Origin of the sequence: Microcystis sp. M_OC_Ca_00000000_C217Col (assembly GCF_007095585.1) — a bacterium.
GTDB classification, from domain to species: Bacteria; Cyanobacteriota; Cyanobacteriia; order Cyanobacteriales; family Microcystaceae; genus Microcystis; species Microcystis panniformis.
On the sequence record NZ_SFBV01000266.1, the window covers coordinates 1 to 42,611 of the forward strand.

Genomic DNA, 42,611 nt, shown 5'->3' on the forward strand with positions numbered 1-42,611 from the left:
AACTGGGCAAACAAATTGGGGGACTTGGTGCCAAATTCGGCAGCTTTACCGAAGGACTTGCCCTTCCCTCAATGGAAACGATTCTCAGACAACGCTTTGGTATGGAAGTTGTTAGTCCCAGTGTGCGAGTCAGTAAAGAAGGAAAACACCTAGAAATTGATGTTCTTGCCTATACCAATGGTGAGCTAAATACTGCTTATATCGTTGAGGTTAAAAGTCATGCCAGAGAGGAGTCTATTACACAATTAAAAAGTATTTTGCAACGGTTTCGCCGCTTTTTTCCCGAACACAAAGATAAAAAACTCTATGGCATATTAGCGGCGGTTGATTTATCCCCGGAATTACGGGAAAAAATTCTGCAAGAAGGGCTTTATGTGGCTCGGATTCATGACCAAGTATTTGAATTAGATATTCCCGATAATTTTCAACCTCAAAAATAACCCTGCCCTAGGAAAAACTTTTTCAGTAAGCTTTATTGTAATTGTCCGCGCAGAGCATAACGATCTTTTTCTAAACCGAAAGCGAAGAGAAAAGAATGAAATATAGTGGGGTTAGAGAGAGTAAAAAAGAGAAAGAGAGCAATAACAGCTAATCCTGACGATAAACTAAACATAGTTTCGTAGGAAATTGCTAAAACCCCCAGAATTGGACCGGCTAAGGCTGTTCCCACATCAAAACCGCCGATGCAGATAGAATAGGCCCGGCCGCGTTCTTGGGGCCCAGAGCGATCGGAGATTAAAGCCAGTAACATAGGGAATAAAATCCCCCCTCCCGTACCTTCGAGGATAGCGGCTAAAATTAAATCGGAAGGAGATCGGGCAGAGGATAGAACCAACATGGATAAACCATAGCAAAAAACGCTAATAGTGATGAATAAACCCCGTCCATAGCGATCACTGGCTCCTCCCGACAAAATCCGTCCGATTACGCCCGATAGTGCCGCATAACTGTAGAATAGACCGGCACTGAAAGGGATCTGATTTTCGAGGAGAAACAGGGGTAAAAAAGCGACTAAACCGCCGAATAAAGTACCGACCAATAGAAAAACTAAGGTAGGGACTAAAAAAGCTCGCTCTTGACATAATGCCCAAAAACTGCGCTCGATTGTCTGATTTTCTGCCTTCATTTGGGCTAATTTTTTCTTGAAGTCTGGTTCTTGAATGGAGAAACCCAAGAGAAAGGCGATCGCTCCTGAAGTGGCAGAAACTAGAAATAAACCGTCATAACCGATCGATTCGTAGAGATAACTGCCTAAAGCCGGACCGATTCCCATGCCTAGGGGTGCAGTTAAGCTCATATAACCAATTATCTCCCCCCGTTGACGAACGGGGGAAAAATCCACCACTAGGGTACTGTAACCAGTGGTAAAAGCAGCGATACTGAGGCCATGGTAGGCGCGGACGGCGAATAAAGAGGAAAGATCGCGAAAAAATAGATAACCGAGGGGTGCGGTAGCGGCGACAATAGTTCCAAATAAAACCACTAATTTGCGACTGCGGCGATCGACTAGATTGCCTAACCAACTGCGCGATAAAATTAAACCGATGGCAAAGGCCCCCATGACAAAACCGATATCTTGTTTGCTACCGCCTAGTAATTTAATATAGGTGGGGAGAGTGGGGACGAGAGTGGTGATACTTATCCAGAAAAACAGCGCCGTGACGAAGAGGATCAGTAGTTGACGACGAGTCTCGGCAGTAAGCGATCGAAAAGTTTTGAAAGCGTTCACAACAGCGACCGTCACAGGCAACAAAAAGACCCGGAGATCACGCCAGTCACAAGCATCCCGTATTGCTGCTACCTTCCGGTCCTGACAAGGTTAAGGCGTTGCGATCGCATGAGTCCGAGTCTTTTCTATCATAACATCTTTTTCCGGGATACGGGCATTTTTTTCGGGAGAATTTCCTCTCAATCTAGACTGTGAACGGAAATTTCCTCAACGAGGGGGTTTTTGCAATTGTTGTTGTAGAGAAATTTCTGGTTTGATCGCCAATCCGCTAAACTGTCGGATTAAGGGTGAAGGACTCTCCCTAGAATCGGCAGCGAGGAAAAATAACCAACGGCTCCCGGGGGTGAGTGGTTCGATGGAATTGAAGTTACTTGTCAACCAAATTAGCGGTAAATTAGGCAGATTGGCATTTTTTTGACTAGCTTTTGCCTCTATAGCCGCTAAAGTTTCTAAAATGACCCTTTCCCCCTGAATTAACCCCGTTTCACCGGTCCAGAGTTTCACATTTAGTTGCCGACGATGGGCATAAAAATAGAGGGAAGCAGCGGCAATAATCGCCCGTTCAAAACTGTCTTCTTGCCAATCACAGAGGGTATCGAGACAGATAATCACTTCCTGTCCCCCCGTTAACACTTCTAATTCCCGAATTTGCAATTCTCCCAAACGGGCGCTAGTTTTCCAGTGAATTAAACGGGTAGAATCACCCTGGCGATATTGTCTCAAGTTACGGGTAAGTCCTTGACTAGCCCTTTGATAATAGCGATTATTTTCTAATTTTTGTTCCATCTCTTGACCGAGGGAATCGATCAGGGGACATTGTTGCAAGGGTAAAACTTGGGGATAAACTAAAGCTTTAGCCGCTGCTTGCTGACAACGACGACACCAAAATAAACCGAGAGGGGCCGCTGTTCTTAATTGTACTTCTTGCCAGTGATAAATACCTCGTTTACTGGTGGGTAAATAATAAGTCCAACGATGGCAACTTTTGGAGGCAATCACTTCTATTGGGGTTATTTTTGGCTGATCGAGAACTATAGGCAGGATATCTGTCACTTCTAACAGATTTATCGGCTGATTGCTAGTATTTTCTATCTCTAGGCTAATACTAAGATCGTCTCCTGCACTCACGGGTACAATGGCAAGACGACGCACTTTCAGAGGAAGAAGGGAACGACGGGGTAAAATTATCGATAAAATTAAAACAGCGATCGTCGTGCCAGAGATAGCATACAACCATCCCGCCATGGTATTGGTCGCAGCTCCGAAAAAACAGAGGGTAATGCCAATGATTACCCCCCCACCGTAAGCGGGTAAAATACCGCGATCTTCTAACCAAGTTTTCATAGAGTTTAGTGGTTTTGTCGTCTTTGCTAGAAAGCTAAAAATCAGTCCCACATCTCTATAATTCCCCCAAAAGCCCTGAGAAACTATCAAAGAGATCGGACTGATCTGTTAAGGGAGTTCTCTTCCTTGTCACTATTGGGATTTTTCTTAACAAAATTTAACAATTGATGGCAAAATTTTGCTTGCTTTTGTGGGCAGATTTTGGGATAATATTTTTAAAAGAGTTTATTCATAATCTTAATCTAAGCACTTAAAGATAAACACAAACATCCCATTATGAAACAATCATAACCCAAGCCGCCGGCAAAGTCAAGCCCTCACTTCTAATTATTTGTCGCCTAAAACTTCTAATTCCGTGGTCGGTGGGGGGGGGATTGGGGGCATGAATTAAAATAACAAAGGTTGAAAACCGTGTTTACGGGAAGCTGCGCCGATTTGTTCCATTTTAGGGACAGTAATTTGATTGCGTCCCCAGGAAAAATTAGTTTGCCAACCCTCCAACTCCAATAAAATCGCCTCAGCAAAACAGGCAAACATTTGACGAGAGGGAATATCCATATTAACGATTTTCATAATTTTCCAGTCAATATCGAGGGAATGCTCGACAATGCCGCCCTTAATCACCGAAATATCGGGGGCATTTAACACCATGCCTAAATTTTTCGGATAACCACCATCAATAATAATGCAGGGGCGCTTGAGTTTATCTGGATCAATTTCTACCCCTTTAGGCATACTAGCCACCCAAACAATGATATCAGCTAGGGGTAAAGCCTCCTCTAGGGGGAGAATTTTACCGCGACCTAACTCCTCTTGGAGAGATTGTAAACGCTCTTGATTGCGTGCCACATAGATTAGTTCTTTTGTATCGGTTTTTTCATTTAACCAACGACAAACAGCGCTGCCGATATCTCCGGTGGCCCCACAAACCACGACGGTAGATTGAGCTAAATCAATGCCCATTTTTTTAGCAAGGGTTTCCACCTGAGTGCAGATGACGTAAGCGGTGTGGGTGTTACCGGTGGTAAAACGGCCAAAATCTAGCTCGATATTCCGCACCTGTCGATTATCTTTGAGATTAAACTCCTCGAAAATAATTGAAGAAAAACCGCCGAGTGCGGTGATATTGATATCACTTTTTTGAGCGAGTGCCATGGCATTTAGCACCTTACGAATAGCAGACTTTACCCAACGATTCGACAACATCTCCGGTAAAAAACAGGATTCGATGTATTTACCCGTGATGGTTTGTCCCGTGATGCTGGTGACATGAAAATCATCGACAATTTGCGGGGGGGCAGCGCACCAAAAATCTAATCCCTGGTTAGCATATTCAGGATAACCTAGATCGTCGGCGACCGATTGGGCGTGTTCTAAACTGGTAAGATGACCTATAAGACCAAACATTGATTGTTCTTTCGTTAGACTAGATGGCACTAGATAAAAATGAGGATATTGCTAAGAAATCGTTAAGACTCTTAAATATAATACACAAAAGAGCCGCTCTGTGTGGAGCGGCAGCAGGGGAAAAAAGAAATCTCGATGCTCAAGCTTTAGACAGCAGTTAATCCGTAGGCAGACATCCGCATGATATCACGGGTGCTGAAACCGATATTGCTTAACGCTTCCCCGTAGCTAATCATAAAGTCTTCCACGAGGGCCTCTTTTTCCATAGCGAGAACGCGAGCATCATCCTCGACTTGATTGAGCATTTTCCAGACAATGGGTAGATTAGCGCGATTTGCCGCTTCTAATTCCTCTTTAGCGGTTTCAAAGTTCGCTTTTAGCCATTCTTCGCCAAAATTGAGGTGTAAATATTCGTCTTTAACTACGCCTTCAGTAATTTTACGGGCAAAAGGATCAGCAACGGGAATATAAATATTATAGGCAGCGATCGCGAAAGCTTCGATAATCAAAGATTGGATTAATAAACAGGTGACAACTTTACCTTCTGCGTAGGCAATTTGGAAGTTATTGTGCAGAGAGGAAAAGAATTCTTTGGCATAATCCATATCAGGGGTGATTTGCAAATTTCGGCCGCAAGCTTGAAAACCTTTCATGTGACGGTTTTCCATTTTTGCCAGACGGTGTAATTCTTCTTTTTTATCGGTGAGGATGTCTGCTAATTGAATATAATTACTATTGGCCTCGTATTCGCCTTCAATAACGATGGCATTAATGCGACTATAGGCTGATTTATAGGTTTCGCTGGTGAAATCAAGCTCTAATGGTACAGCAAGCTCTGGCATAAACTCGATTGACTCCTATTTCTGACGAGATTTTTCCGACGTTCTTTCCACTCTAGGGTAAGTCTTCTAGATGGAGTTATCTTTTTACGAGTCTAGCTTGATCGGTCTTTTTTGTATAGCTTGGCCTGAGGGGCTGACTTGCCAAGTTAGCTATAGCGGTTATCTTTTGCCACTGAAAACAAATCTAGAGGCAATCCCTTCTTAAGGGACGAGATTGCCGGCTGTTTGCTCAAACCGTGGCTAAAGATTTCCGGCGCTCGGCCTGTTGTAGGATCGCTTTGGCTGCCTGTTTACCGGATAAAGTGGCTCCTTCCATGCTATCAATGTAATCCTGTTGGGTATAACTACCAGCAAGGAAAAAGTTAGCGATAGGAGTCGCTTGCGAGGGACGATAGACATCCATCCCCGGTGCTTCCCGATAGAGACTCTGGGCCAATTTCACCACACTAAACCAAGTCATCTTTAATTCCTGCGAGGAGGGAAATAACTTATGGACTTGCGCTAAAACGTGCTGGGCAATATCTTCATTTTTAGCTTTAATAAAAGGATCCCCAGGGGTTAAAACCAACTGTAATAAAGAACCTTCTCCGGGGCGATAATAATCCCTAGGACTGGTGAGAGCAAGATCTGCAAAACAGGAAAAATCCGCTTGGTGGGTGTACAAAAGATTGTCAATTCCCACCGCTTTTTGCAGTTGTCGGCGTTTTTCGGCATCATTTAACTCCGTCACCCAACCGTCAAAACGCAATTGTACCGTAGCGACGGGAACTGCTTCTAGTCGGAAAATATTGTCAAAAATCGGCATTTTTCGCCAATCTTGGGGAATAAGACGCTGAATACCAGGGACATCACCAGCGCAAACGTAGGCATCTGCGGTGATAGTTTCTGTGGTTTCTCCGTTAGCGACGATCATGCCATTAACTTGCAGATTTTCGCCCTCTCCAGAATAGAGAATTTCCCGCACTTGACGACGGGTGGAGATTTTGGCACCCCGTGCCTCCAGATAGTTAATAATCGGTTTATGCAGGTATTCGTGGGGGGAACCTTCCAACATCCGCAGGACGGAAGCTTCGGTTTTAGCGGCGAAAAATTGGAAAATCGTCAGCATACAACGGGCCGAGATATTTTCCGTATCGATAAATCCTAAGGCATAGGCGATCGGATTCCACATTTTTTTTAAACTGCCTTCATTACCGCCATGGCTACGAAACCAATCGGCAAAACTAATCGAGTCCAGCTCCCGAATCGTTTTCATCGCTCCTTGAAAGTCTATCAGACCGCGGACGATGGGACTGGTACCTAAGGCCAGAGAATTAAAGATTTTATCGGCTGCCGAGAGTTGAGAGGAGGTAAAAAAGGCTTTTAAACCGTTAAAAGGCGCACCCGCGGCGAAACGAAAGTCTAATTCGCCGATTTTTCCTCCTTCGTTGATAAAAGTGTGGGTGTGTTCTTTGAGTAGTAGGGATTGAAAAGCGCCCACTTTTTTCATTAACTCAAAAAGATTGTAGTAACAACCAAAAAAGACGTGCAAGCCCATCTCGATGTGATTACCGTCTGCATCTACCCAACTACCGACTTTTCCCCCGACAAAGGGACGAGATTCTAATATTTCTACTGTACAGCCCGCATCGACCAGATCGATAGCTGTTGCCATTCCCGCTAATCCCGCACCAACGATCACCACTCGCATTTGTCAAGTTCCTGTTACAATTTTTCACTAAATCTTTATTTTACCCGATCGATCTGGTGTTTCTCGCTGGCGATTTTTTCAGGGTCGCTTGAGAGCGTGGCAGAATAATTGAGAGTTGTCCGAGGGAGAGTCATTTTGAAGCGATCGCTAGATAGGAGACAGGAATTAATTATTGTCACTATTATTTGGATATTGGGGGTATTAGTCGATAGATTCTGGTTTAGTCTCGATCATACTATTCCTGCTTGGGATCAGGCCGATTATCTCAACGGTGGGATTATCTATACCCAAGCTTTCCAAAATCCGCGCTGGTTTGATGGGGATTGGTGGCGCGGTTTATGGCTAATGTCGCCAAAAATTCCCCCTTTAACCTATCTTTTAACGATTCCCTTCTTTAATCTCTTTGGTATTAGCCTTGACGCGGGTATGTGGGTAATGGCTATCTATAGCGCCCTACTGCTCTTTTCTGTGTACGGATTGGGAATTATCCTCTTTAATGGGACTGTGGCTTTATGGGCGGTCTTAATCTGTCAATTTCTACCCGGTTTATACTATTATCGCCTCGAATATCTCTTAGATTTTCCCTTAGCGGCAATTGTAACGTTTTCTTACTTCTGCTTGACATGGTGGCGATTTAGTGGTCATGGCTGGCTAAAAGCGATCGCTTTCGGGATTTCTTTCGGTTTAGGGATGTTAGTCAAACAAACCGCCCTATTTTTCCTCTTTTTGCCGATTTTGTGGGTATTGGGCGAAAATCTTTGGCGAAAACGTTGGGGTAATCTAGCGCAATTAATGCTCAGTTTTTTGACGGCAGCATTGTTAATGTTTCCCTGGTATCGGACGAATTGGTTATTAATGTTAACCGCGGGCAAACGTGCCACGGTAGATTCGGCGATTTTGGAGGGAGATCCGCCTCTTACCAGTCCAGATGCCTGGACATTTTACGCGCAAGTTTTACCCTATTTTCTTTCCTGGGTATTATTATTAGTTCCCGTGGTGGGATTATTAATCTCCTTACGCCATATAAAAACCGAAGATAAGGTTAATCGTCCTGTGTGGATTTGGTTAGGAGTTTTTCTGCTGGGGGGATACCTATTATCATCCCTCAATATCAATAAAGATGCTCGTTATATTTTGCCGCTTTTACCGACTTTATCCTTAATTTTATCCGTTGGTTTATTATCTTGGCGCGGTCGTTTTGGATCTGGTATCCGTTGGGGAACGATAACTATTGCCGCTATCCTCACCAGCTTAAATTTATTCCCCTTGGGGGGAGATGTAATTACTAATGTTTTCAGTCCCGAATTACAACACCATCCCTATTTAAAAACTGGTTGGCAGCACGAAGAAGTAGTTAAAGAGATTCTAGCCGATTCTCCCTATCTTCGCAGCACCCTAGGGGTTTTACCTTCCACCCCCGAATTAAATCAACATACCTTCTCTTTCTACGGTGGTAAACATAATTTCCAGGTTGCTGGGAGACAGGTGGGAGTTAGGGAAGAAGATATCGAAAAGGATGTCAATTCTTTAGATTGGTTTTTAACTAAAACTGGTGAACAGGGTTCCGTCCCCGATGTCCAGAAAAAAATTGTTAATCGAGTCGCCACTGGTTCAGATTTCCAAGTAGAGAAAACTTGGCAGTTACCGGATGATAGTACCCTGTCCCTACACCGAAAAATATATCCTTCCGTCACGGTTAAAACCCTTGAAAATGCGCCAAAACAGGTGGAATTAAGAGAGATTGCCATTGCTGAAAAAGCATCTCCTAATCAACCAATTCCTGTGGTTTACAAATGGGCTGGAGACTGGCAACAATTAAAGTCAGGGATAGTAATTTTAACTTGGCAAGAAGTGGATGGTAAGGATTATTGGATGCACGATCATGGTATTGCTATGGGGGGATTAATGGCAAAAAAATTAACTCCAGAAGAGCAACAAAATAGTTTTGAAGTCACTGAAAAAACTGCCATGCAGTCGGCAGCAACCCCCGGAGTTTATCGCTTATCTGCTGTCTATCTCAATCGGGAAACTGGCGAAACCTATCCGATTAAAACTAATGCTGAAATTACCATCGATCCTCAAGTCTCCAAGTTAGCAACGCCCCAATTAGATTTAGTGACCCAATTGCGCTTAAAGTCTGCTAATATTGGTCAAGGATTAACGGGTATTGAACCAATTTTTGAGTTAACTAATCGTATCAATCAATACGATTCGATTCAGGATTATGTGCTGCAAGCAGACAAAGCTTTTTCCTATCGTTTACAGCAACAAAATCCCCCCGATAAATTATCTTTAGCCTACGGATTAGCAATTTCTAAGGTACTACAACAGGATGTGGCAGGGGCAATAAAAGCCACGGAGGAAATGATTAAAATTGACCCCTATAATCCCTATCATTATGCTTATCAAGGTTTTATTTATCTCTACGATTGGCAACCGCAAGCGGCCCAAAAAGTCTTAGATCAAGCTAGACAATTAAATCCCGATAGTGAGGAAATTAAGACTTTAAATGCAGTGGCTGCCTTGATGGGGGGAAATCTCGTTAAAGCTTGGCAATTATGGCAGTCAAATTAAAATAGAGTGAGAAGTAGGGAAGTGGGGTGTGGGAAGTGGGAGGTGGGGGAGTGGGGAAGTGGGGAAGTGGGGAAGTGAAGCATTTGGCTGAAATTTCCCTAAACCCCTAAATCCCTATCACCCTATCACCCCAAAACCCTATCACTCTATCTCCTGACTCCTGACTCCTGACTTCTAACCCAATGTTGGACAAAGATAACTAAATTTTATTGATTTACTGCAAAAACTTGAGAATATTTAAATTAACATTCCGCAATATTTATAAATTCTTAAGAATTAATTGAGAAATATTTTTATTTAACAACGACGTTATGATGGTAACAGCGATTTGATAGAATTTCATAATGGGTTATTCTGTGCTTTTTTGGGCAGCAATGGTTGAAACCCTTGCCACACCTAGAAGGTGATCCTAATTAAAACGGGTAAATCAGTCAATTTCACCCACAACGATGATCTTTTTTTTATGTAGTTTTATTGCAAAAAAAAAGTTTTTTTGACAAAAAGCACAAAGTATGAATTATGAAGTGGGGAAGTGGGGAAGTGGGGAAGTGGGGAAGTGGGGAAGTGGGGAAGTGGGGAAGCTGTCTCATCACCCTATCACCCCAAAACCCTATCACCCCAAAACCCTATCACCCTATCTCCTGACTCCAGCAACAAACTTTTTGCTGCAAACCCTATTTAATTTAACAACTCCCTGGGATCGGTGACTTCCCCTTTAATCGCTGCCGCTACCACCATCGCCGGACTCATCAACAAAGTACGCCCGGAAGCGGAACCTTGACGACCTTTAAAGTTACGATTGGAGGAGGAAGCGCTGATCTGATCTCCCTGCAATTTATCGGGATTCATGGCTAAACACATGGAACAGCCAGCCTCGCGCCATTCAAAGCCCGATGCTAGGAAAATTTGGTCTAATCCTTCCGCTTCCGCCTGTTTTTTGACTCTTTCGGAACCGGGGACGATAAAAGCTTTCACATGGGGGGCAACACGATGACCTTGGGCAAATTTGGCCGCTTCGCGCAGATCACTGATCCGGCCGTTAGTACAGCTACCGACGAAGCAGACATCGATTTTTGTGCCTTTAATCGGGGTGCCGGGGGTGAGTTTCATGTATTGATAGGCTTCCTCTGCGATCGCTCTTTCACTTGCCGGTAAACTTTCGGGAGTGGGAATGACTTCGTTAACCCCGATTCCTTGGCCCGGAGTAATCCCCCAAGTAACTGTGGGTTCGATTTCACCGGCATCGAAGACCACCACATCGTCATAAACCGCATCGGCATCGCTTTTAATGCTTTCCCACCAATTAACCGCACTTTCCCAGTCTTTGGGCGCAAAATCACGACCTTTGAGGTAATCGTAGGTGATTTGATCGGGGTTGATATAACCACATCGGGCCCCACCTTCGATCGCCATGTTACAAATCGTCATCCTTTCTTCCATGGACATCCGTTCAATTGTACTACCAGCGTACTCGTAGGCATAACCAACACCGCCTTTGACGCCTAATTGACGGATAATATGAAGAATTACATCTTTAGCATAGACCCCGGGATTTAAATCGCCGTTTACCTCCACTCGACGCACTTTTAATTTCGATAGGGATAGGGTTTGGGTAGCAAGAACATCGCGCACTTGGGAAGTGCCGATGCCAAAAGCGATCGCACCAAAAGCACCGTGGGTGGAGGTGTGGGAGTCACCACAGGCGATCGTCATCCCGGGTTGAGTTAGGCCTTGTTCGGGAGCGATCACATGAACTATGCCCTGATTGCCGGAACCGATGCCGTAGAAAGGAATATGATTGGTTTGAACATTAGTTTCGATCGCCCGGATCATTTCCTCGGCCAAATCGTCAAGGAAAGGACGCGCCTGATTTTCGGTGGGGACGATGTGATCGACGGTGGCAATAGTCCGTCTGGGAAATAATACTTTTAAACCCCTTTCTCTCAGCATCGAAAAAGCTTGCGGACTGGTGACTTCATGCACTAGATGCAGTCCGATAAATAATTGTGTCTGTCCACTGGGAAGAATCTTAACCGTGTGTGCGTCCCAGACTTTATCGAATAATGTTCTTGCGCTCATTGACTTTGGAATGATAGTCATCTCCCTAATCATATCAGCTAACCCTGGCCGATAAGTATTAATTTTTTCTTTTCTCTTGGTTAGGAGGGATAATAGATGAATAGCTCTGTTTTTGCCAGATTAAAACCATCAGTTTTTGAGTAAAATAAAAGACTTTAGCCAATAACTATTTGAGTGATTACTTATGCTCCTTACCCCCCGTTTCCTATAATCTTTCAAGAGGATTTAGTATAACATTCTCTTGATTTAACTCTAGGAACCATAGCAATAAAAAATTTATTCTTTTCTTGTCACCGCTAAATTCTGCTCGCTAACTCTCTTGTTCAGATAAATTTCTCCGAGAACAATTAATCCTAGAATCAGAGGTAAACTCAGCCATGCTCCTAGGTTTCCTAAGTAGTTAATACTAATAGCAATCAGGAGAGTTACCGCCATATAAATAATCGCTACTTGTGAATGAGACAAGCCAGACTTTTGTAATCTTTGATAAAGGTGACTGCGGTGAGCTTGGAAGATATTTTCCTTTCTGAATAATCGACAAATCAGGGTATAAATAGCATCACCAATCAGAGGTAAAGTGATAGTCAAAGCTGACCAAGCTTGACCTTGATTGACCTGGTTATTAAGTAAAACCATAGGGACAATTGCCCCCAGACTGGTGCTACCCACATCGCCCATAAAAATTTTCGCTGGCGACCAATTCCAGAGGAGAAAACCGACTAAAGCTGCCACTAAAAGCCATAAAATTGGTTCCTGAAAATAGAGAGCGAGAAATCCTAATTGTACCGCCGTACAGCCAGCCACCAAACCATCAAGACCATCCATAAAATTATAAAAGTTAATGATCGCAGTCAGTCCGATAATTGTGAGAATAATAGCTAAAATTTTGCCGCCAAAACCTAAATCTAATAGCCAAGATTGGGGAAAAGCACCGAAAAAAGTGACCGCAATACTAGCGGAGGATAACTGCACCAAATAGCGAATACTAGAGGGAATACCGCGACGATCATCGAGAAGGCCGATAATAATTAAAGGAGTCAGGGATAACCACAGGGGAATGAGAGGTAGGGAAGGAGAAAGGAGAAAATAACTGAGGCTGCTGGTCAGAGCAAAAGCAACGACAAAACCGAGTCCACCTCCCCTAGGTGTGGGTTGACTATGGCTGCTACGCTCATTGGGAATATCTAACAATTGTTGACTAAAACGTTGTTTAATCAGGGCAACCACCAGAAAACTAATCAGAAAACTGATGACTGAGAGTAGGGATAATAACATAGGGATTTTTGCGCTCAGATTCATTATCGATCCTACGCTGTTCGGTGACAAAAAGTGCAGATATTGCCCTCGTGGTTTTAGTCAGTGTCAGCATCCCACTTCCAAAGCTAAGGCGCTCCGGGGTTTGGGGGATATTAGCAGAAATTTTAGGTTTAACTTACTCTCGATCGCTTTTTACCTGACTGATGCGACGAACGTTTAAAATATCGCTCATCAGCTTAATTTGAATAACACAGCGTTCAAATTGTTGCAGGTCTTTTACTTCAATTTTCAGAGAAATTAAAGCGGGTTTACCGAAATTAGTCTTAACTCCGGCATTGCGAACGTTAATATTTTGGTCACTTAAACGAGAGAGAATATCTTTTAAAACCCCGACGCGATCGATCACTTCAATCTGAATATTTACTGGATAAGTTTGATAACGTCCCTGGTCATCTATAGGGTTCCAACTAACAGGAATTAAGCGTTCAGCTTCGGCTTTTTCCACATTCGAGCAGCCCTGACGGTGAATAACAATACCTTCCCCCGCATGGGCAACTATACCGGTGATATTTTCCCCTGGTAAAGGACAACAACAACCGGCCAAACGATAGACTAATCCCTCCACACCGGCGATCGGTGATTTACTAACGGGTAAAGCCCTTTGAACGGGAGAAGGTGGTAGAATCAATTGGGAATCAGTCAGGACATCGGGCGGATTTTTGACGGTTAAAATTTCCTGTTGATTTTTAACTGTTTCTTGCAGACGATTAACCACATTTTTTAGGGTAACTTCGCCGTAACCCAAAGCCGCCAATAAATCATCTACTGCCACATAATTGCACTGTTTAGCCACCGATTGCATTCGTTCCGATTTTAGCAGGGCATCGAAGCCAGTTTTACCCAATTCTTTCTCTAATAAATCACGACCCCGGCTAATATTTTCTTCTCGGCGCGATTTTTTGTACCATTGCCGGATGCGATTTCTGGCGCTAGGAGTAACGACAAAATTTAACCAATCTAAACTAGGGTGACTATTTTTGCTGGTGAGAATTTCCACCAGATCACCATTTTGCAAGGGAGCATCAAGAACTGACCATTTACCATTAATTCTTGCCCCTTTCATCTGATTACCTACTTCGCTATGAATATGATAGGCAAAATCTACTGGTGTTGCGCCTTGGGCTAGGGCCACCACATCACCTTTGGGGGTGAAAACATAGATATCTTCTTCAAAGAAATTATTTTTCAGGCCATCCATGTATTCTTGGCCATCTTTAAGGTCTTTTTGCCAGTCGAGAAGATTACGCAGCCAAGCAAATTTTTCATCCTCAGCGGTTAAAGTTGTTTGACTAGAACCGGTTTCTTTATACTTCCAATGGGCTGCAATCCCGTATTCAGCAACATGGTGCATTTCTAGGGTGCGAATCTGCACTTCTAGGGGGCGGGCATTTAAACCAACAACGGTGGTATGGAGAGATTGATAACGGTTAGCTTTTGGTAAACCGATATAGTCTTTAAAACGGTTGGGAATCGGGGTAAATTGGTCGTGAACTATGGCTAAACAACGATAACATTCCTCTTTAGTTTCGACGATAATGCGGACGGCGGCGATATCATAAATCTGCTCGAATTCTTTACCCTGATTGTGCATTTTATGATAGATGCCGTAGAGATGTTTGGGGCGACCTTGTAAATCAAGAACTTTTATGCCAATTTCTTGCAATTTTTCCCGCAATGTGTTAGTAACGGTTTCGATGCGGGACTCTCGATCGATACGTTTTTCCGACACCAATAACTGCACGGTGCGATAAGCATCGGGTTCGAGGTATTTAAAGCATAAATCCTCTAATTCCCATTTAAATCGCCCAATCCCTAAACGGTTAGCCAGAGGAGCAAAGATTTCTCTAGTTTCGAGGGCAATGCGTTGCTGCTGTTGCGGGTTAAGGTGTTCGAGGGTTTGCATATTGTGCAGGCGATCGGCTAATTTTACCACGATGACGCGGATATCTTGAGCCATCGCCAGAAACATTCGGCGAAAATTCTCCGCTTGCCGTTCAGTTTTGCTAGAAAAGTTGAATTTGGAGAGTTTTGTCACCGCTTCCACCAAATTACGCACCTCAACACCGAATCTATCCTCGATTTCTTCGGGGGTGACTTCCGTATCTTCCACCACATCGTGAAGGAATCCCGCCGCGATCATTGCCCCATCACCCCCCAGATCCCGCAGTAATCCCGCTACAGCTATGGGATGGGCGATATAGGGTTCCCCGGATTTGCGATACTGGCCCTCGTGGAGTTTGTGGGCGAAATTAAAGGCCCGACAGATTAAATCGCTATCGGGATTCTGGGGGTCGTTTTCGTAGGTAATTAGACATTCTTTCAGCCAATCGGGTAAAACTAACGCTTTTTTCGGTTCCGTGTCCCGGGGAAGGACGGTGAGGGTTTCTGGTTGGGTGGCAGTGATGGCGTTCATGGTTAGATCGGGGGGATAATAGGGGTGGTGGAGAGGGATAACTAGCAAATTATTAGGCCGAAGGGATGCCAGATTACTTAATTCTCTAACACTAGAATCGGACTTATCGGCGAAAAGGACGCGATTCTTTTAAGTTTTTGTCTCTGATTGGGAGGAGAGAGGACTTGCAACCGTGACGGCAAATCGTTAATCTTATGTAACAAATTCTAACGCGCTTTGTATTGGATGCTACCGACAAATTACCATCAAGCCTACAAATCTTTGTTAAGAAAACTGGAGGATTTCAGTCTTGCCCTTCTGGATGGGGATGCTTCCACGGGGTTACAATCTTTTCAAGCTTTACAAACCTGTCTAGAAGGGGAGATATTGTCACTAAATGATGACAATTTCAGCCCAGAGGTGGCTAATCGTTGGCGCACAGTCCAGACGGAACTATATCGATCGTGGCGATTGCTGGAGACGGATTGGTTATTTTTGGCCTCAGCGCGGCAAGGACGGGAGAAGCGTTTACGGATAATTAGCGAGCGAGTGGCGACTTTAAAGGGATATTGTCGGGTTTTGTTAGGGTCAGTTGTCGATTAGTAATTAAATGCTCGATCGCCGTTTGTGTGGCATACTTGACCCTAAGTAGGTAGGCGTTAAAAATTATCAGATGCCCTCCTTATTAAGGGGGGACTAAGGGGGGATCGGCACCCCCCTTATCAAGGGGGGCAGGGGGGATCAGAGGCAAAATCTATCTTCGATTTAATTATAACTACTTACTTAAGTCCTAACTTTTATCGTTACCGATCGCGTCATGTTGGAAATTAAAGACCTAAAAATTGCCTACCCGACCGAATTAAGTTCTCCCTCTTGGGCGATCGATGGGGTATCTTTTAGTATAGGCAAAGGGGAAACTCTGGGATTAGTGGGTGAATCTGGTTGTGGAAAATCGACTATAGGTAAGGCTATTTTAAGGTTATTACCTAATCGCACTCATGTGGAAGGTGAGATTACCTTTGAAGGGCGATCGCTTTTATCTTTATCTAGCAAACAGTTAGAAAAGTTTCGCGGGGAAGCGGTGGGGTTAGTCTTTCAAGATCCGATGACGCGACTGGATCCACTGATGACTATCGGCGATCATTGTGTGGAAACTTTGCAAGCCCATCGAGCAAATTTAACCTATCGTCAAGCTAAAAGTCAAGCTTGTACTGTCCTAGAAAAAGTGAAAATTCCCGCTAATCGTTGGTCCCAATATCCTCACGAATTTAGCGGAGGAATGCGGCAAAGAGTGGCTATTGCTTTAGCTTTATTATTAAACCCTAAGTTAATTATTGCCGATGAACCCACCACCAGTTTAGATGTGACGGTTTCGGCGGAAATTCTGCGGGAATTAAAGCGTTTATGTAGCGAGGAACAGATGGGATTATTGTTAATTTCCCATGATTTAGCAATGGTGGGAGAATATTGCGATCAATTAGCGGTGATGAAGGGGGGCAAAATTGTCGAATCGGGAGCGGTAAAAACAGTTTTTAATACACCTCAACACCCCTACACCCGTTCTCTTTTAGCCGCTGCTTTACACTTACAGTTAAGGGAGGAAAAATCAACAGCAATTCAAGGCAAAGAAACGGTGTTAAAGGTGGATAATTTAAAACAGTATTATACCCTAGAAGGTAACTTTTTAGATAGTTTTTTCAAAAAAGAAAAGAAATTTATTAAAGCGGTGGATGAAGTAAATTTTGAACTTTATCGAGGGGAAATCTTCGGTTTAGTTGGGGAGTCGGGATGTGGGAAAAGTACCCTATCGAGAACCCTGTTACAGTTAATTAAACCCACTGGGGGAAAAGTGGAATTTTTAGGCGAAGATTTAACCCCGTTGTCCAGGGAAAAAATGCGTCCCAAACGGCGCTTAATGCAGATGATTTTTCAGGATCCCCTCGCTTGTCTTAATCCTCTGATGACAGTGGGAGAAAGTATCGCCGATCCGCTTTTGATCCATCAAAAAGTTAGTCTAGAAACGGCTAAAGAACAGGTTTTAACAATGTTAGATCGAGTCGGTTTAACACCAACAGAAGAATTTTATCGACGCTATCCTAGGGAGTTATCGGGAGGACAACAGCAAAGGGTAGCCATTGCTCGCGCTTTAATTACTCGTCCAGAATTAGTTATTTGTGATGAACCGGTTAGTATGCTTGATGCTAGTGTCCAGACACAGGTTTTAGAGTTAATGTTAGAGTTACAAAAGTTATTTAATCTCACTTATTTGTTTATAACTCATGATCTTTGGTTAGCGAGATTCCTCTGCGATCGAATTGCGGTGATGACTGCGGGTAAAATAGTTGAAATGGGTGACACTGAACAGATTTTTAGCCATCCCCAACACCCCTACACGCAAAAATTAATCGCCGCAGCCCCGAGAATTTATCCCGACAGCAACTAAAATCGCTCTAGGGGTTTATAATTGTTATTGTCTAGATATGGTTAGAAAAGACAAAATGGCCAGACAACTTCAGATAACTCTCCCTGAAGATACTATGCAACTTCTCGATCGATGGTTGCCAAGTAGTGATTATCCTGAAAAAGAATATAATAATTTAATTAATGAAGCGATTAAATTATATATTATGGAACAACCGAGAAACTACCTCAAGCAACAATTAAAGGAAGGAGCTATTGTTAGAGCGGAAAGAGATTTAAATTTAGCACAAGATTGGGTTTCTCTAGAGGATTATTTATGGTAATAATGATTATTTTCAAAGTTAAAAAACTGCTCAAAAAATTTGTCTTTAGTCTCCAAGAGGAAGGGTGGAAACCAGCACTCAAAAAGACGAAACGAAAAATTATTAAAATTCTCACAGGAAAGAGTTCCTCTGAATTTGAAGAACAGGTGATCGAAAGTGCTAAATTGGCCGAACCCCGACCCCTAGAAATTGCCAGTAGTGATGATCCTTTAGTCTCGATTATCATTCCTGTTTATAACCAATTTGCCTACACCTTTAACTGTCTGGAATCCTTGAGTGTTAACCTAAGTTCTGATTTAGCTTATGAAGTAATTATCGTTAATGATGCTTCCACTGATGAAACCTTAGAACAATTAGCCACTTTAGTTAAAGGAATCAAAGTATTAACTAATGCAGAAAACTCTGGTTTTATTCGTTCCTGTAATTATGGAGCTAGTCAAGCAAAAGGTCAATACCTATATTTTCTCAATAACGACACTCGTATTCTGGAAAATTGTCTAGAAAGTTTATTAAAATTAATCGTCAATAATCCCCAAGTTGGTGCGGTGGGTTCTAAGTTAATTTATGCTAATAGTAAGCAACAAGAAGCGGGGGGAATTATCTGGAATTCTGCCGATGGTTGGAATTATGGACGCTTAGATAGTCCCGATGAACCAGAATATAATTATGTGCGTCCCGTGGACTATTGTTCGGGGGCTAGTTTATTAGTTCCTACGGATTTATTTAAGCAATTAGGTGGTTTTTGTCAAGACTTTATCCCCGCATATTACGAAGATACAGACTTATGTTTTGCCATCCGAGAATTGGGTTATCAAGTCCTCTATCAACCCCAATCTAACGTTATTCACTACGAAGGAATCACCTCGGGAACAGACCTTTCCAGTGGGATCAAACAATATCAAGTTATTAATCAAACTAAGTTTCGAGAAAAATGGTCAAAGGTATTAACTAAACACCTAGATAACGATGCTAATAATGTACCCAGAGCTGCCCGAAGTTTACAAGGAAAACCGACAATTTTAGTCATTGACTCCTACGTTCCACTATACGATCGAGAGTCCGGCTGTGTGCGTTTATTAAATATTCTTAAGCTACTGCTCAATTTAGGCTATTCAGTGATTTTCTTTCCCGATAATGGCTATCCTGAACAACCCTATACTTCCGTTCTGCAGCAGCTAGGAATTGAAGTTATTTATGGCACACCGCAAAGATATAATCTAGAAGAAAAATTAATCAAATATTTACCTCTGATCGATGGAGTTTGGTTGTGTCGTCCCGAATTGTGCGATAAGTATATGGATTTAATTCGCTTAAAAACAAAAGCACCAATTATTTATGATACAATTGACCTGCATTTTCTGCGTTTAAAACGGCAAAAAGACTATCTCGATCCCAGTTATCAAAATACTAGCTGGAGTTGGGAAACCTATCAGAAATTAGAGTTAAACTATGCTAATCAAGCGGAAGCAACCGTGGTAGTAACAGAAGACGAAAAGCAGGTTTTATCCTCTTTAGGAGTGAAAAATGTTTGGGTAATCCCCAATATCCATGAAGAAATTTCCCTGTCAGAAAAAGTTGCTTTTGACCAGCGATCGGGGTTAGTATTTATTGGTAGCTACAATCACCCTCCTAATATTGATGCAGTTAAGTGGTTATGTTTAGAAATTATGCCCTTAGTTTGGGTATCCCGTCCTGACATTACTGTTAATTTATTAGGAAGTAACCTCAAGGATGAAGTAAAAGAATTGGCCAATGATCAAGTGATTGTTACCGGTTATGTCCCCGAAGTAGAACCCTATTTTCAAAAGAGTCGGATTTTTGTTGCTCCCCTGCGATTTGGTGCGGGAATGAAGGGTAAAATTGGTCAAAGTCTTTCCCTCGGATTACCCACTATTACCACAAGAATTGGTGCCGAAGGTATGGGATTAATTGACCACCAAGATGTTTTAATTGCCGATACTGCCGAGGAATTTGCCCAAGCAGTGATCGAACTCTATGATAATATGGAATTGTGGCAAAAACTCGCCGATAATTCCCTAGAAACTATTAAGAGATACCAACCAGCTACCGTGCAAACTAACCTCCAAGCTTTGTTATCAAATCTAGGAATTGTTGCCAAGGATAGTTAACAAGAAAAAAGCTCATTTCTCCCACAGGTCTATTCTATGTCACCGAAATCAAATCAACTTTGGAATCCGCAATTTTGCAGATGTATCAAGCATTTGTATAGGATCAATTTAGGACAAATTTTGACTTTTTTTGTTCTATAAATCTCTTGCATAATTAATTTTTGAGGTTTCAAAAACGGCAAAAATAAGGATCAAATGGCATAAAATATGTAAATAGAGCCTTTAATTGCTTATTATTCATTCTTAATTGTCCTGACTCCTGACTCCTAACCCTAACAACAATTTTTGATTTTTACAAGAGGTTTTATTAATATGCCAAGTTATCCTGATATTTCCAGTCAAGCTTTTAAACATCCCCTAGATCAGCAAGCTGAACAGGCCTTAAGATCAGTTCCAGGGTTTGACTTATTAGCGAAAAGTTTTTCCGAATATCTCTATGAACGTCCCCAACAAATTTTATTAATGGGCAATGATTTAAAAGTTGGTCCTCGTCAATACGCCACTTTATACGGCATCTATCGCCAATGTCTGCGGGATTTAGATATGTCTCCAGAACCGAATCTTTATGTAAGTCAAAACCCTTTAGCCAATGCCTATTCTTTGGGTTCGGAACATCCCTATATAGTCTTTAATACTGCCCTTTTAGACCTCTTAGATGAAGAAGAAATTCGAGTAATTCTTGCCCACGAATTAGGTCATTTAAAATGCGATCATAGTATTTTAATTCAAATGTCTTTTTGGGTGATGGGGGCGGCTAATTTGCTTGGGGACATCACTTTAGGACTAGGAAAAGCCATTACTACCGGTCTAGTTTATGCCTTTTATGAATGGCGCAGAAAAGCCGAATTATCGGCAGACAGGGCCGCTTTATTAGTTAGCGATGATTTAAATGTAGTCCTGAGAACTTTAATGAAATGTGCGGGAGGAAGTCAAAAATATCTGCATGAATGCAACTTAGAAGAATTTATTCGCCAAGGAGAAGCCTACCGACAATTAGACCAAGATAACTTAAACCAGATTTATAAATTTCTCATTTATAATGGCGGTAATGGTTCCTTTTTAACCCATCCTTTTTCCGTGGAAAGAGTGCATTATCTACAGGAATGGTTTAACTCGGAATCCTATCGTCAAATTCGCCGGGGAAACTATGCCAAAATAGGGGTAAAAAGCTCAATTAATGTTGATGCTAATGATAGCGAAAGCGAAAGATTGCAGCGACAAATAGCAGCACTACAGGCAGAAATTGAACGGGCAAAAAGACAAAGAAACCATGAATAACCAATAACAGCCCATAAATCAGCCAAATCAGCCAAAAAAGGTGAGCAACAAGCGATCGCTAAATATTAGTTTTCCTGATTGATCAGCTGTACTGCATTTAAACTGCGTATTGGGAATTTTAGTACAAATGCTCAAACTTCCTCTCCCTGCTCCGGCGCTGACTGATTACTGATTACTGATTACTGATCACTGAAAATGCGCTCGTCTGTGTTTTGGCGATTTGGTCGGTACAATAGAGATAGGGGAGACTGAGAATAGCAATTCTCCCTGGTATTATCTATACACACTTACCCCCACTCTCTTTTTTTTGTTCTACTGCCCATGCTCCAAGATACCCAATCCATTCGTTACTATCAAAGACTAACCGATGACATGGTGGATCTTTGGCACCGTGGCTCGCGTTTTGATGAGATCCGGCTATATGTAGAAGGCTATTTAGCCTGTTTACGCGATTCTAGTTCCATAGAACCCTATCTAATTCATCGTCTCGAAGAAGAAATATTTCGTTTTCTGCGAGATCCTTCTAATTTTGAATATCTCTCCCCCCAAACCCAAACCCAAACTGAAGCAGATTATGGCTATTATTAACCCCATCTCGGGTTAAGGGAATTTGGCCATCAGTTCCGCAAAAAAAAATCGGATTGACTCGCGAGAATCGCCCCGGGATTAGACCTCTTGCATAGAGAAGAATTCAGGAGTTAGGAGTCGGGAGACACAAGGGAAATCCTTACCCAATCGGGTTTTCACTAACTGTCAGGACAAATGGGTATTTTACGGGAGAGCTACTGAGCTTGACAGGAACGAGATTGGGTCATCTGTAGAACAATAGTATCGATCGCTTTCACCAGAGCCTGTCCGGAAACCCGTTGATTATTAACGATAATGCTAAATAACATCGGTTCTTGGTTGGGGTTTTCTAGATAACCCGATAGGGCCCGCACACCGGTAAGAGTGCCAGTTTTAGCGTAAACTGTGCCAGTAGCAGCCGTCTGACGCATTCGGTTTCTCAGGGTGCCACTAATTCCCGCTACCGGTAAGGAAGCATAGAAAGTGTCTCGATTAGGAGAATAATACATCACCCGCAAAATTTCCACGATCGAGCGGGGAGTAGCGGTATTACGGCGGGATAATCCTGAACCATCGGCTAAACGAAAACCACTGGGATTGATGCCCAATTGTGCCAAGATGGCAGTAACACTTTTAGAACCGCCGATAAAGCGAAAAAGAGTGTCAGCGTAGAAATTATTACTTCTCTGATTAGTGATATTCACCCAATCGCGCAGGGATTTTTTTTGAATTGTCGTTTCCGGGTTCATCGCTTGTAAAGCGGCAGCCGTGGTAAATAACTTTGTATTAGAAGCAGGGATAAAATAGCGATCGGCGTTATGACTATAAATAACCGTTTGGCGATCAATAGATTCGATTAATATACCCCACTGATTGGGAGCTTGACCGATAATTTTATCGATATTTGCCCCAATCAATTGAGTACAGGTATTATTATTGGTGTTATTGTTTTCTGGCGGGGGAACGTATAATTCTATGGATTCGTTCGACGAGGAAGGAGCGGGATAAACAGACAGATTAACTTGAGCGATGCTAGGGTAAGCCAAGGCGATAGTGGCTACACTGGCCACTGTCAGCGAATTGAGGCTATTGAGGATTTGTTTCATGCTGTGTTTGTCTAAGAGTCTGGTTTCCTTAAGCGTTCGCACTATTGTACCAGTTGCTGCTCAAGTGTCAAAGTTACCTGTCTAACAGATTTTAGCGGCTAATGCACACCAATGCCAGAGAAGAAAGCTGGCAATAGCCCGCACTGATACCCCTTCTCAAGACCGGTTGGAATTTTTCTGGGTTCCAAAACCGGGCTATTTTGATACTGTTGACATTGCTGCTGACAATTTGGGGATAATAAAAGCAAAGTGTAGGAAGAGGGATATCAGACCCATGTATTCTGTCTCAGATGACTCCAAAACAATGACGAATACCAGCCGTCAAACTGTGCTAGAGACGTTAAACTTACAAAAAACTTATCGGACGGGATTCTGGTTAAATAAAAAAATCGAATCCTTGAAAAACTGTACTTTAATTGTCCATGAGGGCGAAACCTTTGGATTATTAGGCCCGAACGGGGCCGGCAAAACCACGCTCTTAAAAACCCTTTTGGGGATTGTCCGACCCACTTCCGGACGGGCCTTGATTCTCGGTCAACCAATTGGCGATCGCTCGGTCAGGCAACGCATCGGCTATCTTCCTGAAAATGCCTACTACTACGACTATCTCACCGGCTGGGAATTCCTACAATTAATCGCCGGCATTTTTCAAATTCCCTCTTCTGTGCAGAAAAAACGCATTCCTGAATTATTGGATTTAGTGGGATTAGACCGCAAAACTGCCCAGAAAAAACAATTGCGTCAATATTCTAAGGGAATGATGCAACGGATCGGTATAGCTCAAGCATTAATCAATGATCCGGAATTAGTCTTTCTCGATGAACCGATGTCGGGACTGGACCCTATCGGTCGCTATCAAGTGCGGGAAATTATTCAATCCCTCAAACAACGGGGGAAAACCATCTTTTTTAACTCTCATATTCTCTCCGATGTGGAACAAATTTGCGATCGCATTGCCCTGTTGGCCCGGGGAGAATTACTCTGTGTCGGTTCCCTCGATCAAATTCTCGGTCGTGCTGATGTCTATCAGGTGATTGTTCAAGGGGGTAGAGAAGAGCAACTACAGCAATGGATACTCGGTTTACATTGGCGCGATAATTTTTGGCACGGACAATTACAGGGAGAACCCGCTGCTTTTCTGGCTGCCCTGCCTAGTATGGATGCTCGCTTGATTAGTCTTAATTTAGCTCGTGCTTCCCTCGAAGAATTTTTTATCGACCAATTACGTCAGCGCGGTATTACCTCTAGTCAATAGGCTCTTCTGGTTTCTGTGTGGAAACGAGGTCTATACCGATAGAATATCCGCAAAATAGTCCTAAAAGTTTTGCCCAATAAGCACTTCAGGGTTCCATAAGCAAAAATTATCACACATCATTATTAATCTACAAGGTAAGTTGCCAAAAAGGAGACAATTGTGCGACGGGGAAGACATAAAATTTTTATCGGGATGGCTCCGGGAGTCGGGAAAACTTACAAAATGCTGGAGGAGGGGCATAGTCTCAGAAAGCAGGGAACCGACGTGGTGATTGGACTGCTCGAAACCCACGGCAGAAAAGAGACCGCCGAAAAGGCCGAGGGATTGGAAATCGTACCGAGAAAAATCCTAGAGAAAGAGGGATTCACTCTCTCGGAAATGGATACAGAAGCGATTATCGCCCGCTCGCCGCAGCTGTGTCTGATCGATGAATTGGCCCACACGAATGCACCCGGTTCGGAGCGAGAGAAACGCTTTCAGGACGTGGAGATAATTTTATCCCGGGGAATCGATGTTTACTCGACCGTGAATATCCAGCATATTGAGAGTTTAAACGATCTGGTTGCCCGAATCACTGGGGTGGTGGTGCGGGAGCGAATACCCGATCGAATTTTGGAGGAAGCTGATGAAGTGATCGTGGTAGATGTCACCGCTGAAACCCTAGAGGAAAGATTATTAGCGGGAAAAATCTACACTCCCGAAAAGATCCAACCATCTTTAAATAATTTCTTTCGACGGCGCAATTTAATCGCCCTCCGGGAACTCGCCCTGCGTGAAGTGGCCGATACAGTGGAAGAAGAAGCGAGTAATTCGACATTTATCGGTCAATTCTGTCCCGTTCACGAACGGGTATTAGTCTGTGTTTCCACCTATCCCAACTCTTTACGATTATTACGTCGAGGAGCGCGGATAGCGGGGTATATGAATGCGGAATTTTTCGTGATTTTCGTCGATAAACCCGAGCGCTTTCTCACGAAAGAGGAGGCTTTACATATCGAAACCTGCGAACGTTTATGTCGGGAATTCGAGGGTAAATTCTTACGGATTAAAAGCTATCAGGTGGCGGCAGCGATCGCCGAAGTGGCCGAACGGGAACGGATCACCCAGATTGTGATCGGGGAGAGCCGTCAATCGCGCTGGAAGCATTTAATCAAAGGTTCTTTCACCCAAAAACTCATGCGTCTGATCTGGCAGAAAAATATCGATCTTCACATCATCGCCACTGATCCAAAAGTACCAGTTAAAGACGCGCCGGCCAAGGGGGTGAAAAGGTGACTACCTTTCTGCCACTTCCCCACTCCCCCTCTCAAATCAGCAACGCCCTCTGGGATGATATTCTAGGAGTTAATCTTTAATGCAAATCCGTTGTCACTTAAGGGAGTTAACTCATGCAGGTAAATAATCTCGGCTTTATCGCTAGTATCCTATTCGTCCTAGTCCCCACGGTTTTCCTCTTGATTCTGTTTATCCAAACCAGAGAGGAAACCGAGGGTTAAATCCCTTCCCTATCCCTATTTTTCCTAAAAACCCCGGTGATTTCTTGAAGTCATGCGGGGTTTTTTCGCTTCAATTAGGGGAAAATGCTAGTTTCGTCACCTGATCCTAAATCGCCAAAAGTTAAAGTAAGCTAAACGGCTTTTACTTCGGATCACCGATATAGACTCCAAAAGGGTTATAGCTGTTGGATCATGCAGGTTAAGCGCCGTTTAGCTTATTTAGGATTTGCTGGATAAGTAGGTAAGGTAAGGGTTTTGTGGCTTTTCTCGCCAAACAGGTGCAAGATTTTGAGAGAATCGTGCTTCCAAACCTTGCGTCTTCATCGGCCCGCGTCCTGTAGGGGCGAAGCATTTGGGCATAACCTATCGGTGAAACCGGAGATTTTCTATCCGAATGCTTCGCCCGTACTTTTTGCCGCAAACCCTATTTAGTATTACAATCGATCGGATTTGGCGGATCTGAGTTTTTGTCCCTTTTGAGTTTCTCGATTTCTCGTTGATTGGCTTCCCGGTCAGCAGCCACCCATAATTGTTTATCTTCATCCCACTTGGCTTCCGTGTATATTGCCCTTTCCCAAAAGCAGGCCGATTTAATTTGTTCTCGATTAAGACCCTCGGCTCCGTTGAGGTTGGCTCCGTTGAGGTTGGCTCCCTTGAGGTCGGCTCCGTTGAGCTTGGCTCCGTTGAGGTAGGCTCCGTCGAGGTTGGCTCCCTTGAGGTAGGCTCCGTTGAGGTAGGCTCCGTTGAGGTTGGCTCCCTTGAGGTCGGCTCCGTTGAGGTCGGCTCCCTTGAGGTCGGCTCCGTCGAGGTTGGCTCCCTTGAGGTAGGCTCCGTTGAGGTAGGCTCCGTTGAGGTTGGCTCCCTTGAGGTCGGCTCCGTTGAGGTCGGCTCCCTTGAGGTCGGCTCGGTTGAGGTTAGCCCGGTTGAGGTAGGCTCCGTTGAGGTTGGCTCCCTTGAGGTAGGCTCCCCAGAGTTTGGCTCCGTTGAGGTAGGCTCCGTTGAGGTAGGCTCCGTTGAGGTTGGCTCCCTTGAGGTCGGCTCCGTTGAGCTTGGCTCCGTTGAGGTAGGCTCCGTCGAGGTTGGCTCTGTAGAGGATGGCTCTGTAGAGGTTGGCTCCGTTGAGGTAGGCTCCGTTGAGGTAGGCTTCGTTGAGGTAGGCTCCGTTGAGGTAGGCTCCGTTGAGGTAGGCTCCGATGAGGTTGGCTTCCCTCAAATTTGTCCGACTTAAATCAAGAATTTTAATTTTATTAGAGTCAGTTGTTTCAGCCAAATTATCGCCAGCTTGGTCATTCTCAACTTTACGCCGGCCGATTACCGTTAAAGCGGCCTGAACTGGAATACTCACGGAAGGGAGCTTTTCTGGGGCCTTCTGTCTTTCCTCTGGCTTCAGTTGTTCAATATTCGAGGGAATGGGGGAATTTTTACGAATGTAGGAAGTCAGCACTTCCATAATTGTCCATTGATCCTTGGGAGAATCTTTGGCAATTCGCTCTAGGGAATAAATGCCGCCAATTACCACCTCCTCTTTAGTATTACCGATTTGCTCGACAGCTTTCGAGAAGCGCTCAGTGATGAGACGTTGCTGAGTCAGTTGTATTTCTGCTTGAGAATTGAGATAATTGACAAAAAGCCCAATTCCTGCGAAAAGGGTAGCAATTAATCCCAGGGCAGAAATAATCGTTTTGACCACATCAATGGCAAAGGTGCGGCTGTCTTTATCTTCACGGGCAAAAAGTCCAGGTATTTGCTGAAATAGCCAGAAGGGAAAGATTAGCAGTTTCCAAGCAACTCTGACAAGAGACTGGAGCGATAGCAACAATCTTTTAATTAGCCTTTTTCCCCGGCGATAGGGCATCTTTAGATTCCAAGCAAGAATCGCTCTGGGATGTTGGCTAAAATATTCTTTCGCTTGCTGCCAGTCATCTATTTCACTGCCTTCTTTACCCGATGCCAGCCGTTTTTGATAAAACTCGTGAGCCTTGATCTGGTGCAATTCTAAAGGAATTCGTGGTGATTTTTTCGGAACCATGCAGCGTTTTCCCCGCCAATAGATGGATTTTGCCAAGGGACTGAGGGACTGACAAAACTGTTTTCGAGGTTGGTTGAAAAGAAGTAAGTAGGTAGGCGTTAAAAGTTGTCAGATGCCCCCCTTATTAAGGGGGGATTAAGGGGGGACTAAGGGGGGATCGGCACCCCCCTTATCAAGGGGGGCAGGGGGGATCGAACCTAAAATCCATTTTTAATTTAATTATAACCTGTTAATCGGGTAATCGGCTCTCTCGGCTGCTGTGTAATCAACAGGATCGATCATCGAGATTGTCGGTATAGACTAGATCCTAACGTCAACCGTTGATCAAGCTGTTGGGATACAATCCAGCAAGGACAAGAGAGCCTGTTTACAAAACCGATCGCTTTAAGTAGTGTACTCGGCGTTAATTTTGACGTAATCGTAACTAAGATCGCAACCCCAGGCCGTACCTGTTCCCGAACCGTTACCGATACAGATAGACATTAAAACGGTATCTTCTCGTAAATAAGCCCCGCTGGCTGCCGCTTTCAGGTAATTACTGGCACTAGCTCGATCGAACGCCAGAGGTTGACCATTTTCCATCATCACGAAGTCGCCTAACTTGATTTGTAGGTCTTCTTGATGGAAGACAACCCCGGCCCGGCCCGCGGCCGCCGCAATTCGTCCCCAGTTGGGATCTCGACCGAAAACCGCCGATTTTACTAGGGAAGAACCGGCAATGGTGCGAGCAATCTGACGAGCGGACTGATCATCGGCCGCCCCCGAAACCCGCACTTCTATTAAACAGGTGGCTCCTTCCCCATCCCGGGCGATCGCTTTGGCCAGGTATTGACAAACTTCTGTTAACATGGCCTCTAACTTTTGGGCATCCCGGCCCATTTCTGTGATCGCTGTGGTGCGCGATTGACCGTTAGCCAAGGCGATCAGACTGTCATTGGTACTGGTGTCCCCATCCACCGTAATCTGATTAAAACTTTTATTGGCCGCCCGACTTAACATATTTTGCCAGAGAACCGTCGATACTGCGGCATCACAGGTAATAAAGGAGAGCATTGTCGCCATATTCGGGTGAATCATCCCCGATCCCTTGGCAATTCCCCCAATTGTGACCGGACGACCATCGATAGTGGTTTGCAAGGCGATCGATTTGGGGACTAGATCCGTGGTCATAATCGCCCGGGCCGTGCTTTCGCCACCATTTTCCGACAATAAACCCGCTAAGGTCGGTAAAGCGGCGGTTAACGCATCCATGCGAATCCGTTGCCCGATCACTCCCGTAGAAGCCAGCAAAATTGCATCGGCGGGAATCCCTAAAACTTGGCTCAAGGCGGCGGCACTATCGAGAGCATCTTGCCATCCGGCTTCCCCCGTGGCGGCGTTTGCTTGGCCGGCATTACACAAAATCGCCCTGGCGCTGGCTTTAGTTTGGAGGCGTTGACGGCAATAATCGACGCAAGCGGCGCGCACTTGACTGGTGGTAAAGACTCCGGCGGCGATCGCATCTGTTTCCGAGACAATTAGGGCTAAATCGGGCAAACCGGACGGTTTTAGCCCCGCAGCCATCCCTGCGGATTTAAATCCTTTTGGGGCGGTGATCCCCCCCTCTATTTCCTGCCAATCGGCCATTTTCTCCCGTCTCCTACTCAAATTCGACGATCGATTATAGCAAGTAAAAAGCCAAAAAGTAGCAAAGGGTTTGACCGTTGCGGGTTGGGGAGAGGGGAGTGGGGAGCATAAATAAAAATAATCCCCTGTCTCGGAGTCTCCTGATTAAGCTGTCTCTTGGGCAGCGGCTAATTCCGCCAGTTTTCCCTGTTGATCCTTGGCGATACAGGATTGAATCACATCTTCGATATCGCCGTCTAAAATGCGATCGAGGGAAAAATTCTGATTTAAGCGATGATCGGTGAGACGATTATCCTTATAGTTATAGGTGCGAATTTTTTCCGAACGGGAACCGGTTCCCACCTGAGAGCGCCGCATGGAACTGACCGCTTCCTGTTGTTCCTGTAACTTCATATCGTACAGTTTCGCCCGGAGAATCTGCATAGCTCGTTCCCGGTTTTGCAATTGCGATCGCTCTTCGGTGCAGAAAACCCGGATTCCCGTGGGTTTATGGATTAAATCGACGGCAGTTTCCACTTTATTGACATTTTGACCGCCTGCACCCCCGGATCTAGCCGTGGTTAACTCAATATCCTTGGGATCGATATGCACTTCCACATCGTCCACTTCTGGCATAATCGCCACGGTAGCGGTGGAAGTGTGGACGCGACCACTCGCTTCCGTCAGAGGAACCCGCTGCACCCGATGGACTCCCGCCTCAAATTTCAGCTTACTATAGACGTTATCGCCTTTAATCTCTAAAATTGCCTCTTTAAATCCTCCCATATCCGCCGGAGATTCACTCAAAAGGCTAACTTTCCAGTTTTGAGTTTCGGCATATTTTGAGTACAAACGCACTAAATCCCCCGCCCAAATACTGGCCTCATCACCTCCAGTCCCGGCGCGAATTTCTAGCATGATATTCTTTTCATCGAGGGGATCCCGGGGCAGCAGCAGAATGGTTAATTGGTCTTCCAAAGTGGCGATTTTTGCCTCTAATTCTGCCACTTCTAGGGCGGCCATTTCCCGTAATTCGGGATCGCCGGCGGATTCTTTGAAGATTTGTTTCGCACCGATTAAATCCTCTTGACTTTTTTGCCAAATTTCGTAAGTGTTGACCGTTTCCTCTAGGGAAGCGCGGGATTTGGCCAGACGATGCAATTCACCCGGATTACCGGTGACATCGGGATCCGCTAGACGACGGGTTAATTCTTTGTAGGTCTGTTCTACAGATTGCAGTTTGTTTAGTAAATAACTTTCAGCCATAATCGATAATAAATAGGGTTAAACGGGGTTAATGGGAAGATAAACCGCAAATTCACTGGAATAGAAGCGTCTAACAGATAATAGAGACGCAATCCTTTTAATTGTCTTAATTTTCTTGGTTTGGGGTTCTTCGAGCCTAGAAAAATCCCGCCCAACTGCTGAGAGTCAGTCAGTTTTGCTAATACTTAGAAATATTTTTGGGCCAGCAAGCGGCAAGGGAAGACATTTTTTTCTTAACCAGATTATTCCTATATCTGAAACTATCATTTTTTGGCTGGTTTGAGCAAGTAATCTTAAATCCTGTTTAAAAGCAGGGTGTGGGGAGACCACTTCGTGCGCGTTGCGGGGGGAGATGGGGAGATGGGGAGCTTTTTTGCTGTGATCGGTAAACGGGAAAGAGTAATCAGCGAACTGATAACTCAACTCTGATAACTGATAACTGATCACTGATAACTGATCACTGAATACTAAACCTGTCGGAAAGGGGGACAAAAAATGCTAGGATTGCCACAGCACAGAGAAAAGCGAAAGAAAGGAATATAACTTTACATGGAAGAGTTTGACAAGTCAATATCCTTTGATGGCAGGGATATTCGACTAAAAATAGGGCTTTTAGCCCCCCAAGCTGGCGGTAGTGTTCTGATCCAATCGGGAGAAACGGCAGTTTTAGTGACAGCAACCACCGCCAAAGCCAGAGAAGGAGTAGATTTCCTGCCCTTGACCGTTGATTACGAAGAAAGATTATACGCCGCCGGGCGCATCCCGGGAGGATTTTTGCGTCGTGAAGGTCGTCCCCCGGAAAAAGCAATTCTGACCGGTCGTTTGATCGATCGCCCCCTGCGGCCTCTATTCCCCAGTTGGCTACGGGATGATATTCAGGTGGTCGCTACGACCCTCTCGATGGATGAGGAAGTACCCCCGGATGTTTTGGCCGTTACCGGGGCTTCCGTGGCGGTTCTGTTGGCAGGGATTCCCTTCCAAGGACCGATGGCAGCGGTGCGCGTCGGTTTACTAGGGGATGAATTTATCATCAATCCCACCTACAAGGAAATCCATAACGGAGAATTGGATCTAGTGGTGGCCGGTAGTCCCGAAGGGGTGGTGATGATCGAAGCGGGAGCCAATCAGTTACCGGAACGGGATATTATTGAGGCGATCGATTTTGGTTATGAAGCGGTCCGCGACCTGATCACCGCTCAACGGGAATTGATCGATCAGTTGGGTATTCCCCTCGTCACCCGAGAAGCGCCGGTAGTAAACGAAACCGTGCATAATTTCCTGAAAGAACAAGCTAAAGAGGAAATTAAACAGATTCTCTCTCAGTTTACCCTCAGCAAAACCGAACGGGATGAGAAATTAGAGGCGATCGAAAATCGGATTAAGGAAACTATAACCGCTCTTCCCGATGAAGATCCCTTAAAAGCTCCAACCCTGGAAGAGCCAAAGTTAATCGGTAATCTCTTTAAGGATCTGACCAAAAAACTGATGCGCGCCCAAATTATCGAGGATGGGGTGCGGGTTGATGGTCGCAAACTGGACGAAGTACGCCCGATTTCTTGCCGGGTGGGAGTTTTACCCCGTCGGGTTCACGGTAGCGGTTTGTTTAATCGCGGTTTAACCCAAGTGCTTTCGATCGCCACCCTTGGCACCCCCGGTGATGCTCAGGATTTGGGGGACGACCTCCATCCCGAAGATGAAAAACGCTATCTTCATCACTACAACTTCCCACCCTTTTCCGTCGGTGAAACCCGTCCGATGCGTTCTCCTGGCCGTCGAGAAATCGGCCACGGTGCTTTAGCGGAAAGGGCGATCGTACCTATCCTTCCCCCCCAGGAGGAATTTCCCTATGTGCTGCGGGTGGTGTCGGAAGTCCTCTCTTCTAATGGTTCCACCTCCATGGGTTCCGTGTGCGGTTCTACCTTGGCACTGATGGATGCCGGTGTTCCCCTGAAAAAACCCGTTAGTGGTGCGGCCATGGGTTTAATTAAAGAAGGGGAAGAAGTGCGGATTTTGACCGATATACAAGGTATCGAGGATTTTCTGGGAGATATGGACTTTAAGGTGGCTGGCACTGATTCTGGCATCACCGCTCTCCAGATGGATATGAAAATCCCCGGTTTAACCATGGAAGTGGTGGCCAAGGCGATCGAACAAGCTTTACCGGCCCGCAAACATATCCTAGAGAAGATGTTAGCGACCCTAGAAAAACCCCGCACGGAATTATCTCCCCACGCACCCCGGTTATTGACGATCAAGATCGATCCAGATCTGATCGGGTTAGTCATCGGGCCAGGTGGTAAGACGGTTAAAGGGATTACTGAACAGACCGGCACAAAAATCGATATCGATGACGATGGGACTGTGACTATTTCCTCTACCGATGGGGAACAGGCCGAAAAAGCTAAACGACTGATCTACAATATGACCCGCAAACTCAATGAGGGTGAGGTCTATCTCGGTCGTGTGACTCGCATTATCCAAATCGGCGCTTTTGTGGAAGTTTTGCCGGGGAAAGAGGGAATGATCCATATTTCCCAATTGGCCGAGGGACGCGTCGGTAAGGTCGAAGATGAAGTGGCCGTGGGGGATGAGGTGTTAGTTAAGGTACGGGAGATCGATAGTAAAGGTCGTCTCAATCTCACCCGTCTCGGTATTCATCCCGACGAGGCCGCCGCTGCCCGTAAGGCTGCTACTGTAGTCTAGGTGAATTTTTTGTTCATGGTTAACTCTCGATCGCTCGATCGAGAGTTTTTGTTTAGGGCTTGCTGAATAAATATGAAATGTAGGCAAGGTAAGGGTTTTGTGGCTTTTCTGGCGAAACAGCTGCAAGATTTTGAGAGAATCGTGCTTCAAAACCTGGCATCTTGAGCGGCGATCGCGTCCTGTAGGGGCGAAGCATTCGGGCAATAACCTATCGGTGAAACCGTAGATTTTCTATCCGAATGCTTCGCCCGTACTTTTTGCCGCAAACCCTACCTAAAAACGGCAATAGAGACGCAAAAACCACGCCTCTATCCCGGTATTTTCCCTAGATATTGTTTCTGACTACCAGCTAGACTTGACCACACCGGGTAAAAGACCTTGGTGGGCCCATTCGCGTAAAACGTTGCGGGATAAACCAAAATCGCGATAGTATCCTCTCGGTCTGCCGGTCGTTAAACAACGGTTGCGGTGACGACTAGGAGCGCTATTGCGGGGTAATTCCTGTAATTTTTGGTGAATTGCCAGTTTTTCTTCAAAATCTTCGGCGGTGCGGAATTGTTCTTTTAGTTCCGCTCTTTTAGCTTCGTATTTTTGTCTGAGACGAGCGCGTTTTTTCTCGCGTTCTACCATCGATTTTTTTGCCATGGGGTTTCTCGAAAAAGATTTAACCTGTAAAGACAGCATTTCCCATTATAACCTGAAACACCGGTGACAAAGGTGACATTTGTTGATATTAATTCTTAAAGTCCTAGTTGCAAATTTTCTATGTCTGAATCGCCTCAATTGCTCCAACAACGTCTTTTTTATCAAGGTCGGGTCTTTCAATTTGAAGTCTCGAAACTGCGTTTACCTAACGGTGTCGAGGGAGAATGGGAATGTGTCCGTCATCCGGGGGGTGCTTTAGCAGTTCCAATTACCAAGGAAGGTCAATTGGTTCTAGTACGTCAGTATCGATTTAGTTTGCAAGCTCGAATTCTGGAATTTCCCGCCGGAACGATTGATGAAGGAGAAGACCCTGCTACGACGGTAAAACGAGAATTAGAGGAAGAAGCGGGCTATCGGGCGCATAATTGGCAATCTTTGGGTAAATTTGCCTTGGCACCGGGTTATTCCGATGAATATATCTATGCTTTTCTGGCCCAGGATCTGGAAAAATTAAGCTTGCCCCCCGCTCAAGATGCCGATGAAGATCTAGAAGTGGTTTTTATGAGTTTTGAGGAAATGGAATCAGCGATCGCCAGAGGAGAATCGATCGATGCTAAAACTATTACTAGCTTCTATCTGGCCCGTTTAGCTCTTAATTAATCTTTTCAATCACCGCTTGTCCTAGTTGAATCAACTCAAAACCGATAAAAAGGCTTAAAATCACAGTGACAGCTTGATTAAGTAGGGGTATATTGCCTTTACCGAGAACAGAAGCGACGAATTTGACCACAACTAAAACGAGAGCGCTAACAATGGCGATTTTGACGGCTATCATAGACTAATTTTTCCTCACGGTTAACCAGATTATACTATTTTCAGACTTTTTCTGGCTAGTTTCATCTTGGGTTTGATACAAAATTTAGCATTTTGGTGGAGAGCGCTCCTGTCATTGCCAAAAATGTCCTGGTTTTTGTTAAGAATTGTAAAATGTAGTTAGATTTATTTGATCAGAAGGAGATTCATGTCTAACCAAGAATCGATTTTTCCATTCCCTCAAAAACCAGTGTATTCCTCCCCATTCAAGTCGATTTTAGCGATAATATCAGTTATCTTAATTATGTTAGCAGTGATCGGCGGGCTAATGATGGTCAGTTTATCATTATCTTGGCCAGAACACAATATTTATCGATTACTCCTTGGCTTAGTAGAAGATTTTTTTAACCCCCTTGCTTGGATTAAAGTTCCCACGGTTGCTCATAGCTATCAATTATTCTTACCCACGGTTATCCTGCTAATTTTTACGCAGTTAATCATGTTCTTGTCTCCGCATCCGCAAGTTTGGTCAAGATTAGTCATTATTTCTATCACTCTCGCTATCACCCTGCGCTATCTAATCTGGAGGATTCTGGAAACCTTAAATCTTTCTACTCCTCTCAATGGCTTTTTTAGTTTACTGCTTTTAGGCTTTGAGATGATGGTTTTAAGTGGTAGCATAATTCAGTTAGTTTTAGTCTTAACCACGAAAGATAGACGCAAAGAAGCTGATTTTTATAGCCAAGCAGTGATCAATAAACAGTATTTGCCCACGGTAGATATTCTGATTCCCACCTATAATGAGCCAGCCTTTATCTTAAAAAGAACTATTATCGGTTGTCAAGCCCTTAATTATCCCCATAAAAATATTTATATCCTCGATGATACTCAGAGATCAGAAATTCATCAATTAGCAGAAAAATTAAATTGTCATTATCTGACTCGTCAGGATAGAAAAAATGCTAAAGCAGGTAATTTAAACCATGCTCTCAGACAAACTCAAGGGGAATTAGTGGTAGTTTTTGATGCAGATTTTATCCCTTGTCGGAATTTTCTAGAAAGAACTGTTGGCTGGTTTCAAAACCCTAAAATTGCCCTAGTGCAAACGCCCCAAAGCTTTTATAATGCCGATCCTATCGCCCATAACTTAGGTTTAGAAAATATCGTTACTCCCGACGAAGAATTATTTTATCGTCATATCGAACCAGCTAAAGATGGGGTGGGTAGTCCTGTCTGTGCTGGTACTTCTTTTCTTGTCAGAAGAAAAGCCTTAGAGGAAGTGGGATATTTTAATATAGAATCTATTAGTGAAGACTATTTTACTGGGATTGCTATCTCAGCGAAAGGTTATGAAGTTATTTACTTAAATGAAAAACTCAGTGCTGGTTTATCTGCTGAAAGTTTATCAGCTTATTTACTGCAAAGATTGCGCTGGGCAAGAGGAACTTTACAGGCCTTTTTTATCAAAGCTAATCCCCTAAAAATTGCGGGACTAACCCTACCCCAAAGATTGGCACACTTAGAAGGAATTTTATCTTGGTTTTCTCCCTTAGCTCGTTTATTTTCTCTGCTGATTCCTCTCCTTTATACCTTTGGTTACATCGTACCTTTGAACATTACCATCGATGAGACAATCTATATCTTTTTACCCTACATGATGCTGCAGTTAGCCACTTATCACTGGTTAAATTCTCGCTCGCGCTCAATTGTTTTTTCTGAAGTATTATCGATGATTATTTGTGTACCAACATCCCTAACAGTTCTCCATGTTCTTTGGAAACCCTTTGACAAAGGATTTCAGGTGACACCGAAGGGACTTGCTCGCCAAGATTATCAATATAATTGGCACTTATCCTACCCATTGCTGTTTTTTCTCACTATTACTTTAATTAGTATTTTCTTTAATTTACACCATCACAATTATCAAGAAAGTCCCCTAAATTTTGGCTTGATTTTGGCTATATATAACGTGGTTATTATCATGACGGCTCTGGTGGCTTTATTGGAAGCTCCCCTCACCTTAGAAACTCAATACCAATTGCTGGAATCTCCTGTTAACTTGATCACAGAATCGGATATAATTATACAGGGCAATCTGAAAAAACTTTCGGAAATAGGAGCAGAAATTAACCTGAGGGAACCCATCTACTCAGAAAAATTACTCCTAGATATTTTAGGGGAAGATTTGCGCCTATCTGCTCATCTAGTCAATCTAGAAAAACGAGGCAAAATCTGGCAAGCAACCCTTAAATTCCAGCCACTTATCCTATCAGACCAGAGAAAATTAATTACTTTTTTATTCTGTCGTCACCAGCGCTGGCCACTGAAAAATACGGCAGGAGAATTACAATCCCTTTGGTTGTTAATTATCAGCTTTTTTCGGGGTATAGTCTTGATTTTTCGGGCAATTCTGAATCGAAAAACAGCCCTTTAGTTCAGTCAAAAATCGAAAATACTTAAGTAGCTGGTTATAATTAAATTAAAAATAGATTTTAGGTTCGATCCCCCCTTAGTCCCCCCTTGATAAGGGGGATGCCGATCCCCCCTTAGTCCCCCCTTGATAAGGGGGATGCCGATCCCCCCTGCCCCCCTTGATAAGGGGGGTGCCGATAGGCGGGGGGATCCTCCTTGATAAGGGGGGTGTCTGATAATTTTTAACGCCTACATACTTATCGAAAAATTACTGGCTGATTATCCTATCAACTGGCCTTAGTCTGTGATTTCACTCACAGTGCTATTCCTGTATTCTCACAGTTTTCACTTGACCAAAAATTGATATTATTGTAGTAAAAGTAACCATTCTTAGATGGACTGGCTTATGAACAATCGTTTATACCTTCACCTGATGGCTAATAAGGAAAAGGGGTTTGCCTTGCCTCTTGCCGTGTTAATTGGACTCATCCTCATGGTGACAGGAATAACTATGATAATGCGCGCCCAAGGGGACCAATCGAAAGTAATTGCCCAAAAAGTCCGGGCTGATGCTTTAAGAAGTTCCGAAGTTGGAGTGGCTCGCGTGCAGGATCTACTCAATAGTGTTCGAGTTATGGCGAGGTTTAATAGTGATAGTAACTGTGATACTCACGGCTGTTGGAAAAACGCCGAAGTGGTTACTGATCCCAGTAACGATTTACAAAAACATTTAAAAAAATTAGTCGACGCCGCCCCCTCCTGTAGTAATCCCAACGATGCTGCTACCTTGACGGCAAAAATCGATGAATTAAGAGGTTTGAGCGCAGATAGATGGGTTGATCTCGGTAATAATCGTTATTATCGCGTGGTTGGATATGATTATAATCCTGTGTCCAGGCAGGGAGTTCTCACCCTCGAAGGACGTTCTCGCAAAAGTCCCGAAGAAGACCTAACTAACATTGCTATCAATAGAGATAGTGACGACAATGCCGCCTCCCGTAACCGTGTGGTGGTAACTATCCCTATTCTTGATGCCCCTCCCCTCGCATTTAACCGCACCACGGTCCCAGCTTTATGGATAAGTGAGGGAACGGCGGACGATGGTGCTAAATTTGAAGGGGATGTGGTGGAGGTTGTGGCGTGGCCAGAATGTGATATTAAGCAGGATAAGATTCCAACGCCCAGCACTGGAACCCCCCCCTACAAAGCACAAGTTGTCGGTGTGTTTTTCCCCAATTTACCGGAGACTCCCACCGGTATTCCAAGCCTAGGAGACCTTACCAGTTCTGAAACTTTTCCCAGAACGGGAGACACAGCATCTCCCAGCGGAGTGTACGAGTATATTGTTAATAATATCAACTTGGATGAGGAAGATGACGAGAAGATTACCATCACTGCGGGGTACCGGGTATTTTTCTATGTTCAAGGTAATATTAACGGTGCCATCGGACACAATTGTGGTGCTAAGCCTGACTGTAAACCGGGCAATCTACAAATTTATGCCTATAGTGAATCAGATTCCGCGAAAATTTGTCTGAGAGGAGACCAAAGACTACAAGCGTTTATCTTTGCTCCTCACTATTCCCTCGGTAACACTGGTAATGGTAATTTCTTCGGTGCTGCCTGGGGTAAAAATTGGGGCAAAATGTCAGGCTGTGCCTCAACTAGCGGTGCTGTAGCTGTTACTCAAAGGGTAGAATGGACTGAATTAATCACAAACCTGAAACCCCAATTTCCCCAGCTTGGTGGTGTTGACAATTGGTGTGAGGAACCCATCGATACCCCTGCGGGTGCATCGGAGTGTGTACCCGATTAATTTCCCGACTGCTTCACCCTCTCCCTCTCCCAGTCCCTAAAAAACTTGAATAGAGAAGGGGTGGATTCAGTCCATCCTTTTTTTAACTTATCGGGTCGATAAGCGGGGTTGAGGATTTCGGTTCAGGACAGGTTTTATTGGTGAAATCACAGCGATAAATTGCGGGTTTTTGCCAACTGAGGGGAATTTCCAGCAAATCCCTCGAACCGGTCATGGCTTGTCCCAGAAAGAGAGCCAGAGCAATACAATTGAGAATTGTATGGGCAATGCGCCAACGATGGGAACGGTCTTTATAGATATCTTCGACAATTGCCAGAGAGAAAATCATCAGTAATGATGCCGCCATGCCGATATAGTAGTGAGACCAGTACCATTGGGCCGAGAGTCGCCAGACCCCATCCTGAGAACCGATAATAATTAAACCGATGCCAGTCAAGGTGGCAAAAATTCCGCGCCAGAGAGCTTGTCTAGCGCGATAGAGACAGACCAAAGAGGCAATGGTGACAAAAAACATCAAAATCACAAAAATGACCTGAAAGGAGTCTAATTTTCCGTCTTTTTGTTGATCGACAAAACCATTAAAACCGTAAACGACCGAGTAAGCTAGTGCTAACAGGTTAACCCCTACCACTGTAGCCGTTAACCAGCGGCCTAAGCGTAGATGTTCCAGCCCGACCACTGGCGGAATTTTACTTTTATTTCCCGGGTTGGTTTCTAGGCGACGTTGACGGGTTTGCCAAGCAAAGTTAACTACGAGGCCGATAATAGGGAAAACGACCACTATCCCTAGGACAGGATGAATGAGAGCCAGAAAATCGACGAATTGCATATAAATATCCCGAAAATAGTCAGCAGAAAATCGTCAATAGTTGACAAGCTATAGCCTTGTTTTTTTTAGCTTATCGCAGATATCAGGAGCCGGTCGGCAAAAGGCAAAAGGCAGGAGATAGGGTGATAGGGTGATAGGGTTTTGGGGATTTCAGTTATCAGTTATCAGTTATCAGTTATCAGAGGCTCTCTTGGGTTTCGTGTGATAAGCAAAATTTATGGCTTTTCAAACGGTCTTTGGATAAGGCTTTCAGTGCTTACTTACCCAAGAAACTATCAAGAATACCCACATTTTCCCACAAAGTACAAGAGAGCCTTATCAGATGTGAGTTTTCAGTTCACTGATTACTGATTACTGTTTACTGATCACTGAAAAACCCACTTCCCATTTCGGACTAGGAACCTCTTTGATTATCGGCTAATCTAAAAGCAGCAATCCCTAGATTCAATCCTGACTATGAAACTACAAGAACTTTTGACAAATATCACTCCGGTTTCCCCGATTTCTTCTCCTATCGCTTCTATTACCGAGATTACAGGAATTTCCACCAATTCCCATGCTTGTCAACCGGGAGATCTATTTATCGGTTTACCCGGAACGCGGGTGGATGGCGGCGAATTTTGGCGTTCCGCTTTGGAAACCGGGGCCCTAGCGGCGATTATCTCCCCGGCAGCCGCCGCTAAATTTCCCCCCCCGGAGGATGCTTGCGTAATCGTTGTGGCAGATTTAGTTACTGCCACTGCCGCGATCGCTGCTAAATTTTATCATTATCCTGCCCAAACCCTAAAATTAATCGGTGTGACGGGAACCAACGGCAAAACCACCACCACCCATCTAATTGAATATTTTCTCAGCCAAGCAGGGATTCCCACCGCTTTATTCGGGACTCTTTACACCCGTTGGCAAGGATTCCAAGAAACCGCTAATCATACCACCCCTTTCGCTAACGAGTTACAAGCCAGTTTGGCCAAAGCGGTGAGCGCCGGCAATGAAATCGCCGTCATGGAAGTTAGTTCCCATGCACTGGCCCAGGGACGGGTACAGGGTTGTACTTTTCCCGTGACAGTGTTTACTAATCTCACCCGGGACCATCTCGATTATCACCTCGATATGGAGGATTATTTTGCCGCTAAAGCTAAATTATTTAGTACCGATTATCTGCAAGGTAAGGCGATTATTAACGTTGATGATGCCTATGGTCAACGTTTAGCGGCCTCCCTGTCTCCCCAACAGGTTTTAACCTATAGTGTGTCCGATGCTAGTGCCGATTTTTATACTAAGGATTTACAGTATCAACCCACGGGAGTGGAAGGGGTGATGGTGACTCCCCGAGGAGAAATAGCCTTTGCTTCTCCTCTAGTGGGTCAATATAATCTAGCTAACCTGTTAGCGGCGGTGGCGGCAGTGTTAGAATGTGGTGTAGATTTAGAGACAGTAATCGCCCAAATTCCCCAATTTTCAGGAGTACCGGGGCGGATGGAACGGGTTAGCACCGCTCCCGACCAAGATATCAGCGTCATTGTCGATTATGCCCATACTCCCGACAGTTTAGAGAATGTTTTAAAAGCTTCCCGGCCCTTTATTTCCGGTCGGATGATTTGTGTTTTTGGTTGTGGTGGCGATCGAGATCGGACAAAACGACCGTTAATGGGTAAAATAGCCGCAGAATTAGCAGATTTAGCCATAGTTACCTCCGATAACCCTCGCACAGAGTCTCCCGAACGAATCCTTGAGGATATTATCGCTGGCATTCCCCCAGAAATTACCGTGCAGGTAATTAGCGATCGCGCTTTGGCCATTGACACCGCTATTCAAACAGCACAACCGGGAGACGGAGTAATTATTGCGGGTAAAGGTCACGAAGATTATCAAATTTTGGGGACGGAAAAAATCCATTTCGATGACCGCGAACAGGCCCGGGCCGCTTTGATGAAAGGGAAAAAGTGATGAGGGATGATCAATTATCAAGAAAAGCTAACATTAGTTGACCGAAAATTTGGGTACAAGCCCCGCCATGCCCGCGCAGGGTCGGGCAGCTCCACCTTAAATATGTATTGTCAACTGGTTCTTCGTTACTTGGTATGGTTCGATAGGGGGGCATAAATCGACTAAATCCTTATCTGGCAAGAGACTTAATTGATTAGTTCGCTCTAGATAAAAACAATTAACAAAAATCGCTAAATGCCTTTCTATATAAGGGTTCCATCCCTTATAACCCCCGTCCATTGCATAACACAAACCGAAGAGCCTGTCAACTTAAGGAATTTTGTGTTAAGATGTCGATACTCGATCGAGCAATGTCAAAATGTTTGTACTAAAATACAAAGTTAAGCCAAAACCTAATCAAATAGAAGCCATTAATGAGGCAATACGGACAACCCAATTTGTTCGGAATAAAGTCCTGCGTTATTGGATGGATAATCGGGGTGTTGGCAAAACAGAGTTATTTCGGTACAACACAGCATTAAGGAAAGAGTTTAAATTTGTTGATGATTTAAACTCCCATGCTTGCCAGACTGCCGTAGAAAGAACCTTGCGGGCAAT

The 42,611-nt window shown here is 44.3% G+C and carries 32 protein-coding genes, 1 other RNA gene and 1 pseudogene; 18 read left to right on the top strand and 16 right to left on the bottom strand.

Annotated elements, in window-relative coordinates; genetic code table 11:
• On the top strand, positions 1-440 hold a 440-nt coding region (locus EWV66_RS16620), incomplete at its 5' end, for a DUF8196 domain-containing protein (RefSeq protein WP_502706151.1).
• A gap of 32 nt (positions 441-472) precedes the next feature.
• Here the strand turns inward: EWV66_RS16620 and EWV66_RS16625 are convergent.
• From EWV66_RS16625 to EWV66_RS16640, 4 genes are all read right to left on the bottom strand, one after another.
• Positions 473-1,744: an MFS transporter gene (locus EWV66_RS16625; RefSeq protein ID WP_081417830.1), complete on the bottom strand. Its 1,272-nt coding sequence runs from the start codon at positions 1,742-1,744 to the stop codon at positions 473-475.
• Between the two features lie 9 nt (positions 1,745-1,753).
• Positions 1,754-1,850, bottom strand: an RNA gene (gene ffs, locus EWV66_RS16630) — signal recognition particle sRNA small type.
• A gap of 86 nt (positions 1,851-1,936) precedes the next feature.
• Positions 1,937-3,073, bottom strand: coding sequence for a DUF58 domain-containing protein (locus EWV66_RS16635; protein ID WP_287107148.1), 1,137 nt, complete (start codon positions 3,071-3,073; stop codon positions 1,937-1,939).
• 387 nt (positions 3,074-3,460) lie between these two features.
• Positions 3,461-4,480 carry a long-chain acyl-[acyl-carrier-protein] reductase gene (locus EWV66_RS16640; RefSeq protein WP_002764636.1) on the bottom strand — a complete coding sequence of 340 codons (1,020 nt, stop codon included), beginning with the start codon at positions 4,478-4,480 and terminating at the stop codon, positions 3,461-3,463.
• A 23-nt stretch (positions 4,481-4,503) separates the two neighbouring features.
• Between EWV66_RS16640 and EWV66_RS16645 the strand changes: the two genes are divergently transcribed.
• A complete protein-coding gene (locus EWV66_RS16645) occupies positions 4,504-4,641 on the top strand; it encodes a hypothetical protein (RefSeq protein ID WP_287107149.1) in 138 nt (45 codons plus the stop codon).
• On the opposite strand, the gene EWV66_RS16650 is transcribed toward EWV66_RS16645, so the two are convergent.
• Positions 4,627-5,322 carry an aldehyde oxygenase (deformylating) gene (locus EWV66_RS16650; protein ID WP_110579120.1) on the bottom strand — a complete coding sequence of 232 codons (696 nt, stop codon included), beginning with the start codon at positions 5,320-5,322 and terminating at the stop codon, positions 4,627-4,629. The genes EWV66_RS16645 and EWV66_RS16650 overlap by 15 nt on opposite strands.
• A 229-nt stretch (positions 5,323-5,551) precedes the next feature.
• On the bottom strand, positions 5,552-7,012 hold the full coding sequence (gene zds / locus EWV66_RS16655) for a 9,9'-di-cis-zeta-carotene desaturase (RefSeq protein ID WP_052275954.1): 1,461 nt from the start codon (positions 7,010-7,012) through the stop codon (positions 5,552-5,554).
• Between the two features lie 135 nt (positions 7,013-7,147).
• Between zds and EWV66_RS16660 the strand changes: the two genes are divergently transcribed.
• Positions 7,148-9,586: a phospholipid carrier-dependent glycosyltransferase gene (locus tag EWV66_RS16660; RefSeq protein ID WP_287107150.1), complete on the top strand. Its 2,439-nt coding sequence runs from the start codon at positions 7,148-7,150 to the stop codon at positions 9,584-9,586.
• Between the two features lie 678 nt (positions 9,587-10,264).
• On the opposite strand, the gene leuC is transcribed toward EWV66_RS16660, so the two are convergent.
• From leuC to EWV66_RS16675, 3 genes are all read right to left on the bottom strand, one after another.
• On the bottom strand, positions 10,265-11,665 hold the full coding sequence (gene leuC, locus EWV66_RS16665; protein WP_052275952.1) for a 3-isopropylmalate dehydratase large subunit: 1,401 nt from the start codon (positions 11,663-11,665) through the stop codon (positions 10,265-10,267).
• Between the two features lie 276 nt (positions 11,666-11,941).
• Positions 11,942-12,940: an MraY family glycosyltransferase gene (locus EWV66_RS16670; RefSeq protein ID WP_052275951.1), complete on the bottom strand. Its 999-nt coding sequence runs from the start codon at positions 12,938-12,940 to the stop codon at positions 11,942-11,944.
• 157 nt (positions 12,941-13,097) lie between these two features.
• Positions 13,098-15,395: a RelA/SpoT family protein gene (locus tag EWV66_RS16675; protein ID WP_287107151.1), complete on the bottom strand. Its 2,298-nt coding sequence runs from the start codon at positions 15,393-15,395 to the stop codon at positions 13,098-13,100.
• A gap of 225 nt (positions 15,396-15,620) precedes the next feature.
• Between EWV66_RS16675 and patD the strand changes: the two genes are divergently transcribed.
• The 6 genes from patD (at position 15,621) to EWV66_RS16705 (ending at position 22,113) form a co-directional block, all read left to right on the top strand.
• Positions 15,621-15,977, top strand: coding sequence for a heterocyst frequency control protein PatD (gene patD / locus EWV66_RS16680; protein ID WP_002787017.1), 357 nt, complete (start codon positions 15,621-15,623; stop codon positions 15,975-15,977).
• 214 nt (positions 15,978-16,191) lie between these two features.
• Positions 16,192-17,817 (top strand): dipeptide ABC transporter ATP-binding protein, encoded by a 1,626-nt coding sequence (locus EWV66_RS16685; RefSeq protein WP_072924573.1) that lies wholly within the window; start codon positions 16,192-16,194, stop codon positions 17,815-17,817.
• Positions 17,818-17,872: 55 nt separating this feature from the next.
• A complete protein-coding gene (locus tag EWV66_RS16690; protein WP_353734421.1) occupies positions 17,873-18,118 on the top strand; it encodes a hypothetical protein in 246 nt (81 codons plus the stop codon).
• Positions 18,112-20,247: a glycosyltransferase gene (locus EWV66_RS16695; protein WP_287107153.1), complete on the top strand. Its 2,136-nt coding sequence runs from the start codon at positions 18,112-18,114 to the stop codon at positions 20,245-20,247. The genes EWV66_RS16690 and EWV66_RS16695 overlap by 7 nt, the downstream gene beginning before the upstream one ends.
• A 312-nt stretch (positions 20,248-20,559) precedes the next feature.
• Positions 20,560-21,525 carry a M48 family metallopeptidase gene (locus tag EWV66_RS16700; protein WP_287107154.1) on the top strand — a complete coding sequence of 322 codons (966 nt, stop codon included), beginning with the start codon at positions 20,560-20,562 and terminating at the stop codon, positions 21,523-21,525.
• Positions 21,526-21,846: 321 nt separating this feature from the next.
• Positions 21,847-22,113, top strand: coding sequence for a DUF6761 family protein (locus EWV66_RS16705; protein ID WP_002739044.1), 267 nt, complete (start codon positions 21,847-21,849; stop codon positions 22,111-22,113).
• A gap of 194 nt (positions 22,114-22,307) precedes the next feature.
• On the opposite strand, the gene dacB is transcribed toward EWV66_RS16705, so the two are convergent.
• Positions 22,308-23,198, bottom strand: a complete 891-nt coding sequence (dacB, locus tag EWV66_RS16710; protein WP_002787010.1) for a D-alanyl-D-alanine carboxypeptidase/D-alanyl-D-alanine endopeptidase — start codon at positions 23,196-23,198, stop codon at positions 22,308-22,310.
• Between the two features lie 274 nt (positions 23,199-23,472).
• Here dacB and EWV66_RS16715 point away from each other — a divergent pair, with 274 nt between their 5' ends.
• The 3 genes from EWV66_RS16715 to psbM all read left to right on the top strand — a co-directional run bounded on the left by EWV66_RS16715 (position 23,473) and on the right by psbM (position 25,949).
• Positions 23,473-24,453: an ABC transporter ATP-binding protein gene (locus EWV66_RS16715; protein ID WP_052275945.1), complete on the top strand. Its 981-nt coding sequence runs from the start codon at positions 23,473-23,475 to the stop codon at positions 24,451-24,453.
• A gap of 159 nt (positions 24,454-24,612) precedes the next feature.
• Positions 24,613-25,728 carry a universal stress protein gene (locus EWV66_RS16720; protein ID WP_287107155.1) on the top strand — a complete coding sequence of 372 codons (1,116 nt, stop codon included), beginning with the start codon at positions 24,613-24,615 and terminating at the stop codon, positions 25,726-25,728.
• Positions 25,729-25,841: 113 nt separating this feature from the next.
• Positions 25,842-25,949: a photosystem II reaction center protein PsbM gene (gene psbM / locus EWV66_RS16725; protein ID WP_002745897.1), complete on the top strand. Its 108-nt coding sequence runs from the start codon at positions 25,842-25,844 to the stop codon at positions 25,947-25,949.
• A gap of 424 nt (positions 25,950-26,373) precedes the next feature.
• On the opposite strand, the gene EWV66_RS16730 is transcribed toward psbM, so the two are convergent.
• The 3 genes from EWV66_RS16730 to prfA form a co-directional block, all read right to left on the bottom strand.
• On the bottom strand, positions 26,374-27,978 hold the full coding sequence (locus EWV66_RS16730; protein ID WP_287116012.1) for a pentapeptide repeat-containing protein: 1,605 nt from the start codon (positions 27,976-27,978) through the stop codon (positions 26,374-26,376).
• A 384-nt stretch (positions 27,979-28,362) separates the two neighbouring features.
• Positions 28,363-29,604: a bifunctional ornithine acetyltransferase/N-acetylglutamate synthase gene (gene argJ, locus EWV66_RS16735; protein ID WP_002787007.1), complete on the bottom strand. Its 1,242-nt coding sequence runs from the start codon at positions 29,602-29,604 to the stop codon at positions 28,363-28,365.
• Between the two features lie 144 nt (positions 29,605-29,748).
• A complete protein-coding gene (gene prfA, locus EWV66_RS16740) occupies positions 29,749-30,849 on the bottom strand; it encodes a peptide chain release factor 1 (RefSeq protein ID WP_052275942.1) in 1,101 nt (366 codons plus the stop codon).
• Between the two features lie 549 nt (positions 30,850-31,398).
• On the opposite strand from prfA, the gene EWV66_RS16745 reads away from it, so the two are divergent.
• Positions 31,399-33,552: a polyribonucleotide nucleotidyltransferase gene (locus tag EWV66_RS16745; protein ID WP_072924553.1), complete on the top strand. Its 2,154-nt coding sequence runs from the start codon at positions 31,399-31,401 to the stop codon at positions 33,550-33,552.
• Positions 33,553-33,894: 342 nt separating this feature from the next.
• Here the strand turns inward: EWV66_RS16745 and rpsN are convergent, their stop codons facing one another.
• Positions 33,895-34,197 carry a 30S ribosomal protein S14 gene (gene rpsN / locus EWV66_RS16750; RefSeq protein WP_002740009.1) on the bottom strand — a complete coding sequence of 101 codons (303 nt, stop codon included), beginning with the start codon at positions 34,195-34,197 and terminating at the stop codon, positions 33,895-33,897.
• Positions 34,198-34,317: 120 nt separating this feature from the next.
• Between rpsN and EWV66_RS16755 the strand changes: the two genes are divergently transcribed.
• Entirely contained in the window at positions 34,318-34,857 is a 540-nt protein-coding gene (locus EWV66_RS16755; RefSeq protein WP_002776703.1) for an NUDIX hydrolase, read from the top strand.
• On the opposite strand, the gene EWV66_RS16760 is transcribed toward EWV66_RS16755, so the two are convergent.
• Positions 34,850-35,032, bottom strand: coding sequence for a hypothetical protein (locus EWV66_RS16760; RefSeq protein ID WP_002743955.1), 183 nt, complete (start codon positions 35,030-35,032; stop codon positions 34,850-34,852). The two genes, EWV66_RS16755 and EWV66_RS16760, sit on opposite strands and share 8 nt — an antisense overlap.
• A gap of 186 nt (positions 35,033-35,218) precedes the next feature.
• Between EWV66_RS16760 and EWV66_RS16765 the strand changes: the two genes are divergently transcribed.
• The gene (locus tag EWV66_RS16765; protein WP_052275940.1) at positions 35,219-37,444 is read left to right on the top strand and encodes a glycosyltransferase family 2 protein; all 2,226 of its coding nucleotides are present in this window, start codon (positions 35,219-35,221) and stop codon (positions 37,442-37,444) included.
• Between the two features lie 384 nt (positions 37,445-37,828).
• A complete protein-coding gene (locus EWV66_RS16770; RefSeq protein ID WP_502705647.1) occupies positions 37,829-39,238 on the top strand; it encodes a DUF7305 domain-containing protein in 1,410 nt (469 codons plus the stop codon).
• A gap of 82 nt (positions 39,239-39,320) precedes the next feature.
• On the opposite strand, the gene EWV66_RS16775 is transcribed toward EWV66_RS16770, so the two are convergent.
• Positions 39,321-40,067, bottom strand: a complete 747-nt coding sequence (locus EWV66_RS16775; protein WP_287107157.1) for a DUF4079 domain-containing protein — start codon at positions 40,065-40,067, stop codon at positions 39,321-39,323.
• A 456-nt stretch (positions 40,068-40,523) separates the two neighbouring features.
• Between EWV66_RS16775 and EWV66_RS16780 the strand changes: the two genes are divergently transcribed.
• Together EWV66_RS16780 and EWV66_RS16785 are read left to right on the top strand one after the other, a co-directional pair.
• Positions 40,524-42,014 (top strand): UDP-N-acetylmuramoyl-L-alanyl-D-glutamate--2,6-diaminopimelate ligase, encoded by a 1,491-nt coding sequence (locus EWV66_RS16780; protein ID WP_185238043.1) that lies wholly within the window; start codon positions 40,524-40,526, stop codon positions 42,012-42,014.
• Between the two features lie 358 nt (positions 42,015-42,372).
• Positions 42,373-42,611 (top strand): annotated as a pseudogene (locus EWV66_RS16785) (RNA-guided endonuclease TnpB family protein); the annotation flags it as partial.

Coding starts and splice junctions, on each gene's coding strand:
- EWV66_RS16635 (WP_287107148.1), bottom strand. CDS start 3,073: ATGAAAACTTGGTTAGAAGATCGCGGTATTTTACCCGCTTACGGTGGG.
- EWV66_RS16640 (WP_002764636.1), bottom strand. CDS start 4,480: ATGTTTGGTCTTATAGGTCATCTTACCAGTTTAGAACACGCCCAATCG.
- EWV66_RS16645 (WP_287107149.1), top strand. CDS start 4,504: ATGGCACTAGATAAAAATGAGGATATTGCTAAGAAATCGTTAAGACTC.
- EWV66_RS16650 (WP_110579120.1), bottom strand. CDS start 5,322: ATGCCAGAGCTTGCTGTACCATTAGAGCTTGATTTCACCAGCGAAACC.
- zds (WP_052275954.1), bottom strand. CDS start 7,012: ATGCGAGTGGTGATCGTTGGTGCGGGATTAGCGGGAATGGCAACAGCT.
- leuC (WP_052275952.1), bottom strand. CDS start 11,665: ATGAGCGCAAGAACATTATTCGATAAAGTCTGGGACGCACACACGGTT.
- EWV66_RS16670 (WP_052275951.1), bottom strand. CDS start 12,940: ATGTTATTATCCCTACTCTCAGTCATCAGTTTTCTGATTAGTTTTCTG.
- EWV66_RS16675 (WP_287107151.1), bottom strand. CDS start 15,395: ATGAACGCCATCACTGCCACCCAACCAGAAACCCTCACCGTCCTTCCC.
- patD (WP_002787017.1), top strand. CDS start 15,621: ATGCTACCGACAAATTACCATCAAGCCTACAAATCTTTGTTAAGAAAA.
- EWV66_RS16685 (WP_072924573.1), top strand. CDS start 16,192: ATGTTGGAAATTAAAGACCTAAAAATTGCCTACCCGACCGAATTAAGT.
- EWV66_RS16690 (WP_353734421.1), top strand. CDS start 17,873: ATGGCCAGACAACTTCAGATAACTCTCCCTGAAGATACTATGCAACTT.
- EWV66_RS16695 (WP_287107153.1), top strand. CDS start 18,112: ATGGTAATAATGATTATTTTCAAAGTTAAAAAACTGCTCAAAAAATTT.
- EWV66_RS16700 (WP_287107154.1), top strand. CDS start 20,560: ATGCCAAGTTATCCTGATATTTCCAGTCAAGCTTTTAAACATCCCCTA.
- EWV66_RS16705 (WP_002739044.1), top strand. CDS start 21,847: ATGCTCCAAGATACCCAATCCATTCGTTACTATCAAAGACTAACCGAT.
- dacB (WP_002787010.1), bottom strand. CDS start 23,198: ATGAAACAAATCCTCAATAGCCTCAATTCGCTGACAGTGGCCAGTGTA.
- EWV66_RS16715 (WP_052275945.1), top strand. CDS start 23,473: ATGTATTCTGTCTCAGATGACTCCAAAACAATGACGAATACCAGCCGT.
- psbM (WP_002745897.1), top strand. CDS start 25,842: ATGCAGGTAAATAATCTCGGCTTTATCGCTAGTATCCTATTCGTCCTA.
- EWV66_RS16730 (WP_287116012.1), bottom strand. CDS start 27,978: ATGGTTCCGAAAAAATCACCACGAATTCCTTTAGAATTGCACCAGATC.
- argJ (WP_002787007.1), bottom strand. CDS start 29,604: ATGGCCGATTGGCAGGAAATAGAGGGGGGGATCACCGCCCCAAAAGGA.
- prfA (WP_052275942.1), bottom strand. CDS start 30,849: ATGGCTGAAAGTTATTTACTAAACAAACTGCAATCTGTAGAACAGACC.
- EWV66_RS16745 (WP_072924553.1), top strand. CDS start 31,399: ATGGAAGAGTTTGACAAGTCAATATCCTTTGATGGCAGGGATATTCGA.
- rpsN (WP_002740009.1), bottom strand. CDS start 34,197: ATGGCAAAAAAATCGATGGTAGAACGCGAGAAAAAACGCGCTCGTCTC.
- EWV66_RS16755 (WP_002776703.1), top strand. CDS start 34,318: ATGTCTGAATCGCCTCAATTGCTCCAACAACGTCTTTTTTATCAAGGT.
- EWV66_RS16760 (WP_002743955.1), bottom strand. CDS start 35,032: ATGATAGCCGTCAAAATCGCCATTGTTAGCGCTCTCGTTTTAGTTGTG.
- EWV66_RS16765 (WP_052275940.1), top strand. CDS start 35,219: ATGTCTAACCAAGAATCGATTTTTCCATTCCCTCAAAAACCAGTGTAT.
- EWV66_RS16770 (WP_502705647.1), top strand. CDS start 37,829: ATGAACAATCGTTTATACCTTCACCTGATGGCTAATAAGGAAAAGGGG.
- EWV66_RS16775 (WP_287107157.1), bottom strand. CDS start 40,067: ATGCAATTCGTCGATTTTCTGGCTCTCATTCATCCTGTCCTAGGGATA.
- EWV66_RS16780 (WP_185238043.1), top strand. CDS start 40,524: ATGAAACTACAAGAACTTTTGACAAATATCACTCCGGTTTCCCCGATT.